The 57,671-nt window shown below is 58.9% G+C and carries 38 protein-coding genes and 2 pseudogenes (1 of these 40 running past the window's edge); 18 read left to right on the top strand and 22 right to left on the bottom strand.

Features of this window, described 5'->3' with window-relative positions:
• Positions 1–145, top strand: partial view of a glycoside hydrolase family 1 protein gene (locus KSX58_RS09595; protein WP_033500375.1) — the end only. Its footprint begins 1,031 nt before the window's first position; 145 of the gene's 1,176 nt are visible here — the last part of the coding sequence; the start codon falls outside the window, past its left edge; the stop codon is at positions 143–145.
• Between the two features lie 824 nt (positions 146–969).
• Here the strand turns inward: KSX58_RS09595 and KSX58_RS09590 are convergent.
• Together KSX58_RS09590 and KSX58_RS09585 are read right to left on the bottom strand one after the other, a co-directional pair.
• Entirely contained in the window at positions 970–1,944 is a 975-nt protein-coding gene (locus KSX58_RS09590) for a GIY-YIG nuclease family protein (protein WP_223895872.1), read from the bottom strand.
• 1,316 nt (positions 1,945–3,260) lie between these two features.
• Positions 3,261–3,698 (bottom strand): GNAT family N-acetyltransferase, encoded by a 438-nt coding sequence (locus KSX58_RS09585; RefSeq protein WP_237976491.1) that lies wholly within the window; start codon positions 3,696–3,698, stop codon positions 3,261–3,263.
• 213 nt (positions 3,699–3,911) lie between these two features.
• Between KSX58_RS09585 and KSX58_RS09580 the strand changes: the two genes are divergently transcribed.
• The gene (locus KSX58_RS09580; RefSeq protein WP_117320310.1) at positions 3,912–4,613 is read left to right on the top strand and encodes a phosphatase PAP2 family protein; all 702 of its coding nucleotides are present in this window, start codon (positions 3,912–3,914) and stop codon (positions 4,611–4,613) included.
• Between the two features lie 300 nt (positions 4,614–4,913).
• Here KSX58_RS09580 and KSX58_RS09575 read toward each other — a convergent pair whose 3' ends face one another.
• The gene (locus KSX58_RS09575; RefSeq protein WP_215662190.1) at positions 4,914–7,439 is read right to left on the bottom strand and encodes a TIM-barrel domain-containing protein; all 2,526 of its coding nucleotides are present in this window, start codon (positions 7,437–7,439) and stop codon (positions 4,914–4,916) included.
• Between the two features lie 726 nt (positions 7,440–8,165).
• On the opposite strand from KSX58_RS09575, the gene KSX58_RS09570 reads away from it, so the two are divergent.
• Together KSX58_RS09570 and KSX58_RS09565 are read left to right on the top strand one after the other, a co-directional pair.
• Complete coding sequence (locus KSX58_RS09570) at positions 8,166–10,601, top strand: glycoside hydrolase family 3 C-terminal domain-containing protein (protein WP_003806556.1); 2,436 nt, start codon at positions 8,166–8,168, stop codon at positions 10,599–10,601.
• On the top strand, positions 10,594–11,184 hold the full coding sequence (locus tag KSX58_RS09565; protein ID WP_085380566.1) for a GtrA family protein: 591 nt from the start codon (positions 10,594–10,596) through the stop codon (positions 11,182–11,184). Before KSX58_RS09570 ends, KSX58_RS09565 begins: the two co-directional genes overlap by 8 nt.
• Positions 11,185–11,351: 167 nt before the next feature.
• Here KSX58_RS09565 and KSX58_RS09560 read toward each other — a convergent pair whose 3' ends face one another.
• Positions 11,352–13,277 carry an alpha/beta hydrolase gene (locus KSX58_RS09560; protein WP_171025003.1) on the bottom strand — a complete coding sequence of 642 codons (1,926 nt, stop codon included), beginning with the start codon at positions 13,275–13,277 and terminating at the stop codon, positions 11,352–11,354.
• 238 nt (positions 13,278–13,515) lie between these two features.
• Between KSX58_RS09560 and KSX58_RS09555 the strand changes: the two genes are divergently transcribed.
• Complete coding sequence (locus tag KSX58_RS09555) at positions 13,516–14,487, top strand: sugar-binding transcriptional regulator (RefSeq protein WP_217736224.1); 972 nt, start codon at positions 13,516–13,518, stop codon at positions 14,485–14,487.
• Here the strand turns inward: KSX58_RS09555 and KSX58_RS09550 are convergent.
• The 3 genes and pseudogenes from KSX58_RS09550 to KSX58_RS09540 form a co-directional block, all read right to left on the bottom strand.
• Positions 14,484–15,725: an MFS transporter gene (locus tag KSX58_RS09550; protein WP_227561805.1), complete on the bottom strand. Its 1,242-nt coding sequence runs from the start codon at positions 15,723–15,725 to the stop codon at positions 14,484–14,486. The genes KSX58_RS09555 and KSX58_RS09550 overlap by 4 nt on opposite strands.
• Positions 15,726–15,736: 11 nt before the next feature.
• Complete coding sequence (locus KSX58_RS09545; protein ID WP_034983920.1) at positions 15,737–16,666, bottom strand: alpha/beta hydrolase; 930 nt, start codon at positions 16,664–16,666, stop codon at positions 15,737–15,739.
• A gap of 357 nt (positions 16,667–17,023) precedes the next feature.
• Positions 17,024–17,152 (bottom strand): annotated as a pseudogene (locus KSX58_RS09540) (pyridoxal phosphate-dependent aminotransferase); the annotation flags it as partial.
• A 397-nt stretch (positions 17,153–17,549) separates the two neighbouring features.
• On the opposite strand from KSX58_RS09540, the gene KSX58_RS09535 reads away from it, so the two are divergent.
• The gene (locus tag KSX58_RS09535) at positions 17,550–18,863 is read left to right on the top strand and encodes a chloride channel protein (protein ID WP_229043491.1); all 1,314 of its coding nucleotides are present in this window, start codon (positions 17,550–17,552) and stop codon (positions 18,861–18,863) included.
• Positions 18,864–18,877: 14 nt separating this feature from the next.
• Here KSX58_RS09535 and KSX58_RS09530 read toward each other — a convergent pair whose 3' ends face one another.
• Positions 18,878–20,245, bottom strand: a complete 1,368-nt coding sequence (locus tag KSX58_RS09530) for an ATP-binding protein (RefSeq protein WP_229026256.1) — start codon at positions 20,243–20,245, stop codon at positions 18,878–18,880.
• 83 nt (positions 20,246–20,328) lie between these two features.
• Positions 20,329–21,084 (bottom strand): LytTR family DNA-binding domain-containing protein, encoded by a 756-nt coding sequence (locus tag KSX58_RS09525; RefSeq protein ID WP_055309309.1) that lies wholly within the window; start codon positions 21,082–21,084, stop codon positions 20,329–20,331.
• Between the two features lie 287 nt (positions 21,085–21,371).
• Here KSX58_RS09525 and KSX58_RS09520 point away from each other — a divergent pair, with 287 nt between their 5' ends.
• Together KSX58_RS09520 and KSX58_RS09515 are read left to right on the top strand one after the other, a co-directional pair.
• On the top strand, positions 21,372–22,499 hold the full coding sequence (locus KSX58_RS09520; RefSeq protein ID WP_003806539.1) for an ABC transporter ATP-binding protein: 1,128 nt from the start codon (positions 21,372–21,374) through the stop codon (positions 22,497–22,499).
• Between the two features lie 246 nt (positions 22,500–22,745).
• Complete coding sequence (locus KSX58_RS09515) at positions 22,746–24,155, top strand: DUF4032 domain-containing protein (protein ID WP_033500195.1); 1,410 nt, start codon at positions 22,746–22,748, stop codon at positions 24,153–24,155.
• 69 nt (positions 24,156–24,224) lie between these two features.
• Here KSX58_RS09515 and rlmB read toward each other — a convergent pair whose 3' ends face one another.
• Positions 24,225–25,220, bottom strand: a complete 996-nt coding sequence (gene rlmB / locus KSX58_RS09510) for a 23S rRNA (guanosine(2251)-2'-O)-methyltransferase RlmB (RefSeq protein ID WP_039776005.1) — start codon at positions 25,218–25,220, stop codon at positions 24,225–24,227.
• Between the two features lie 99 nt (positions 25,221–25,319).
• Here rlmB and KSX58_RS09505 point away from each other — a divergent pair, with 99 nt between their 5' ends.
• Positions 25,320–26,591: an MFS transporter gene (locus tag KSX58_RS09505; protein WP_046999738.1), complete on the top strand. Its 1,272-nt coding sequence runs from the start codon at positions 25,320–25,322 to the stop codon at positions 26,589–26,591.
• Positions 26,592–26,975: 384 nt separating this feature from the next.
• Here the strand turns inward: KSX58_RS09505 and KSX58_RS10555 are convergent, their stop codons facing one another.
• The 8 genes and pseudogenes from KSX58_RS10555 to bgaC form a co-directional block, all read right to left on the bottom strand.
• Complete coding sequence (locus KSX58_RS10555) at positions 26,976–27,101, bottom strand: hypothetical protein (protein WP_256134736.1); 126 nt, start codon at positions 27,099–27,101, stop codon at positions 26,976–26,978.
• A gap of 333 nt (positions 27,102–27,434) precedes the next feature.
• On the bottom strand, positions 27,435–28,565 hold the full coding sequence (locus KSX58_RS09500) for a glycoside hydrolase family 172 protein (protein WP_011743881.1): 1,131 nt from the start codon (positions 28,563–28,565) through the stop codon (positions 27,435–27,437).
• A 186-nt stretch (positions 28,566–28,751) separates the two neighbouring features.
• Positions 28,752–29,630 (bottom strand): carbohydrate ABC transporter permease, encoded by an 879-nt coding sequence (locus KSX58_RS09495; protein WP_021913101.1) that lies wholly within the window; start codon positions 29,628–29,630, stop codon positions 28,752–28,754.
• Positions 29,631–29,691: 61 nt separating this feature from the next.
• Complete coding sequence (locus KSX58_RS09490; RefSeq protein ID WP_217736223.1) at positions 29,692–30,627, bottom strand: carbohydrate ABC transporter permease; 936 nt, start codon at positions 30,625–30,627, stop codon at positions 29,692–29,694.
• A 180-nt stretch (positions 30,628–30,807) separates the two neighbouring features.
• Positions 30,808–32,116, bottom strand: a pseudogene (locus KSX58_RS09485) (ABC transporter substrate-binding protein).
• 254 nt (positions 32,117–32,370) lie between these two features.
• Positions 32,371–33,402 (bottom strand): LacI family DNA-binding transcriptional regulator, encoded by a 1,032-nt coding sequence (locus tag KSX58_RS09480; RefSeq protein ID WP_217736221.1) that lies wholly within the window; start codon positions 33,400–33,402, stop codon positions 32,371–32,373.
• A gap of 160 nt (positions 33,403–33,562) precedes the next feature.
• The gene (locus tag KSX58_RS09475; protein ID WP_237976490.1) at positions 33,563–34,420 is read right to left on the bottom strand and encodes an HdeD family acid-resistance protein; all 858 of its coding nucleotides are present in this window, start codon (positions 34,418–34,420) and stop codon (positions 33,563–33,565) included.
• 178 nt (positions 34,421–34,598) lie between these two features.
• Positions 34,599–37,748 (bottom strand): beta-galactosidase BgaC, encoded by a 3,150-nt coding sequence (gene bgaC / locus KSX58_RS09470; protein ID WP_217736220.1) that lies wholly within the window; start codon positions 37,746–37,748, stop codon positions 34,599–34,601.
• Between the two features lie 356 nt (positions 37,749–38,104).
• Here bgaC and KSX58_RS09465 point away from each other — a divergent pair, with 356 nt between their 5' ends.
• Both KSX58_RS09465 and dcd read left to right on the top strand, forming a co-directional pair.
• The gene (locus KSX58_RS09465) at positions 38,105–41,182 is read left to right on the top strand and encodes a cation-translocating P-type ATPase (RefSeq protein ID WP_217736219.1); all 3,078 of its coding nucleotides are present in this window, start codon (positions 38,105–38,107) and stop codon (positions 41,180–41,182) included.
• A 192-nt stretch (positions 41,183–41,374) separates the two neighbouring features.
• Positions 41,375–41,956, top strand: a complete 582-nt coding sequence (gene dcd, locus KSX58_RS09460) for a dCTP deaminase (protein ID WP_011743875.1) — start codon at positions 41,375–41,377, stop codon at positions 41,954–41,956.
• Positions 41,957–41,981: 25 nt separating this feature from the next.
• Here dcd and KSX58_RS09455 read toward each other — a convergent pair whose 3' ends face one another.
• The gene (locus tag KSX58_RS09455) at positions 41,982–42,761 is read right to left on the bottom strand and encodes an alpha/beta hydrolase (RefSeq protein WP_035011473.1); all 780 of its coding nucleotides are present in this window, start codon (positions 42,759–42,761) and stop codon (positions 41,982–41,984) included.
• A 337-nt stretch (positions 42,762–43,098) separates the two neighbouring features.
• On the bottom strand, positions 43,099–45,183 hold the full coding sequence (locus KSX58_RS09450) for a sodium:proton antiporter (protein ID WP_151912695.1): 2,085 nt from the start codon (positions 45,181–45,183) through the stop codon (positions 43,099–43,101).
• A gap of 180 nt (positions 45,184–45,363) precedes the next feature.
• On the opposite strand from KSX58_RS09450, the gene KSX58_RS09445 reads away from it, so the two are divergent.
• Both KSX58_RS09445 and KSX58_RS09440 read left to right on the top strand, forming a co-directional pair.
• On the top strand, positions 45,364–45,813 hold the full coding sequence (locus KSX58_RS09445; RefSeq protein ID WP_055055059.1) for a nucleoside deaminase: 450 nt from the start codon (positions 45,364–45,366) through the stop codon (positions 45,811–45,813).
• A gap of 105 nt (positions 45,814–45,918) precedes the next feature.
• Positions 45,919–48,213: an alpha-galactosidase gene (locus KSX58_RS09440; protein ID WP_217736218.1), complete on the top strand. Its 2,295-nt coding sequence runs from the start codon at positions 45,919–45,921 to the stop codon at positions 48,211–48,213.
• A 119-nt stretch (positions 48,214–48,332) separates the two neighbouring features.
• On the opposite strand, the gene KSX58_RS09435 is transcribed toward KSX58_RS09440, so the two are convergent.
• Entirely contained in the window at positions 48,333–49,559 is a 1,227-nt protein-coding gene (locus KSX58_RS09435; RefSeq protein WP_217736217.1) for an ROK family protein, read from the bottom strand.
• A 185-nt stretch (positions 49,560–49,744) separates the two neighbouring features.
• Between KSX58_RS09435 and KSX58_RS09430 the strand changes: the two genes are divergently transcribed.
• From KSX58_RS09430 to ilvA, 5 genes are all read left to right on the top strand, one after another.
• Entirely contained in the window at positions 49,745–51,037 is a 1,293-nt protein-coding gene (locus tag KSX58_RS09430) for an ABC transporter substrate-binding protein (protein ID WP_011743869.1), read from the top strand.
• A 14-nt stretch (positions 51,038–51,051) separates the two neighbouring features.
• The gene (locus KSX58_RS09425; RefSeq protein WP_003806502.1) at positions 51,052–51,984 is read left to right on the top strand and encodes a carbohydrate ABC transporter permease; all 933 of its coding nucleotides are present in this window, start codon (positions 51,052–51,054) and stop codon (positions 51,982–51,984) included.
• A gap of 18 nt (positions 51,985–52,002) precedes the next feature.
• Positions 52,003–52,893 carry a carbohydrate ABC transporter permease gene (locus KSX58_RS09420; protein ID WP_003806499.1) on the top strand — a complete coding sequence of 297 codons (891 nt, stop codon included), beginning with the start codon at positions 52,003–52,005 and terminating at the stop codon, positions 52,891–52,893.
• Positions 52,894–53,210: 317 nt separating this feature from the next.
• Positions 53,211–55,031, top strand: a complete 1,821-nt coding sequence (locus KSX58_RS09415; protein ID WP_038445227.1) for an alpha-glucosidase — start codon at positions 53,211–53,213, stop codon at positions 55,029–55,031.
• Positions 55,032–55,192: 161 nt separating this feature from the next.
• On the top strand, positions 55,193–56,458 hold the full coding sequence (gene ilvA, locus KSX58_RS09410) for a threonine ammonia-lyase (RefSeq protein ID WP_117838883.1): 1,266 nt from the start codon (positions 55,193–55,195) through the stop codon (positions 56,456–56,458).
• Between the two features lie 100 nt (positions 56,459–56,558).
• On the opposite strand, the gene KSX58_RS09405 is transcribed toward ilvA, so the two are convergent.
• A complete protein-coding gene (locus KSX58_RS09405; RefSeq protein WP_217752087.1) occupies positions 56,559–57,320 on the bottom strand; it encodes a Sir2 family NAD-dependent protein deacetylase in 762 nt (253 codons plus the stop codon).
• Between the last annotated feature and the right edge of the window lie 351 nt (positions 57,321–57,671).

Genomic DNA, 57,671 nt, shown 5'->3' with positions numbered 1-57,671 from the left:
GTCCCTGCTCGACAACTACGAATGGGGCTCGTTCACCCCGACGTTCGGCCTGGCCTCCTGGGACAGGGACACCTTCGAACGCCATCCGAAGCCATCCCTGGACTGGCTGGGATCAATCGCGAGAACGGGGGTCATGGCCAGATAGAAGCCGTTTCCTCTCCATCCATTACATGAAAGGGCGCACGTTTTGAAACGTGCGCCCTTTCGTTTGATTTGGCGGATTCAATAGAAAACGGGTATAGCCCTCGATCTGGAAGAACATGTCCGTCCGGCGGCCGATGCTCGCGGCTGGCATACGCCGAAAACGCAGCACTGCTGTTCCCGTAAGGTCGCATCTCCCTTAACGTGTCAAGCGTCTCCTGATACGTTGCTGTATCGACGCCGGTTTCGTCATTCCTTGCCTTTCCCGAGTGGCCCTGTCGGCCAAGTGCGTTTCAACTCGAGAAAATAGCCGGGTTATGGCGGGCCGGCGGGGAGGGGCGTGCTGGACGCCTGCGCGAACTCGGTCTGACCCGATTCGCTGGATGTCTAGCCACAATGGAATGACTTGATGCGTATTCCAAGCCGGACGGAGGATGGAATGCATCTCCACGCGGATGGCGGCCGAATTCTTAAGTGTTTGCACCAGCGTTACATAAAACGCTTAGCGAACCGAAATGATGTCCGGCGGAACGTGTCCTTGCGCGTCTTGGAAACGGATATCCGTATTCGTTCGAAGGTTTCTCGACCAGGGGATGGGCTTTGCTTTTTCAGATTGACAGTCCGTAATCATTTCGGATATGTCGGAATTTAGACAGGAATCCCTTGGATGCGCCGCGGGCGATAAATACGGGCCGTGGTGCGGGAAGGACCTCGAACATGACGATTCGAAGAACACGGTCGCCTATTTCGGCGAGCGTGCCGCTTCCCACCCTCGGCGAGGTCACGGCCGGCACCGCGAGCCTCAGCCGGTAGGAGCTACCCACAGGATCATTCGTGTTGGTCGGAGTTCTCTCGTTCGGCGACGGAATTGTATCCGTGGGGTACTTCGTCGTTGTTTCTACGGACGGATCCGAGGGTGTCCATCCACCAGTGTTCGCGGTCGATGATCTCTTTGGGTGACTTGTTCATGTCGAAGATCTCCAGGATCGAGTACTGGAAGTTCTTCTCGATGTATCCGGCGCCGAGGTTTCTGAGCTGCTTGTTTCCCCCGGAGTGGTCTCCGGACGCGTATTCCTTCCAACGCGACAGCAGACCGTGCGAGGCTCCTTTCCGTGAGTAGGCGGACCCCACGTAATGCCATCCCGTTCGTCTATCGGTCTGCAGATAGACCGCCTGGACGCTGCCGAGGGCCGCCCGCCATTCCTCGTTGTTCACGGCCGCCACGAGCTGCCGGTGCGTCAACCGAACGTTCTCGTATCCAGAGAACGGTAACGCGGATACGGGGGATTGAGCGATTTTCTCAAGGGTCATCGTCTTGAGAAAATCCCGGCGTCGTTCTTCATTGTTGGACAGGTTAAAGACGACTCCCGTGTAACCCGGATCTCTTTTGTAGTACACTACCGCCCTGGCCTTTAGCGAGGCGTATTCCGGGATCTCATTGTAACGGTATAGAATCTTGCCGTCGTTCTCCGTGTACTCGTCGAGGACGTCGTAGGCTCCGACGAACAGCCATTGTGTGGGGTGGGGATTCTCTGGCTTGAGCTGAATGAACTGGAGGACTTTACGTGTGTGAATCTGCGCTGTTGCCTTATCCTTATCTGGCCATTTCTTCGTGAAAATCCACTTCATCAGGTCATCATAGGAGAAATAGTAGGCGTCGGGAAGATCACTCCATTTGCCCCATTCCGGGTTGCTGCCATTCAGACGAATGCTATAGCCGGCTAGGTCCTCTTCGTCGAGTCCCAATAGTTCGAGGAACCGGATCGGTTCCGTATCCTGGATTCCGTCTTCGATGCGCGTCATTGCCATCGCCTTTCCATTCCCGATTGCCGCCGGACGGTATGATTTTCCGGTTTGTAAGACAGTCTAGCGTCTTGATGATGAGGATTATGGAACCGGCTGGCTCCTTGCCAGGTGGACGTGGAGTCCGACGAAGGGTTGCGGGTCCGGCTGTCTTCGTGGAACGACGACGGTTTGACGTGGCCGGGTGATGGGAATGAGACCGGTCGCGCGGTGTCTGGGCGTTATCTGTTGTCATGTCGCCATGTCGCGAAATCGGTTCGTTGTTGGATGAGTGTGGTCCTGTGAATTCTTAAATGTTGTACCGAATGCAACATGCAACACTTGGTGAATCCGACTAGGACCATCGGAATGCGTCTTGGACCATTTCGAAAACGGACGTTTTCGGAGCGTAAACCGGACTGGGGAGTTGTCTCCGACACTCCGGCGGAAAGTGTCTCAAAACCCGTCCCGTAATCAACGTTCCGAAACTCCATGCCTTTGACGGGTAATGGTACGGTCGGTCAAATTGCGGTGATGATGGGCGTTGGGCAATCCACTGTATATCGGTATCTGAATGAAGCGGATGGCAAGCGCTGAACAGTCGTTTCCTAAAAATATGTTCATATGTCGCCGGCGTTTGGCGAAGGATCGGCCGTGCGGACCATTGTGACCATGGATGGGGACGGCAGGCTCGCCATAGACCTGCGTCACCAAGGTGAGGGCATTGGCGCGATGCTGTTGAAGGGCGCCGCGGAATAAGCCTGACCTCCATTCCGCAAGCCGGCCGGGTCGCCGCGCGACGTTTTACCGTTAATCTGTAGAATCGTCGGAATCGGCGTTTGATGCAGTCGCGCGGTCGGAACAGTGCCGCTCGGTATCCGGAAAAGTGCGGAAATCGGGAAACCAGGGATGACGGCCATGTTTTGACGGGGTGCGCAATGCCATGCTTGGATGAAGGGGGTGATTTCATGGCGGAATGGCGCCGTTTTTAAGGGGTGCATAGGGTGCGCAGGTGGCCATGGAAGGGTGGCTCTCCCTCATGAAATGTTACGGAAGGGCAAAAACTCGCTCATAAAAGTGTGAGATGAGGATGCCGGATGTTTCAGAGAAAACGATGACAAGGTCAGCCATGGCCACATCGCCGTATCGCAATTCGTCACAGCAGCTCGTCTCTCTTAAGCGCTCCGAACGGGTCTTCCTCCGTCTGATATTCCATTGCATGGTCTTTGAACACGTTTGATATACAGAACATATTTGTTGCGGGCTGCAAGTGCGGAACCGGGCTTATAGAGACAAAGTGCGAGCGTATTGGACGGTTCGTTGTCGGACGGCTTGTATTAGAGAGGTAGTTCCCGATAGACCAAATCGTCACGGACCGCAAACCCCTGATGCTCCCAGAAATCGTTGCCGGCATCGTTGTCTGCGGGCACACCGACGGCGACTTTCGGCAGGCCGATCGCACGAAGCGCTTCAACCACTCGGCCCACCAAAAGCGAGCCAATGCCCATACCGCGCGCGTCGGGATCGACCGCCGTGTGGTAGATGCGCGACCGTCTGCTATCGTGACCGGCAAGAATCGCTCCAATAATCCTTCCGCCATCGTCTTCGGCTACGAAACAGGTGTCGGGATTGCGTTTGAGGAACGTTTTTATCGCATCCTCGGAATCGTCGATGTCCCTCATGGTGAAACCGGTGCATCGCGTCCACAACCCGTATACCAGCGGATAATCCTCGATTTTCATATGGCGTATGGTCAGTGCTGTCGGTTCGGTCATATTTCTTGCCTTTCTTTTTGAACGCCAACTTCGATTCTCGCATCGTTCCGGTATTTTCTGTGCGGGTATGCCATATTTGCGTTGCACGGCCGTTCGTGGCGTGCGTGTCGGGGAAGCCGTGGAAGTGCCTTGAAGGACAATCCGTCGTTTTTCGGGGATACACCGGATGTGAACACATGGCAACGGCACGGTGAACTATGCTTAACTGGAATTATGCATATGAAGAACAGAAGGATCGCGAGAGCGGCGGCTGTGGTAATCGCAACCGCCATATTGTGCGGCATTGTGCCTATGATTGGCGTCGCACTGCGCAATTCGGCAATCGCAACAACGCGTGAAACCAATATTTTGCAGACTTTAGCGACGCTGCCAGAAGGGTTGCGCGACTGCTCCACGGTACTTGCGTACCTATTTTCAACGGTAGGCTGCATCGCAATCGTCGCCGCGCTTGCCGCTGTCGATTTGCGTATTACCGGCAGCAGGCGCGTCGTCATCCGCGATGTCGTCGTGTCGGCGGCGCCAATACTGTACGTGACCGGCGTCAAATGGCTGGTCGAACGTCCCCGTCCGGTCACGTCCGCCGGCAGTGGTCTGTTGCCTGGCGATCCAAGTTTTCCGAGTGGCCACACGGCGGCCGCGGTGATCGTATCGGTCATGATGATTCTTACCGTACGTAATTTCGCGCGCAAATGCTTCCCCGACGGAGAAGATGACGGGCGTGCAAACCGAAGACGGGTATTCCTCCGCAGGGCGATCATTGGCGCTGTCGCGCTTGTCGTGGCGGTTGCCTGTTCGCGACTACTGCTCGGCTTGCACTATCCGACCGACGTGATTATTTCCGCCACCATATGCCCACTCATTTCCTACGCCGTGTGGTGTGTATGGAACGCATGCGAAAGCGCGGGGGAGCGGTAAAATCGTACGCTGGGTCGACGTCGTCGACCAGATGCCAATTCCAAACAGAGTGCTATCTGCCATGTGAGTTCCTTTGATTCTGAAATCAGTTTGGGGATATCCGATTTTGCGTGCAAAACGACAGGTTGTGTAATACGGCAGTGGTGGTGTGACAAAAGCTGGTTCAATCAAACTAGCGGCGAAAACCTGCGTGCGGAATGTCGAGTCATACTAATTTCGTACATAAAACAAAACGCGTGTGCGTCCGGGCGGAAACCATCCGGACGCGCACGCGTTTTATTTTGAATTATTGCGATGAGGTCAGTTACGGGTCAGCACTTCGGCCAGGGCCTGGATGACCGGCTGCGGCATGTGGGACTGGTGCTTGGTCTGCGCGCCAACGCCGTGCAGATCCTCCAGCGTGCTCAGTGCCGGCAGCGCATCCTTGCCCAGCTCGCGGATCGCGCGGTATGCGTGCTCCTTGGTCATGTACAGCATCTGCGCATCCTTCAGCACGGCGAACGCGTCGGCTTCAACCGGATCGTCCGCAACGGCAAGACCGTCGGCGAAATCGATGGCGATTGCGGCGCTCGTCGGCACGTCACGCAGCGTGACGGTCAGGCTCAGCGTCTCCGCATCGTACGCGACTTCCGGAGCGGCGGCAGAGCCGTCGACGGTCGCACGAACGGCGCGCATCGCTTCCGGAGCGATGCCACGGAACGTGACCGTCCAATCGCGGGAAGCTGGAATGACGTCCGTCGCGCCTTCCGCAGGGGCGATCGAGAACTGTGCGGAATCGCCCTCAAAACGCAGCGCCATTTCGGTGGATGCCCAACGATCCTTGCTCTGTGCGGCACCGTCATCCTCCCACAGCGTGAAGCTGTTTTCGGCACCCGGGAACACCACTACCTGCAGTGCGCGCGGGTTGGCCACGGAGTTGAGCGCCTCACCCTCGGCGGGCATCTGCAGCGGCACGATCGCGCCGGGCTTGGCGAACACCGGCATGCGGTCGAGATCGCGCCAAGCCTCCAGACGGCGGCCTTCGGCCGGACGAGACGTGTAATGGCGACCGTCGAAGAAATCGAACCATTCGCCCTGCGGCAGCCACACGTCGGCCTTCGCACGCTGCACGGAACGCTCGGCTGGATCGACGATCGGCGCGACCAGCAGCTCGGTGCCGAAACGGAATTCGTCGGTGAGCTTGTATGCGGCTTCGATTTCCGGATAGTCCCAGTACAGCGGCTGCACGAGCGGCTCGTTGTCGAATGCGGCGCGACGGTTCATCGTGTACAGGTACGGAATCATCGCATGGCGCAGGCGCAGCGCGGACGTCATCGCACGTTCCGCATCGCCGTGGAAGTTCCACGGCTCCTTGCCGTTGAACGGCGAATCGGTGGAATGCAGACGGTTGATCGGGCTGAACGCGCCCAGCTGGTACCAGCGGACCTCCAGCTCCTCGTCACGGTAGCCGAACATGTGGCCGCCGATGTCGTGGCTCCACCAGCCGTAGCCGATGTTGGAAGCGCAGGCGGTGAATTCCGGCTGGAACTTCAGCGACTCCCACGTCACGACGGTGTCGCCGGAGAAGCCGATCGGGTAGCGGTGCGAGCCCGGGCCGGCGTAACGCGAGAAGGTGAGCGGGCGCGGGTTGCGTTCGCTGTAGTCGCTGCCGTCGTTGCGGGCGGAATCGAGGTAATGCAGGTGGTTCAGGCCCCACAGCGGGTCGAGGCCCGGCTGCCGCGTCAGGCCGCCCTGCTGCCAGTCAATCCACCAGAAGTCGACGCCATCTTCCTCCATCGGGTGGTGGAGCTGGTCGAAGTAGACCTCCATGAACTTTGGATCGGTCAGGTCGAACTGCACGGCCTCGCCGCTTTCCGGATCGATGTTCATGGCCTTGGCGACCTGCGGATACAGCTCTTCGAACGCGCGCACGCCGTCCCTCGGGTGGACGTTGAGCGTGGCCTTCATGCCATGCTCGTGCAGCCAGTTGAGGAAGCGCTTCGGATCCGGGAAGAAGTCCTTGTTCCACGTGTAGCCGGTCCAGCCGGAGCCGTACTTCGGGTCGACGTCGTCAACCAGGTGCCAGTCCATATCGATGACGGCCGTGGTGAACGGGATGCCTTCCTTTTCGAAACGTTCGACGAGCTGACGGTATTCGGTTTCGGTATAGCGGTGGTAGCGGCTCCACCAGTTGCCCAGCACGAAGCGCGGCAGCAGCGGGGTCGGGCCGGTCAGGCGGTACAGGGCGTGCACGGCCTCACGGTAGCGGTGGCCGTAGCCGAACAGGTACAGGTCGGTGGTCGGCTCTTCCTTCGGGGTCACCCACGTGCCGAAATCGTTGTGGTTGCCGTTCACTTCGGCGGTTTCGCGGATCACGTTCGACTTGGAATCGTCGATGATCGCCCAACCGTCGGTGCTGTTGACGCCCGGATCGACGGGGATGCGGCCGTTCGCCTCGTCGAGCGTACGGTAGGTGCCGCCGAGGTTCCTGCGCTGCACGTCGCCGTAATGCCAAGTGTTTTCGATGGCGTTGACGTGCTTGACGGTTGCGTACAGGCCTTCCGGAGAGAACTTGCGCTGGTTGTAGGAGATATGCAGCGACGGGGTGTCGATCTCCAGCCAGCCATTACGTTCGGCGACGGTGAATTCAGGCTTTTCGCCGAAATCACGGACCATCGCCATCTGCGTGGCGTCATCCACGAAACGGCCGCTGTCGGACCATTCGAAACGGACGAGCGCGTCCGTGATGAGGCCGATGCGCCAATGATCGCCCTGGATCACCGAATCCGGATTCATTGCCGGATGGGCGTTGAGCGTGGCCAGCGAGAACAGTGTGCTGTCTACCATGTGGGGCTCCTTTGAGTGTGGAAAAAATCGGGATAACTGGATTGGAACCGTGCCATCATATGCGACGGCACGGTCCCGTTTGAATTACTTGATGCGCTTGATGGTCAAGACCGACGCGCCAGCGCACAGTGCGATGACGATGGCGGTGGGGAACACGAGATTGTAGTTGTGGGTCATCGTGACGATGCTGGACGTCCGTATTGGCGTCCAGGGCGATGCTCGTGTCGCTGCTTTGCTGGTCGCGCATCTCATTATCCTTTCTGTGCGCTGCGAAACATCGCTCTCCGCGTTGAGTGATCAAAGCATGTTCCGCATTGAAGAAAAGTTAGCAAAACTTACTTTCGTTAAGTATGATAGCGCTTGCGCAAAAAGGTATCAATATCGGCGAGTCGCTTGAAATTGCAACGATATGCCCATATCGAAACGCTTGCCAGCGATTGCAAAATGGAACGATGCGATTTTATGCGCGTTCTGCGCCACCGCATACCCTCTTCACCGCGCCCATATGCCGATTGTGCGAGCAAAACGACAGGTTGTGTAATACGGCGGTGACGGCATCGCAAAAGCTGGTTCAATCAAACTAGCAGCGAAATCCCGCGTGCGGCACGGTGCGATGCAGCGCGGTACGGCAGCGGGAAATCGCAAGAAAACAGCGCAGCCGGGCAGAGCGGACAGGGCAGGCTCGGCAAAGCGGGTTTTGGCAACACCTAGTGCGAGGGAGAACCCATGGAACTTGAAGATCTTTCGATCGTTGAAAAGGCGGCGATGCTGTCCGGCGGATCCGAATGGGATTCGCGCGGCAACGATCGCGCCGACATTCCCGGCTTCGTCATGAGCGACGGTCCACACGGCGTGCGCAGGCAGCTTGGCGAAGGCGACCACCTCGGCATCGGCGCATCCAAGCCGGCCACCTGCTTCCCGACCGCCTGCACCGTGGCCAACACCTGGGATCCGGCGCTCGCCGAAGAGATGGGCGAGGCGCTCGGCAAGGAAGCTCACGATCTCGACGTGAACGTGCTGCTTGGCCCGGGCATGAACATCAAACGCAACCCGCTGTGCGGACGCAACTTCGAGTACTATTCGGAAGATCCGATCGTCGCCGGCCGTATGGCCGCCGGCCTCATTCGCGGCATCCAGAGCAACGGCGTCTCCGCATGCCCGAAGCATTTCGCGGTCAACAGTCAGGAGCTGCGCCGCCAGGCCAGCAACTCCGTGGTGGACGAACGTACCATGCGCGAATTGTATCTGACCGGTTTTGAAATCGCCGTGCGCGAGGCCAAGCCGATGAGCATCATGACCTCCTACAACGAGGTCAACGGCGTCTACGCCCACGAAAACAAGCATCTGCTGCAGGAGATCCTGCGCGACGAATGGGGCTTCGACGGCATGGTCGTCTCCGATTGGGGCGGCTCCAACTCCGCAGTCGCAGCCGTCAAAGCCGGCGGCTCGCTGGAAATGCCGTCGCCAGGTTTCACCTCCGTGCGCGAGCTGGAAGGCGCGGTCAAAGCGGGCACGCTCGCCGAGGCGGACATCAACAAGCGTGCCGCGGAAGTCGCCAAAATCGCGGCGGCGACCAAGCTCGTCGGCGTCGGCCGCGACGATCTGCTGTCGGACGACATCGCGAAGGCGCACCACGATATCGCCAGAACGGTCGCGGAACATTCCAGCGTGCTGCTGAAGAACGACGCCGCCACGCTGCCGCTCAAGCCGGGCACTCGCGTGGCCGTCATCGGAGATATGGCCGCGACCGCACGCTATCAGGGTTCCGGCTCATCCAAGGTGAACGCCACCAAGGAGGAGAACATCCTCGACGAGGTCAAGAACGCCGAAGGATTGGTATTGGCCGGCTACGAGCAGGGTTACGACCGCCAAGGCAAGCCGGATGAGGTGCTGCTGAACGACGCCGTCGCGCTCGCCAAGAAGGACGCCGTGGATGTGGTGTTGGCCGTCGTTGGCCTCGACGAACGCAGCGAATCCGAAGGCCTCGACCGCTCCACCATGGCGATTCCGCAGGCGCAGAACGATCTCGTAACGGCGTTGGCGAAGACCGGCAAACCGGTGGTGATCGTGCTCGTCGCCGGTTCCCCGGTGGAATTGCCGTGGTTCAACGATGTTGCGGCCATGTTGTACGTAGGATTGTCCGGCCAGGCCGGCGCGTCCGCCACCGTGCGCGCGCTGACCGGCGAAGTCAACCCATCCGGACATTTGGCCGAAACCTGGCCGATGCAATACGAGGATTGCCCAAGCTCCGGCTGGTATCCGGCCATCGGACGTGACGCGATCTACCGCGAGGGCCCGTTCGTCGGCTACCGCTATTACGAGACCGTGGGCGTGCCCGTACGTTTCCCGTTCGGCTACGGTCTGAGCTACTCCACGTTCACGTACAGCGCGATCACCGCCACCGCGACCGGTGTGGATTTCGTCGTCACCAATGATTCCGATGTCGCCGGCTCCACCGTGGCCCAGTTGTATGTGCGCGCGCCGCAGGGCGGCGTGCTCCATCCCGACCGCGAGCTGAAGGGCTTCATCAAGGTCGAGCTGGCAGCGCATGAAAGCAAGAGCGTGCACATCGATTTCGACCGCTACACGTTCCGCCATTTCGATGTTGCCGCCAATGCATGGAAGACGGAAAGCGGCGAATGGACGCTGCTGGTCGGCGACAATGCGGAGCATTTGCCGCTTGCGATTCCTCACACCGTGGCCGGCGATTGCACGACCGCCGATTGCGCCGCCGATCCCGCGCTCGGCCACTATCTGACCGGCCGGGTCAAGGATGTGACCGACGCCGAAATGGCCGTGCTGTTCGGCCATGAGGTGCTTGCCCCCGGCAAGCCGACGACGTTCGGTGTCAACGATCCGATCATGTCGTGGGTGGATTCCAAGGGATTCGCGGCGCGCACTGTTGCCAGGACGCTGACCAAGCGCGAAGCGAAGATTCGCCAGAAGACCGGTTCGCCGGATCTGAACACCCTGTTCATTCTGAATATGCCGCCTCGCGCCATGAGCAAGATGACCCAGGGCATGGTCGATTCGGCGATGGTCGACGCCATCGTGAAGATCGCGAACGGCCATACCTTCCGCGGATTGGGCGGCGTGATCGCCGGCTTCTTCCGCAACCAATCCGCAAACAAGCACACTGCAAAGGAGCTGAACCATGACTGACAACAATGCTGCGAAGCCGGCTGAAACCGGTGCCGGCGAGAAGAAGGTCGGCCCGATCCGCCAGTGGATCAAGGATCATCCGAACATCTGGGAGTTCATCCTGTTCAACGTGCTGTCGAACATCTCCACCATCACCCGCTTCGTGGTGACGTGGATCGGTACCGCCATCTTCATCTCCGGCTTGGGGCTCACGCAGCCGTTCCACTTCCTGATCTTCAACTATGACACCAAGGGCAACGGCCTGGGCGGATTCCTCACCTTCCTGCTGGCCGAGGTGCTTGCGCAGGTGGTGAACTTCTTCGTGCAGATGAAGTGGGTGTTCAAGTCCGACTCCAGCTTCAAGGACGCCGCTTGGAAGTATGTGATCCTCGCCGTGATCATCGTGGTGGTGAACCTTGTGCTGCCGGGCTACGTGACCGGTCTGTGCCAGGGATGGGGCATGAACGCCGGCATCGCAGGCACGATCGCATCCGTGGTCAACACCTTGCTTGCCGTGATCGTCAGCTATCCGCTGCTCAAGTTCTGGGTCATGCCGAAGAGCGGGTCCAAGGAGACGGCCAAGAGCGAGGAGGCCGCCAAGTAGCCCTATTCTGAATTCCTTTCTTCCTGCCCGCCCGGATTTTCCGGGCGGGTTTTCCATGCCTGCTTCGCGCCTGATGTCGTTGGAAGGCGTAGCGTACCTTGCAAATAAGAAGGGTGGTGACTCAGTCGATGAGCCACCACCCTTTGTCATGCCGTGCTATCTAGCGATCAGGCCGGGAAAACGACCTGGCAATTCACGCAGGTGATTACCATGGCCAAAATCGCGTTGATGATGCCACCGAGGTACGGATTGCGGGTCTTGGAATAGATGCCGCGAGCCGTCAGCGGAGTGATAAACAGCAGGAATACGGTGAGGAACATGCTGTCCGGAATGCGGGTGTAGGCCGCACCGAACAGGTCATTGACACCGGTGAGCATGAACTTGGCCCAGCCTGCGCCGGACACCAGTGCCGGCACGGCGGCGGTGACGAGAGCGAGTACCAGGATGTTCACGATCTTGTTCTTGCCATAGGAAGTGTTGTAGTTCATGCAGTTGATGAAGATGGAGGAAATCACGTAGCCAATCAGGAAGATCGGGAGTACCTTAAGCATGTCCACGATCTTGAAGGAGCCGAATGGCATGATGCCCCAGTACAGGAACGAGAAGTTCGTCTTGAAGAAGTACTGCGCTCCCCAGACCAACAGCAGAGTGCCGCCGGTGACGGTGAGAGCCAGCATGATGGTCTTGAACACGCTGAAAGCAGATGTCTTCAAATCGATTTCATCGATGTTCATACCATTCTTCTTAGCGAAGCAGCGGTACCAGATGTAGGTGACAATGGCGGTGAACACAGAGGAAATCGCCAGCATGGAGCCTGCGAACAGTGCCTGCCCCTGCCTGAAGAATGTGCCGATATGGGTGTCGACGCCGTTGTAGTACAGGAACAACGTGCTGACGGTGGCGAACAGGGTGTTGACGATAAGGCAGCCCCATGCCCAAGCCTTGGTTCCCGGATGCGATTCCGCGATACGCATGACGGCATTGCCACGAGAAGTTCCCCTGAAGAGCGGCATCTGGGAGAGCCACAGAGCGAAGAACACGGCGAACATGAACATGCCGATGAAACCGATGGTGCTGCCGATCATACGCCACTGGTAGATCTGGTCGCCCGACTGCAACGAGGTGTTCATATTGAAGGCTTTGACCATGAACTCCATGGCAGCTGCGGTAGAAGACGACTGGAAGAGCTGCGAAGTGTGGAAGCCGTTTTCCAGATAGATGACACGGAATGCTTCCTTGCCATCGACCTTCTTCGTATAGTACTTGCCGCTGACGCCGTCCGCAGTCGAAGAGTCAGGCGTGATGCCGAAGTTCAGGAACGATTTGGCGTTATTGTGCTTGAGATAGTCCGGATTCGGCAGCATCTTGCCGGTCGTCTTGTCGGTCTCCTTGAAGGAGTACTGGTCGAATTTGCCGGCGATGATGCCTACATTGCGATTGCCGTAATAATTAAAGTACTCGCCGTTATTCTTGGAGGCGGCCTGGGCTGAAGTGGTCTTGCCTGGCACATAGCCGAACGACTGAGTTTCGTTGTCTTTGTAGACGGCGTCGCGGCTGACGTACAGCACGGCCTTGATCAGCTGCTTCTTGGCCTTGTTGTCAAGAAGGATCGTCTCGTGAATGGTGTTGCCTCCGCGGGACTGGCCGGATACGGCGATCTGGTCCTTGTCCACGAATGGAAGTGTGGTCGCGTACTTTACCGTGTCATACAGGCCACGGCCGTTGACCAGCCATTCGGTGTTGTTCAGAATCTCGGAGTCGCCGTGTCCGTAAAGATCGAAGGAGAACACGACGAAGCCTCGACGTGCCCATTCGATCTGGTATAGATCCCACTTTTCCTTGAGACCGTTGCCGCCATGTGCGAACACGATGGTGGGTGCCGGCTTGTCGTTGGTGGCGGTCTTGGGCTTGAGCATGTTGATGCCGAGCCTATGTCCGGATGATGTTTCGATGGTCAGATTCTCTTTGGTGACGTTGCCGAAATCCGTCTGTGCCAGATTCGCGATGCAGCTGCCCAGAATGCACAACAACACCGTAACGATGGTGAGTGCGCCATACGCATGCTGCTTCAAGTATTGCCATACTTTCGACATGGTATTTTTCTCCCTCTGTTCCTTCCGCGTCACCCGAAGATCATCCTTCGGTAACGCGGGGCCCGGTTCTTCCTGGAGCCGGTTATAGACTAATTTGAGGATGAAATGACATTGGGATGTGAATGAGAATATGTGCAGTTCGCCACACTGCTGGTTTACCGGAGTATCGGTTGATGATGGGCTTAAAACGTATGCTTATCGCGCGTGTTCGTATGGACACTGGAGATAACATGCACATATGTTCAAAGATTCCGCGCTTTCGTCGATGCAGACCAGACAGCATATCGAAAAGCTGATTCGTGTATCACAGATGTATTATGACGAGGGACTCAATCAATCGCAGATTGCCGGAGAGGTCGGCTATTCGCGGTCATCGGTGTCACGCATGCTCACCGAAGCACGGGAAACCGGAATCGTACAGATTACCATCGGGCACCCATTGCAACGATTGCAATCCCTTGAGGAGAATCTTCGGAACAAATACGGGTTGAAAACGGTACGCGTCGCATATTCATACGATGACAGCATCGCATCGACGCTAGTGTCTCAATGTGCGGCGCAGCTGCTGGTGGAAAACCTCAAACCGGATTCGTTGATCGTTACATCGACCGGGACGCCGATGGCGGCGACAATCAGAGCTTTGCCTCCCCTTGACTACCCTCGTGCGCATGTGACTCAGATGCTGGGTTCGTTGTCTTCCGCCAACTCGTTGACTGATTCTCCGGAAATCTGCCGAATGATGGCAGAACGTCTGGGATGCGCTTACTCGTTGCTTCCTGCACCGTTGATTATGGGATCCGCGGAAGTTGCGCAGGCTGTGCGTTCGGAGAAACTGATTGCCATGACTTTGGCTTTGGGTAACCGAGCCGATATCGCCATTGTCGGTGTAGGAGCGATTCGGCAGGGGCATTCTGGGAGGATTTTCCATTCGTTCGAAGACGCTGCAGTAGCACGGGAGTTGCAGGAAAAGGGAGTGGTCGGGCATATTTGCGGACATCATATCGATATGCATGGCAATCATGTGCGAACCAGTCTGTGTGAGCGCACCATCAGCATCGATTTCGAACGGTTTCGTGACATTCCATTGGTCATTGGAGTCGCTTGGGAGACGTGGCGTGCGCGGGCACTGCACGCATGCTTGGTCGGTGGACTGATGTCGGCACTCGCTACCAATCAGGGAATGGCTGAGTTGTTATTGGATATGGACTAATCACCGTTAGGATGCTGGAAGGATTGGGTATGCCCGTGCGCCACCGTGATGATTGCAATTGCTGCCAGCACGTACAACAGCACGTTGAGCGTCAATGACGCTCCATATCCGCCGGTCATGTCGAAAATCAATCCATGAACTGTGGTAGCGATGGCTACGGTCAGCTGGCCGGTGGCGTTGATGACGGACAGCGCGCGGGCATAATCATCTCCCGGGAATACGCGGCGTATGCTCCAGGGAAGTGCAATCATGAGCAGGCATTGGCCGATTCCCGCCAGAAAACTTGCAGTGATCGCAACTTCCATATTGGCTCCGAAAAGCAGACTGAACCATCCTGTGGTTCCGATGGCGGCAAACAGCGTGATTGCGAATTGCGGTCTGACACGGTCCAGCGTCGAACCTATGGCAAGTTTGCCGACGCTGGCTCCAATCATGCGGGCCGTGACCACCCAAGCGGCCTGTGTAAGCGTGAGTCCGATGGAAATCCCGTACGCGGGAATATGCTGATTGATGCCGGATACGATTTGCAACAAAATCATGGCGGCTGACAGCAGCAGAAACGCCGGTGAACGAAGCATGCCGATGAGATGCCCGCTTTTCGTCCGTGTATCATGCGCAGGTTTGGCGTTTGGGGCAGACGCAGTGTCGAGCTTGCCATGTGGATATGGTTTAAGCAGGTAGGAGCAGGGGAGTAGCAGCACCATCAGCATCGCACCGGTCAGTAGATATGCCGATCGCCATCCATATGACGCGATGACGTGCGAAATCAGAGGATTGAATATGGCTCCTCCCAATCCTGACAAACAGCCGGTTATGCCAAGGACCGTGCCGAAATGAGTGGGAAACCATGCCGCAAGCAGAATGGGTGGCATCAGCGTTATCGGAATAACATAGGCGAGTCCCATCACAGCGAATGCGAGATAGAACTGCCAGAGGGCATACGCCCGACTGCAAAGCAGGAATCCCACGGCGCAGATACCAATGCAGCCGATAAGTGTGGGGCGCAAGCGAATGCGATGTGAAAAGCGACTGAACGCGGCCATGGAGATGGCACTGCAAATCAATCGAATCGATACGGTTAGGCTGACCTTGGCTCGACCCACATGTAAATCACGGCTGATGGCGTCGAAATACAGCCCTGAAGTGTTGGTGATGAGAGCGAAGCCGATGAAGGACATGGCGCAGCAGCCTACGAATACTGCCAGTGAGGAGCGGGTGGAGCGAATCCGTTCTTCCATAGCGTCCTTTCCTAGCTGGTCGTTGGGCGGTACCGTTTGAAGAACGTCGCCGCCTCTTTTACGATTTGCTGTGATTCCTCATTATGCTCCAGGCCGACCTCCTTGACTGCGAAGTCGTGTACGAGAGCGTGGTCAAGACCTTTCGGGAGTAATCGCAGTTCATAATCATGATGGCGGTATTGCAGGATTCTTGCGAATTCCAGAGTGTTGTCCGCGAGATAATCCTCGGTGCTGGTCTGCAGATAGAAGGGCGGAAGATTGCCATCAACTACAAGGCGATCGACATCAAGATAGGGGGAGATGCGAATTCGTTCCTTCAGCGTTGGAAAGTAGCCTTCCGCATAGTATCCCATTGCAGTTCCATGCACGCCTCCCTCGAAGCGATACATGCCGCTGCATCCTGCAATGGCGAGGATGCGGGCGGTTCCGCAGGCTTCCTTCATGCCAAGCTGTGACGCGACGACCGGTGAATGGAGTACGGCGGTGAGGTACAAGATAAGCAGGGTGGCCGCGGAATCTCCAATCAGAAACAGAGCATTCGTATCCATGCCATAGTCATGCGCGTGCTCATTCGTCCAGATAATTGCGTCAAGCGCATCGTGTAGTTGGCCTTGGAATCCAATTTGCGGGACCAGCCGATAGTTGGCATTGACCACGGCGAACCCATACTTCGCTAAATACATATCGCGACACATGGTATTTTGTTTGTCGCCATGGTAGAGACCCCCGCCATGGAAGTCGATGATGACCGGAAGAGGTTCATGTTGTGTTTCCGGACGATACAGGTCCAATTTGCGCAGTTGGTCCGGAATGCCATATGGGAGATCCGTCAGTACATGCACTCCGTTCGGCTTATGCTCTTTGGCGAGTCTGTCTGCGTCGCCGGCATGACGGGCGTTGGTGTTGGACTCAAATAATGCTTTCACCGGTTCGCTGAGCATATGTCACCACCTTGGTTGCGTATGATACGAATACTGTATGCCTGTATCTAGCGCGAACAGTCTAGGAGTTGCACATATGTGCAACCTACGATTCAGACAAGTATCCCAACTATTTCGTCAGTACGTCGAACGGCGGATTGCCTATGCGCTCATGACAGTGTAGATGTTGTCATGGGCTCCGACTTCACGCGCTATTGTGCACGGCTAGTCATTCGAATAGCTAGGAGTCCATCCCCCGTCCAACGTGCCGCCGTTTCATCGTATGATTTTGTTGTGTATGTTTACGATTATACAAATCGTAAACATACACAATAAAGTGGGTGAACGCGACGAAGGACGGGCATGCACCTGACGGCGTCAGCGATTCCTCTCCGCAAAATCGCACATACGACGCAGTCCCTTACGCAACTCATCCGCATCGCCGGCGTACGACAATCGCACGAATCCCTGCCCTTCCTCGCCGAATGCCTCGCCGGGCACCACGGCGGTACTGGCAGTGGGTGGTGAAAGGTATGGTGGAGGTCCGGTTCCTTGCTTTTGGCTGTGGCAGAAATCGTCTGTTTTGTGCAAAAACAAGCCTTTGAAATTGTCTATTTTGTGCATCTTGTGTCTTGAATGCTATATATTCCAATATATTTGCCGCCGATGAATCTGCCGCTGTACGCCTTATGGTGTTTGGCGGATGTGGCCGGCCTTGTTGCCGAGGACGACGAGCCTGATCGGCCGTTCACTATGCAGACGCAAGTTGTGTGACTGACATTGGAATTCATGTTCTGGTGGGGGATGTTGGCGAATAAATCCGCCGTCGGTGGAACGATGGTGATGCGGTAACACGTATGACGAGACGGACTGGAGACGAGGTACACACAACGTGAGAGAGGCAATGGTGTCGGATCAATCGCAGGACGAGGCGGAACAGCAGCCGAAAATCGGCAGAATACCGGCGCTGATCGCGGCGGTGGCCGTCGTCGGCATCGCGATCGGCGCGGCCGCAGGTTTGCTGACGCTCATGCTGTACCAGGTCGAACGTTTCGCGCTTGGATACATCGAGAATGCGCATGAATCCGGTCCGTTCAACGTGCCCGCCATCCGTCGTGCGATCTCCGTGACGGTCGGCGCCTCCATCGCGGCCGTGATGTGGTGGCTGCTGCGCACGCGTACCACAGAAGTGCCATCCGTCAAGAAAGCCGTCGGTGGCGCAATCATGCCGGTCTGGCAGACCATCGTGCATGTGCTGCTGCAGATCTTCATCGTCGGTACCGGCATGTCGATCGGCCGCGAAGTGGCGCCTCGCGAACTTGGCGCGATGTTCGGCCAACGATTCGCCCGCTGGGTGCGTCTCGGCGCGAAGGACACGCGTATGCTGGTGGCCATTACCGCCGCGGCCGGTCTCGCGGGAGTCTACAACGCGCCGCTCGCCGGCACGTTCTTCGCGGTGGAGATCCTGCTCGCCGACGTGACGCTCGAGACGGTCACGCTCGCGTTCGCCTGCTCGGCGCTCGCCTCATGGGTGGCGAGCCTGGTCAAAGGCACGCACGTGTTCTACCTGATTGGCAAAGCGGACGGCCTGTTTACCCCCGATTACATGCTGTTCGCGCTGATTGCCGGCCTGATGCTTGGCGTCGCCGGCGCGCTGTTCCGCCGCGGCTCCCAGTGGGCGGAGCGGAACAAGCCATCTGGAGCGGGCATTCTGTGGATGATGCCGCTTGCTGGCCTATTGACAGGCGTTGTGGCGATTGCCGTGCCGCAGGTCATGGGCAACGGTCGCGCCACCGCGCAGCTGAGTTTCTCCTCGAAGGCCGATCTGGCCGTCATCCCGGTGCTGCTGCTGTCTTTTGTGGCCAAGGCGATCGTCACCTTGCTGACGATCCGTTCCGGCGCGTCCGGCGGCGTGCTGCAGCCGGGCATCGCGTTGGGCGCGTCCGGTGGTGCGATGCTGGGCATTCTGTGGATGCAGATGTTCCATACGAATTCGATCGGCATGTACGCGCTGCTGGGTGCGTGCGCGCTGCTCGCCGCCTCGCAGCAGGCTCCGCTGATGGCGATCTGCCTAGTGATGGAATTGGCCGATGCCCCGATCAACCTGTTCGTCCCCATCGGCTTCGCCGTAGCCGTCAGCGCCTTCACCGCCTCCCGCCTGGCCGCCCCCTTAGCCGCCCTGCATTTGCCACGTCCAAGTACCCCCGTCAAGCGGTAATCTGCGTACCCCTCCTACATGGCCATGAGGCCGGTGCGGCGGGGGATGAGCGCGGTCAGCACGAACCAGTGGTTGTCGGTGCGGATCGTCACTTCGCCGCCATACTGCTGCGCGATGTGCCGAATCGACTTCACGCCGAAACCATGCCGATGCTGGTCGTCGCGCTTCGTGGTACGCAGGTTGCCGTCGGCGTCTTTGCTTAGTCGGGAATCGTAATAATTCTCAACGCGAATCACAATAAAGTGATTTTGTTCGAACAAAGCCAGTTTGATAAGTCGCTGTTCCGGATTCGGCAGTTTCAACGTCGCTTCAATCGCATTGTCGAGCGCGTTGCCGAATAGCGATGCGATGTCCATCGACGACATACCGTCCAGCAGCGAGCCGTCCGCCACGGCGGTGAACGTGATGCCACGATCGGCGCAAGTGCGCTCTTTTGTGGTGAGGATGACGTCGAGCACGGGATTGCCGGTATGCTGCTGGGCGCTGTAGCGCTGCACCGACTTCTCCAGCTGCTCGAATCCTGCCGCCGCGTGCTCAGGATCGACTTCGGCACGCAATGCCGCGATCTGATGCTTCAGATCGTGCGCAAGCCGACCAAGCGATTCGATGTTCTCCTTCGACTGCAGGTACTCCTGATGCTGGCTTTCCAGCTGCGCGTTGATTGACGCGATTTCCGCGCTCGCTTCAATGCGCCGAGCCTGCTCCTGTTGCGCGTATAGAATCGCGAATCCGCAGAAATCCACCAGTGTGCGGATATAGAAGATTTCCTGGCCCATCGAACCGGAGAATGGCGTATTGGTCGAAACGAAGCTCAGATTGCTCATGGCGAAGGTGACGATGGTGATGGCCACCGTCGCGGTTGCCGCGGAGGCGGTCGGTAGCGTGGGTGTGGTTTGGCTGAAATTGCCGCGTTCCACCAGCCATGCCAGGCCGAAACACAGCGCGTAGATGACGATGAGCATGACGATGGCCTGCACACCGTATGAAGTGGCTTGAGCGTCATGTGTGCCGATGAACGCGACGATCTGCCAATGCAGCGACGCCACCAGTTCCGCCAGCACGAACGCGCGTGCCGTGATGTACAGCCCTTCGCGCTTGCCGGTGCCGGCACCGAACAGAATCGTCAGGTACATGCAGCCGAAGGCGAGCAGCATGCCGACGATCCAAAACCAGATCGGCATACTGCCGTCGAAATACTGCACGGCGACGATCGCGGGTAGACCGACCGCGCTGACGATGATGGAACGACGCAACGGCACACGTCGGTACAGCACCGCGATGTACACCATGCACGCCGCCCATTCGCAGATGGCGGTATACGAACGGGGAATGTCGGGCAAGGTGTGGGTGACCGGCACCGTCGACGGTACCGACGCCGCCAACACGTGCACAATGTGTGCGGCATTTGTGGCATCTGCGATATTCACGATATTTGCGATATGCGCGATGCCTGCGATCGCCCCGATCATCTGCCGCCGCCCATGTAATCGGTCAGCGCTGTCAGAAACGCTTTCTTGCGCGGCCGGCTCACGCGCAGCTGCTCGCCGTTCGACATGATGCAATCCTGATCCGCCACGCCCGTCACATGCTTGAGATTGACCAGATAACAGGAGTTCGAGCGGAAGAAATGGTAGTCGGCAAGCTTAGCTTCCATATCCTTGAGCGTGCCGTTGATGGACAGCTTGCCGTCAAGCGTATGGATGACGATGGTGTGCCGAATCGACTCCAAATACAGAATATCCGCCAGATTCAGGCGCATCTGCCCTTTGCCGGTGTCGATAAGCATCGAATCGTCGTCATTGCGCCGCACCATGTCGATCGACTTCTTCAGTTCCTGCGAGAACGCGAACCACGGCAGCGGCTTGAGCAGGTACGACAGCGCGCGCACCTCATATCCGCTGATGGCGTATTGCGGCGCGGCCGTGATGAAGATGATCACCACCTTGTCGTCGCGCTCGCGGATGCGACGGGCGGCTTCCATGCCGTCCATTTCCTTCATTTCGATATCGAGCAGCAGAATGTCGTAGACGGGGCTGTATTTTTCCACGATGCGCGCGCCGTCGTCGAATACGGAGACGGTGAATTGCTCGCCGGTCTCGCTTTGGTAGCGATTGAGGTAATCGAGTACCAATTGGCAGCTTGCAGGGTCGTCCTCGACGACTCCGATTCGGATATTGCGCACGATGAACCTCCACGTCTCACCGTTCAGACTACCGTCCATTCTCTCGCGGAATGAGGATATTGTGATGAAAAACCATCGATTTGAGGGGATGATAACCCCCTAATAGACTGTTTTGAGCGGTGAAAACCCGCGACACGCATTGACGATTCGGTTTGGGTGTGTATAGTAGGTCATGGCTCAACGAAGAGATCTTCGCCAAACCAAATAAGTAAACGCTTTGAATTGTGGCTTTGTCAAAGTAGTAAGCCGCGAGGATGGGCACCGAACAAAAATCCCTTTACAACGGATCGTGAGGCACGTACCTGCCTCTGAAAGGATGACAAATCATGGCAGAAGTCGTATTCGACCATGTTACTCGTATCTACCCGGGCAATGACAAGCCGTCTGTGGATGATCTGAACCTCGACATCAAGGATGGCGAATTCCTGGTGCTGGTCGGCCCGTCTGGTTGCGGTAAGTCTACGACCCTGCGTATGCTCGCAGGCCTCGAAGAGGTCAACAAGGGACGCATCCTCATCGGCGGCAAGGACGTCACCACGATGCAGCCGAAGGACCGCGACATCGCAATGGTGTTCCAGAACTACGCTCTGTATCCGCACATGACCGTCGCCGACAACATGGGCTTCGCCCTGAAGATCGCCGGCACCCCGAAGGAAGAGATCCGCAAGCGCGTCGAGAAGGCCGCTGAGATCCTCGACCTGACCGAGTACCTCGATCGTAAGCCGAAGGCTCTGTCTGGTGGTCAGCGTCAGCGCGTGGCTATGGGCCGTGCAATCGTCCGTGAGCCGAAGGTCTTCCTCATGGATGAGCCGCTGTCCAACCTCGACGCCAAGCTCCGTGTGCAGACCCGTACCCAGATCGCCGCTCTGCAGCGTCAGCTGGGTGTCACCACCCTGTACGTGACCCACGATCAGACCGAGGCTCTGACCATGGGTGATCGTATCGCCGTCATCAAGCTCGGCATTCTGCAGCAGGTCGGCGCTCCGACTGAGCTGTACGATCGTCCGGCCAACGTCTTCGTCGCTGGCTTCATCGGCTCCCCGTCGATGAACATCAACACCCACCCGGTGGTCAACGGCAAGGCAAAGATCGGCGAGGACACCGTGGATCTGCCGACTGAGGCCGTCAACAAGCTCACCGCCGAAGACAACGGCCAGATTGTGGTCGGCTTCCGTCCGGAAGACGCCTCCTTGGCTGCCCCGGATGAGGCCAACGCCTTCTCCCTCAAGGTCATGAACGTTGAGGATCTGGGCTCCGACGGCTACATCTACGGCAACATCATCACCGATGGCTCCGCTGCTGAGGCGTCCACCATGATGTCCGATCAGAACAAGCTCACCACGATCCGCGTGAACCCGCGTGCTCTTCCGAAGGTCGGCGATACCGTCAAGATCAAGATCGACCCGTCCAAGATGCACCTGTTCGCTCCGTCCACCGAGCTGCGTCTGAACTGAGACGATAACGAGTAACCAACCGTCGGGCGTTCCTTATGGAACGCTTGGCGGGTGGTTGAACCAATACTTGGCGGATGTGCAAACGTCCGTCAACCATTAAACGAGACATTCTCTTTCCTCTCTTATTGTCTCGTTGGAAAAGCCCCGCGTTGGTGCGGGGCTTTTCTTTTCCCGCTGTTCTCATCGTGACACTCGTAGTCCCTTTGCCGCCTGCCGTGGGTAGGTCAGCGGGTAAATTGAAGAGCTATGGAATCACATGAATTGCCACAGATGGATCCCCGTGTGCTTAAGGCCACTTCCGTGAAGGCCGAGGACCCCGCAGCGCAGAGCCCGGAGCCGCAGGCGTTGAAGATCACCGCCGCGAGTTCGAATCCGAAGATGTTCACGCTGCCGTGGGAGAAGCCGCTGGCAACATGGCCTGAGGACCTGCTGGTCAACCTGCCGCGAGGCATCTCCAGGCACGTGGTGCGTTTCGTGCACGTGGGCGACGAAGTCTACGCCATGAAGGAAATCACACGCAACGTGGCGGAACGCGAATACGAGCTGCTGCGCCGACTGCAGAAGCTGGAACTGCCTACCGTGCAGCCGATCGCCGTGGTCACCGGCCGCCATAATGCGCAAGGTGAGCCGCTGGAAGCCATCCTGGTCACCAAGCATCTGAAATTCTCGCTGCCGTACCGCGCGCTGTTCGCCCGCAACCTGCGTCCCGACACCGCCGAACGACTCATCGACGCGCTTGCCGTGCTGATGGTGCGTCTGCACCTGGCCGGCTTCTATTGGGGCGATGTGTCCCTGTCTAACGTGCTGTTCCTGCGTGACGCCGACGCTTTCTCCGCGTTCCTGGTGGACGCCGAAACCGGCGATCTGCAGGTGAACCTCACCGAAGGCCAGCGTGAATACGATGTGGATTTGGCCCGTACGAACATCATCGGCGAACTGATGGATCTGTCTTCCGGCGCATTGCTGCCGAGCAACGTGGACGAAATCGAAATCGGAAACCGCCTGGTGGACCGCTACCATTCGCTGTGGAGCGCGCTGACCGACACCGACAAGTTCAGCCCGGACGAGATGTGGAAGATCGAAAAGCGCGTCAATAAGCTCAACGAACTGGGCTTCGACGTGGACGAGCTGGAAATGAAGACCGCCGAGGACGGCAAGCGCGTGCTGGTGCGTCCGCGCGTGGTGGACGCCGGCTACGCCAACCGCAAGCTGCTGCGACTGACCGGTCTTGACGTGCAGGAGAACCAGGCCCGCCGTCTGCTCAACGATCTGGACGCCTACCGCACCTCCACGTGGCGTGATGGCGAGGATCTCGAAATCGTGGCCACCGACTGGATGCGCGAGGTGTTCGAGCCGACCGTGCGCATGATTCCGCGCGAATACCGCTCCCAGATCGAGCCGGCGCAGTTCTTCCATGAGGTACTCGACCATCGTTGGTTCCTTGCGGAGAAGGCCGGCCACGACGTGTCCATGACCGAAGCCGTGAAGAGCTATGTGGAGAACGTGCTGCCGCAGTACAAGCTCGATTCGAAGGATGTCGACGCGCTGAACGCCGAGGCCGATTCCGGCGTGATCGATGACGAATACACTTACGGCACCGACGAGGACGGCTACAACCCGGACGATGATCCGGACGCTGCGGTGTGGAGCCATTAGCCGTTAATGGCATATGAAAAAGCTCAAGCCACAAGGCTTGAGCTTTTTCATAAATATCGTAATAAACGATTACTTGGCTGCTGCGGCCTCGCGACGGGCGCGTGCCACGGCATACAACGTGATGCCCGCTGCCACGGAGGCGTTCAGCGATTCGACCATATTCGACATCGGAATGCCGGCGATGGAATCGCACGCCTCTCGTACCAGACGGCTCAGGCCGTTGCCTTCCGAGCCGAGCACAACCACCAGCGGATCGGTTTCGAAGCCGGTTTCGCCGACGAGCGCGTCACCGCCGCCGTCAAGGCCGACGCTGTAGTAGCCACGTTCCTTCAGGCTTTCGATCGCCTTGGTCAGATTCACCACGCGTGCCACCGGCATGTGCGCGGCGGCGCCCGCGGACACCTTCCATGCGGCGGCCGTGACCGAAGCGGAACGGCGCTCCGGCAGAATCACACCATTCGCGCCGAATGCGGCCGCGGAACGGATGACCGCGCCGAGGTTCTGCGGATCGGTGACGCCGTCGAGCGCGATGAACAGCGGACGTGCCGCGATGCGCGCGCTTTCCGAATCGGCTGCTTCCATGGCACGCGCCTTCTTATCGGCGCGGTCCACGAGCTCTGCCAGCGAGGAATACTGGAACGGTTGCGCCTTCAGCACCACGCCCTGATGGTTCGACGAGCGTGCGATACGGTCCATTTCGAGCCTGTCGGCTTCCAGCAGATGCAGTCCGTGGATGCCGGCGAGACGCACGATTTCGCGCGTGCGATCGTCATGCTCGATACGTGCCGCCACATACAGCGTGGTTGCCGGCACGCCACAACGCAGCGCCTCAAGCACCGCGTTACGACCGATGACCAGATCGTCGGATTCCGACGTGAACTTCGCCGCTCGACGGCGTGCGGCCAGTCGTGGATCGGCCATCTTGCGGCGATCCGCCGCCTTCTTCGCCTTGTAAGCCTTGTGATATACGCGATCTTCGGCCTTGGGGGTCGGCCCCTTGCCCTTCAGCGCGTTACGATGCTTTCCGCCCGACCCCTTGGTCGGTCCTTTTTTCATTGCTCCCATAACCGTCTATTGTCCCAGCACCCCGGGAAAAGTGCCTCGGGAAAAGCGCTTCAGAAAAGCGGCTCGGCTGCAGGCGGTCGGCCAAGTATGATGAAAAGAATGGAAAAGAAGAGAGAGTTTTTCGGACTGCCCATCATGTTCTGGGGCCTGTGGGTCACGCTGCTTATTTTGTGGATGGGCCGTTTCGTCACCTCGTTTCTTTCCATGTATCTCGTGTCCGACATGCACGTGAGTGCGGGCGTTGCCGGCACGATCGTCTCCATGTATGGCTTCGGCGGCATTTTCGGCTGCCTGTACGGGGGTGCGCTGTCCGATCGGTTCGGCCGGCCGGCGATGATCGTCATCGGCAACCTCGGTTCCGCCGTGATGCTGGTGTTGCTGGCGTTTATCGGCAATCCATGGATTATGGCGATTGCGCTGCTGATTTACGGCGCGATTTCCTCCATGCCAACGCCCGCGGTCGCGGCCTACGTTTCCGACGTGGTGCCGTTCCGCAAGCAAAAGCGCGCGTATTCGCTGCAGACGTGGGCCGCGAATTTTGGTTTTGCGATCGGCCCGATCATCGCCAACCAGCTGGTCAAAATCTCCTATTCGCTGATGTTTTATGCGGAAGCGGCGGTGCTGGTGTTCGCGACGTTGCTGATGATTGTGTTTTTCAAGGAAGCTGGAATTGGCGGGCGTGCTGCGAAATCGTCTGTGAAACAAGTTGTGGAACAGCCTGCGGAAGCGGCGGAATCGCAGCGATCGCAACAATTCTCCATCTGGCGTAGCTACCGTCGCGCCTGCACCGACAAAGCGCTCATGTCGATGGTGGTGCTGATGTTCCTGTACACGCTGGCGTATTACCAGATTGTCAGCGGCTTGCCGATTTCCATGACGCAGATCGGTCTCGGCACGGACGAATATTCCAGCCTGCTGACCATTAACGGCGGCATTCTGTGCCTGCTGCAGATTCCTGCGATCGCACTGTTCCAGCGCATGAGCAACACCCGTGTGCTGGTGCTGGGCATGTCCATTACCGCGGTTGGCTACGCGTTCCAGATTGGTGCGAATTCGTGGGCGACGTTCGCGATTGCGACCGTGCTATGGACGCTCGGCGAGCTAGGCACATTCCCGATTGCCGCTACGACGGTGGCGAACATCGCGCCGAAGGATGTACGCGGCACGTATCAGGGCTTGTACAACCTGGTGTGGTCGCTATCCAACGCGTTTTCGCCGCTTGTCGGAGGCTGGATTTTGAACGCGTTCGGCAGTCACGTGCTGTGGACCTGCTGCACGGTGATGTTCGTAATTGTGGCGATCGGCTTCTACGTGACGCGCGGCCCCCGCGAACGCGCCGCAGCCCGCAATCTTGCGATGGAGGAACTGTAGCGGTTGCGCTGCGCAGGTGGCGTGCGGTAGATACGCCACCGAACTTGCCAGACAACTTAACATAACTTAACGGCAACTTCGCATCTGTTAAGTTCGCTGGTAAGTTGCTGTTAAGTTCGTGCGAAGTTGACGGAAAGCGATGTATTGGCGTGATTGTGTGGCACAAATAATGGACATTGCCGGCAAGACAGGGGTGCATGTGCGCGTATGAAAAAGCGGGAGGCCGCGATTCGGTTGGAATCGCGGCCTCCCGCTATGCGATTTAAAAAATCGGAAAGAAGAGAATCGGTGCCGCAGCGTTCGCTGCGGCGGTGCCTTGCCTCACGCGGTCTGTTTCAAAGAGATGGCCTGACGCGGTTCGGCTTGCCTTCCTGCTTGAAGGTCTTACTTGTTGAGGACCTTCTTCATCAGATCAGCGGAAGCCTTGGCAAGTGCGAACTGGCCGAAGCCCGGATCGATGGAAGCGAGGTTGGAGTTGAGGATCTGGTTGAAAGTGTCGTTGTTCTTCATGATGTTTCCTTTCGGACGACCGCCTGGTTTCTTGCTTCTTTTTTTCTTCTCTACATCGTGCGGTGCGTCGCTATTGTGTTGTTTTTCTTGTTCTTCGTTCTTCTGTTGTTTTTCTGTTGTGCCTTTACTATACGCACGTCGGTATGCGTCTGGCATGCCGCAATCGTCATTTCTATTGTAAAATCATCGGGTTATCTTGAAGAAAATGTGATTACTGTGCCCGCATAACAACACAATCGCCGTATCGTACGCTGACACGAGACGGAACATATCCATTCCCATGTCAACGCGCGATACGGCGATATCGGCGTAAATCAGCGGAATAATCGTAAATCAGCGGGGCTGACGGAAGTGACGGTCACCGATTGGATCGAACGGCGTGTGCGGTTCAAGCTGGTACCAGTATGCCACCGACGCGACGTCATCCTGCCGCTCGAAATTGCCGGCTTCCTCGGTGCCGATCTGCTGCCAGGTGACGCGCAGGTCAGAATCGAAATAAATCGGATCCGGAATGTGCCAGCGGTACAGGCCGCGCATGACGGGTGTGGCCACATCCCAGTAGTCGCTTTCGCGGTGCGCGGCAAGACGCTGCGAATAGAACGGGAATCCTAGGTACGGTCCGGTGAACGTGTTCTCGCGCATGCGGCCATGCTCGTCGAAGTCGGCGAAACTCCACGCGCCGCCGAAGTAGTCTTCCGCTCCGGTGCTGCACCACGTCGGGTACTGTTCATCGCCGTCGATGTACATTTTGACTTCGCCTTCGCCCCACCAGCGGCTTTCCAGCGCGGTCAGCGCAAGGTAGGTGCCGATGTACGCGCCATGGCCGTGCACATTGTCGAGAATCGTGTAGTCACGGGCAATTTCGGTGACGCGTTCGCGGCGCCACTGCGCATGGAAGCGCATCGCATCGGCTGGCAGCGCGTCGTATTCCGTGTAGTCGATTTGGTAGAAGAAGGCCGGCACGTCCTCGTTGTGATCGTTGCGCAGCACAATGCGCGCGTGCTCGAACGGCATGGCGAAATAGCAGTTGAAACCTCGATTTGGCACCACCATGATCGGGATGGAATTGATACGGCAGGCCTGTGCGTGACCGCAGCAGAAGAAATCGCCGATCGGGCACTGCACGGACGGCGTCTCCTCGCCATCCCAATAGAATTCGAGGATGAGATTGCGCAGTACGTTCGGACCGGTCGGGGAAGTGCGGTCGGTGACCGTCATCCAAATGTGGCGAATCACGCCCGGGCCATCGACGTCCATCAGCGTGACCGAATCGCCCGCCTTGATCGTCTGGATGCAAGGGCTGCCCTTACGTGACGGGCCGAGCGCGCTGGCGGCGGTGGCTGCAGTGCCCTTGCCGCCGGTCGGGTTTTCGGCGTTGACGCAACGTGTACGGCCGTGGTCCGTCGCGATTGCTAGCGAATCGAGGGCACCGTTGCCGAAACCGGAAGTCGCCATAGTATTCATTGTTCTCTCCTTTGTTAAACAGCTTGGGAAACGCGGAAATGGGTGCGCCGCCTACCACTGCCGACTATCGTAGATCCCCCTTGCGGTGGGCGCGTCGATAATGCCGGCCACGGTGCTGAAAGCCGCCGCGGCCGGTTGTATCTATTTTTGCGTTATTTCACAACATCCCAGCGTTGTTGGGTCGCGTTACTTCACTGCACCGGCGGTGATACCCTGCGACAGCTTGCGCTGGAAGATGATGAAGAAGATGATGGTCGGGATGATGCTCAGCAGTGATGCCGAAGCCAACGTGGTTGCTTCCATCGTGCGCTGGCCCTGCAGGGTGGCGAGTGCCAGCGGAATGGTCTGCACATTATCTCCCATGAGGAACGCCATTGGGATCATGTATTCGTTCCACGTCCACACGAAGAAGAACACAAACAGCACGCTGATGGTCGGCCAAGAGATTGGCAGCACCACCTTGCGCAGGATTTGCCAGCGGGATGCGCCGTCGATGGCTGCGGCCTCAAGGATGGCCTGCGGGAACGTGCCGTATACGGAGGACAGCAGATAGGTGCCGTAGGCGCTTTGGATGATGGTGAAGATGATGATGATCGCGAGTTTGGTGTTGTACAGACCGACCTGCTTGAACATGGTGTACAGCGGGTAGAGCAGCGCTTCCTGCGGCATCATGTTGGCGAGCATGATGCCGAGCACGATCCAGGTGTTGCCCTTGACCTTGCCGATGCCGAGCGCGAAGGAGTTGAGCACCGACAGCACGACCGCCGCGACAGCCACCACTAGGGAGATGATGAAGCTGTTCCAGAACTTCAGCGGGAAGTTGGTGGTAGTCCAGAAGGAGATGATGCCCTCCATGGTGAAGTGCTTCGGCAGGGAGAGCGGGCCGGTGGCGTTGTAATCGGCGGAGGTCTTGAACGCGTTGACGGTCAGGACGAGCAGCGGGAACAGGACGAGCAGAGCTCCGGCGACGAGCAGGATCAGGGTGATCCAGTCACCTGCGGAACGCACGTGCTGCGTTTTCTTCGAGGCCTTGCGCGCGGCGGCCGTGGACATGGAATAAGTCATGATGGCACCTTTGCTTTTCGGATTTTTAGTATGTTCTTGCGATTGTTTTTCGGGTTTTCTCTCAGACGAGTTCCTTCTCGACGTGCTTCTGCACGAGGGTGAACACGATGGAGAAGACGATGATTACCACAGTCAGCGCTGTGGAGATTGCGGCACCGTAGCCCACCTGCTGCACCTGGAAGAACTGGTTGTAGGAGTAGTACGACGGAACCGTGGTGGAGGTGCCCGGACCGCCCTTGGTGAGCAGGTAGACCGGAGCGAAGGTCTTCAGTGCGCCGATGGTTGCGGTGAGGATGACCACCAGCAGTTCAGGGATGATGGACGGCAGGGTGACCACGCGGAACTTCTGCCACCAGTTGGCGCCGTCAAGACCTGCGGCCTCGTAGAGTTCCGGATCGACGCGCTGCAGGCCCGACATGAAGATGACGATCGGGTAGCCGAGCTGGATCCACACCAGGATGAACATGAGGATCGGCAGTGCGCTGTCAGGGCTGCCCAGCCAGTTGTGCTGCAATGCACCCAAGCCGATCTTGGCGAGCAGTGCGTTGACGGCACCGTCCTCCGGACGGAAGATCCAGCCCATGATGATTGCGGCGACGGCCACCGGAAGCAGCTGCGGCAAATAGAACAGCGCGCGCAGGAAGGAAGCGGTTTTGCCGCCGAACTTCTTTTGGATCACGTCGGTGAGCAGAGACGAGATGAACAGGCCGAGGATGGTAGGGATGACCACGATAGCCACGATGATCCAGAACGAGTTAGCGAAGGAAATCCAGAACGTCGAATCGGAGAACAGGCGTTTCCAGTTTTTCAGGCCGACCCACTTGACGGGACCGACGCCACGCCAGCGGGTGAAGCTCAGGTAGATGTTCCAGATGAACGGAACAATAACTACCGCGAACAGACCGATGAGGCCGGGGATGAGGTATGGAACGAATTTCGCGGAGCGGTTGCCGGGAAGTCTCGACATGGAGGCTTCGTGCTTGGTCTTTTGAGACATTGCAAGTCCTTTGAAATATTGATGATCCGAGGGATTTCCGATGGATTGTTCTGTGATGACGCACGATTTGGCGCGATGCGACGTGCGGAATGTATGGGGGAGGAAAGGGTTGGTGCGGTCCGCCCGAAGACGGGCCGCACCATTATTGGAGTTGGAATGGAAAGGAAGGATCGGTTGTTTTTAGTTGTTCTTGACGCCCATGTCCTCGACGCCGGTGTCGTACTTCTCGTGGATGTTCTTGAGCACGTCTGCCGGCTTCTTGGTGCCGTTGACCAGCTCCTGGAACTCCGCTGGAACCGCGTCGGTGAGGTTGGAGGCCGCGTAATCCGGGTAGTAGCTGAGCTTGCCGTCCTTGGCGTAGGAATCGTATTCCTCGATCATGGCCTTGCTCTTCGCGTCGGTGATCTTGCTGGTGTCTGCCGCTACCGGAATGCCGCCTGCGTTGCCGAGGAAGTTCTGCACATCATCGGAGAGGACGTAGTCGATGAACTTGGCGGACAGATCCTTGTGGTGCGACTTCTCAGGAATCACCAGCAGGTTGCCTGCGCAGCCGACTGCGTAGTTGGATTCCGGCATGACGGCCGCGTCCCAATCGAACGACTTGATCTGCTTGACGAAACGGCCCTGGTTCCAAGTACCAGTCTGGTAGATCGGATATTCGCCCTTGATGAAGGCCTGCGTGGTGTCCTCGGCCTTCATGCCAGTGGCGTTGCGGGAGATGAAGCCCTTGTCAAGCCACTCGTTGATGGTCTTGACGGAGCTGGTCAGCACTTTGGAATTCCAGTCGACGTCACCCCTGTACAGCTGCCAGTTGTCGATGAACTTGGAGTCGGCATTCTTGGAAACGAGCTGCCACCACAGCCACATCACGCCGTATTCCTGCGCGTCGGCTGCAATCGGGGTCACGCCGGCGTCCACGAACTTCTGGCAGGCGTCCACGAACTCGTCGTAGGTGGTCGGAATCTTGATGTTGTACTTGGCGAACAGGTCCTTGTTGTAGTAGACGCGCTGGAATTCAGCGTAGCTGGTCATACCGTACCAGGTATCGCCGTCCATGATGCCGTTCTCGTCGTACTTGGCGACTGCTGCGTTTGCGCCGGTCACCTTCTTGTCCCAGCCGTACTGCTTAACATAGTCGCCGAGGTCGGTGAGCAGGCCCATGGTGGAGAGCACGCCGGCGGAGCCGTTGCCGCGGTTGGATTCCATGAGGTCCGGGGCTTCGTCGGAGTTCAGGAATTGGCTGCCGTTCTGCGCGATCTGGGTGAAGGACTTGCGCTCGAAGTTGATCTTGACGCCGGTCTCTTTTTCGAAGGCCTTGGCCGCGCGACGCCAAGCCTGAGTCTGGCCTGCGTCGTCCTCTTCGTAATACCAGAACGACAGGCTGTCCGGCTTTTCCTCGTCCTGTGCGGTTATCGCTACCACATGCGGCGAGGGAGGTCAGCGACAGTGCTGCGATGGCCAGCGTGGCCAGTCCTCGTTTGATGTTCATTGCTATTCTCCTTGTTTCCTTCTTGAGGCGCGCCCTGCGGCACGGCTCACATCTGGTTGTATTGAAACGTTTCGATGACGTGCGTGCGATTCCGCGGTCCGTTTGGATTCGCCGGATTTCGCCCGGCTTGTTCGTTTGTTCGGTTTCTTCGGAGACCGTTGTATCGTCATTGAAACGTTTCGATTATCCGTATGAAATTATGTTGCCTTGCGATTCCGTCCGGCCGCTCTGCCTTCCGGTAATTGCAGGAAAATCTATATTGTTCCGCCGGACCCCGCTTCCGTAACGGATCCGCGTCGCTTCAGCGCGGGTTCGATGAGTTCCACGGAACCTTTGATGTCGGTGTGCTCCTCGATGGCGGAGACCAACAGGTTCATGGCTTCGGCGCACAGCTCCTCCGGCATGACCGGCATTTCGGTGATGGGGAAGCGCGTCGGCTCGCCTTCGAAATACGTGCCGCACGACAGGACCGAAACGTCCTGCGGAATCGACATGCCCGCGTCGTGCAACGCCATCAGCACCTGGCTGAGAACGCTTGCGTTCGCCTGGTTGATGATGGCGGTCGGGCGGTCGGGGTGCACGAAGACGGTGCTGACGAAGTGCTGCGCGTCGAAGCTGTCCGCTTCGTAATGCTCGGATTCGATGACCGTCATGCCGAGCTCCTTCGCGTGCGCCAGCAGGCTTTCGCGGAAGATGACGACGTAACCGGAATGGCGGTTGTAGTCGGATTCGTTGTTGCGCAGGAACACGACGGTGCGGTGTCCCTTCTCGTACAGGAAGTCGACGGCCTTGCGGCCCATCAGCGCGAAATCGATGTCCACGCAGGCGCAGCCGGCGTGCGACGACGGATAGCCGATAGCCACGCACGGCTTGGAAAAAGTGCCGGATTGAGCGGCGCGCTCGTCATCCTGCTCCACGTCGAGCAGCACGATGCCATCCGCAAGATTGCTTTGCGTCACGCGGCGGATATCCTTCACTGCATCCGGACCGGTCAGCAACATCACGTCATACCCTGCATTCCTTGCGGCCCATGCGGTGCGCAGGAAGTAGGCGTTGTACCTGGCCTGGTTGATGTCGCCTCGAATCGGGGCGCTCAACGCGATGATCTGGTTGCGCATGCCGCGCATCTTACGGGCGCTGGCGTCCGGAGTGTAACCGAGCTTCTCTACGGCGGCCATGACTTTGTCGGTGGTTTTCGCAGAGATTGAACGCTTGCCGGATAGTACATAGGAGACGGTGCTGGCGGAAACTCCCGCTTCGCGGGCCACGTCTTTGATGCCTGCCATGCGTCTCGCCTCCCTCTTGTGCCGTTCTATCCGCTATTTATCGAATCGTTTCGTCGAAACGTTTCACTTAGCATAGCGCGACTATAAAATCATGTCAATCGTACGGCACGTCGCGTTCTCCCGTATGGGTTTATCGCCTATACGGGAGAACTACGCGTAGTTAGCGCTTCTTGCCGGACTTGCCGACCTTGCCAAACGTGAACGCGCGGACGATCGCCACAATGCCAAGTGCAACCAACGCGCATCCGCCAAACAGAATCAGCCAACCGGTGGAGGCCAGCGGGCTGAACAGCATGATGCAGCCGGCCACAATCGAAATCAGCGCGTAAATCACAGCCCATGCGGAACTTGGCATATGCCACGACTCAACCAGCGCCATCACGCCTTCCATCATCCAGCCGAGGCCCACCACCATAGTGACGAGCACTGCCAGCATGGCGCCGGACAGGGTCGCATTCTTCAGCATGACCACGCCACCGACTGTCAGCAACAGGCCGACCAGAATGTCAAGCACGCGCCAGCCTTCCGGCAGACCGAGCTCCACAATTGCGGTGACGATACGGATCACGCCGGAAATCACGAAATACGCGCCCAACGCAACCGCGGCGATCTTCAGCGTCACCCCCGGCCAGATGAGTAGCGCAATGCCGAGCACAATCGCCATCACGCCGAGCACGCCGTACACACCGCGAATGGCATTCTTCGCGCGTTGCGGCAGCCACGATTCCACCAACTTGAACGGGCTTACCGGCTCCCACTCGCCACTGTCGTTGCTATGGCTATTCGGGTTGTAACCATACGGATTACCGTACGGATATCCATACGGATTGCCGTACGGGTTGCCATATGGATTGCCGGAATAGCGAGGGGTCTGCTCGGCATCTGGTCCGCCGCTTTGTGGACCGTCCTGCTGTTGCGATTGCTGCGCTTGCTGGCTCGGTGCATAGGCGCCGTATCCCGGCTGCGGTGGTTGACTGGGGTCGTTGGGATTGCTGGGATTCATATTTGGATAGCTCATGATGCCCTCCTTCAGAAAAACATGCTTTGAGGCGTCGTTTGCTTCAAAGACGTGCTTTCATTTTAGGCACCCTGCCTGTTTTCAGCCATCAACAGAATCGGCCGGCCTGCCTATTGGCAAGTCGGCCGGAATTATGCCGCGAATCGGCGGTTATGCTTGAGGCTGAAGCTGGCTTAGCTTAGAACAGCTTGAGCTGAACGTTAAGGCTGAGCGGCTGGCCGGCGGGCAGCTGGTACTGCTCATGCACCGGCGACATCCACGAATCGTCGCCGCCGACGCCCATTTGCGCGGCCAGCAGACGCAGGAACATGTGACGCGGCTTCGGCAGCTCATCCTGATGCAGCGCCTCTTCCAGCATCGTGCTCGAATACGGCAGTAGGCTCATCGCGAACGGCTTTGCGCCGGCACCGCGCTTCACGCGCACACCGTGGCCGGAATCGTCCGTGATCTCCGCCCAACGCACATCCTCATGATTGCCGGTTTCCTGCGGCAGCAGGTACGGCGCGCAATCATCGCCAGCCGTCGTGCTCCATACACCCAGCTTCGCGTGCCTGCGGTCGGCGTACGTCTCTTCCGGACCGGCGCCGTAGAATCGCAGGTTCGCATATTCCACCGGCAGCGCCCATTCGATACCGAACGCCGGAATCGTTGGCAGATCGCCGTTCTTCTCGCCTGGATACTCGACGTCGAGCGAAACGAGGCCGGCCGTGTCGGCAACGTAACGGACCGTCACTTTCGTGCGCTGCGGAATCGCCAATTCGTACGTATACGTGGCTTCCACGGCATTTTCTCCACGATTTGCAATCGCGCAGTCGACGCAACGCGCATACTTTCCTGCGACCGCCCACGCGGCACGTTCGAAAGCGTGTCCAGCACCGCGATCGTTGTCCGTCAGCGGACGGAACGTGGTGATCGACGGGCGGCGCAGCACGAATTCGCGCTCGCCGAACGTATATGAAACCATACCCCCTTGTGTGCGGGAGAACAGTGCTTCACGACCCTGTCCGCGCACGCCGGCGTTCCAGCGGCCAAGGGTGACGGTGCCGTCGGCCGGAGCTCCGGCCGCGTCAACGGCATCTGCAGTGGTCTTCGCACCTGCCACCACGCACTGGCCGAACGCCAGCTCGTAGCCGGCCGGTGCCCAATCGCAAGCGTTGCCAAGCTGCTGCGATACCTCCAAAACCAGCTCTTCGGCGTTGCTGCGGTAGTCATCAACCGGCCAATCGACTTCGAATGAAGCGCTCTCGCCGGCGGCCACGTCGAAACGGCGCGTAGTCGACCATACCGGCTTGCCGTCGGCCAAAATCCGCAGCACGAAGCGATAATCGCCCGTAGACACGAACAGATTGTCATTCGTAATACGCGCTTCATCGACCGAAACCGCAATTTTCACGTTCGCATACAGCTGCTTGACTTCCTGCGCTTTCGGCGAGGGGGTGCGGTCGGCGAACAGCAGGCCGTCGCCGGAGAATTCGTAATCGCTTGGACGATCGCCGAAATCGCCGCCGTAGCACATGCGTGTCGTGCCGTCGGGCAGCTTGGTCTCGATTGCCTGGTCGATGAAATCCCAAATGAAACCGCCCTGGTACATCGGGTAGCGTTCCAACGCCGTGTATTCGTCCATATTGCCGCACGAATTGCCCATTGCGTGCATGTATTCGCAGGAAATGTACGGCTTCTTTGGACCGTCCGTATGTGCCGGGCTGCCGTCGTTCAGATAGCGTTCGATTTCGTCAGCATGCGCGTACATACGGCTTTCGATGTCCGTCACATCCTCGAATTCGCGCATGTGCACGGAACCCTCGTAATGTACCGGACGATTCGGATCAATCGTGTGCGCGTGGCGATACATCGCACGGAACACCTCGCCCGCGCTCGACTCGTTGCCAAGCGACCAGATCAGCACGCTCGGATGGTTGTAATCGCGGCGCATCATGCTGTTGATGCGGTCCACGCACGCGCCCTCCCATTCGGGGCGGCTGCCGGGGATGCCGTCTTCAGGACGCTCGACATTGTTTGCCACCCACGTGCCGTGCGTCTCCATATTCGTCTCGTCGATCAGATACAGACCGTACTCGTCGCACAGGTCGTACCAATACTCCTGGTTGGGGTAGTGGGAGGTGCGGATGGCGTTGATGTTGTGCCGCTTGCAGAAGACCACGTCGGAAAGCATGTCCTCGCGGGTGATCGCGCGGCCGCGCTTCGCGTCGAATTCGTGGCGGTCCGCGCCCTTGAACACGATGCGCTTGCCATTGAGCGTCATAATGCCGTTTTCGATGCGGAACGTGCGGAAGCCGATCTTCTGCGTCACGGTTTCGATGATGGCGCCGTCATGTCCGACGACGCGTACGGTCAGCGTGTACAGCGTCGGCGATTCCGCGCTCCACGGCACGATGTTCGTCATTTTGCCGGAATTAAGGGCGATTTCGCCGTTGCAGGCCTGCGTTGATTCCCATACGACATTTCCGTCGCCGTCGCGCAGCGTGCTTTCGATAGTCATCGCGTCGGCGGGGTTGCGCAAGGTGAGTGCCGCGTTGAGTTCGGCGGTGTCGGCCGTACCGGCGGTGTCGGCTGCGGTGTAGTCGGCTTCAAGCTGCACGGTTTCGACGTGCGTATGCGGCTGGGCGGCGAGCTCGACGGTGCGGAACAGGCCGTGCAGTCGCCAGAAATCCTGGTCTTCCAGCCAAGAGGCGCTCGAATATTCGTAGCAGGCGACGGTGAGCGTATGCTCGGCTTCGGGGGAATCGGCGGCGTTGCCATTGCCGTTTCGCAGCGCTTCCGTCACATCGAATTCGCTCGGCGTGAATCCGTCCTCGCCGTAACCCACGAACGTGCCGTCAAGCCATACGTAGATCGCGGTGGCGGCACCGTGGAAGGTGAGGCTGACCGTGCCGTCGTTTTCCAGCGTGCGCGCAAGCTGCGCGTCGAGCGCGAATCGACGGCGGTAGATCGCCACATGGTTGTTTTCCGGAATATTTGGCGCCTGCGGATCCTCGTGACCGTCCCACGGATATTGGATGTTGACGTACTTGTTCTTGAGATAGCCGGCCATCTGCAAGTGGCCCGGCACCTCGATCGCGCCGAAATCGCCATCCTCGAAATCGACGGCCGCGAACGGAGCGCTTTCCACGTCCACGTTGCGCGCTTGTTCGATACGAACCTTCCATTCGCCGTCGAGGCTCTGCTTCGGCTCGCTCGTCTCGCCGATGACATATCGGTGGCTGGAATGTGCCGGCTTGCGGTTCGCTGCGAACACCGTCGGATCGGTGAGCCAGCTTGCACTTGCCGTGGTTGCATGTACGATTGCGAGTTCGGCTGTATCTGCCATCTTGCATCCCCCTGTATTACTTGGTGTCACTGCATCGTTGCGGTTGCGCCGTGCGATGTTGCACGACCGTTTAGTAATGAATTTTACTAACTACCGATAATATATCACACTTCATGGTATCGTGCATCCGTCGCGTGCCATGCATCGTTCCGCCACATGTCCATTTTTTCACACGCCGAGGATGTGCGATAATAACAGGATGCGCCGATGGCGTCCGCCCGGTGCCCACAACCGCGCAGCGTTGCCTCGCCTTTGCAAAATGCTTGCGATTCCGCGGATTTTCGATTTCCGCGATTCGAGGCATACGTAAGACGGGGGAGAGCTGACTACTCCGCGGCGCTCCCAAGGAGATCACCATGGATGATCGCAAGAAAGATCAGTCCATCCAGTCCCATGCCAATTTTGACGGCGATTCCGCTACGGGCGATCGCACGCAGATTCGGCAGGATCAGCAAAACCAGCAGCCGCCACAAATCGACCCGTCGCTTGCCGACGCGCAAGCCGTGGCCGCATCGCTCGGCGTCGATCCGAACACCGGTCTGAGCCAAGCCGAAGCTGAACGCCGACTCGCGCAATACGGGCCGAACGAGCTCGCATCCGCACCACCCGTGCCAAAATGGAAGAAGTTCCTGGCGCAGTTCAAAGACCCCCTCGTCTACCTGCTGCTCGCTGCCACCGGCATCTCGCTTGTCGCATGGTTCATCGAAAAAGCCAACGCTGCGCCAGGCGCGGAAGGCGGCGAAATACTGCCGTTCGACGCCATCGTCATTGTGCTTATCCTTATCGTCAACGCGGTACTCGGCTACATTCAGGAATCGAAAGCGGAAGAAGCCGTCGAAGCGCTCTCCCAAATGACCGCGCCGCAAACCAACGTGCTGCGCGACGGCAAAATCGCACGCATCAACACCGTCGACGTGGTGCCGGGAGACATGGTCGTGCTCGGTGAAGGCGACTCCATTCCCGCCGACGGACGTCTGCTCGCTTCCGCCAGCCTGCGCGTGGCGGAAGCGAGCCTGACCGGTGAAAGCGTACCGGTCGGCAAAAACGTCGACACACTTGCCGAAGCCAAGGCCTTGGGTGATCGCGCCAATATGGTGTTCAACGGCACGTCCGTGACGCAAGGCACCGGCCGCGCAATCGTGACGAGCACCGGCATGCGCACGCAGGTCGGTAAAATCGCGGACCTTCTGCAGGCCACGGATGATGATGACAGTCCGCTGCAGAAGGAAATGAACTACGTTTCCAAGATTCTCGGCATCGCGGTGTGCATTATCGCGGCGGTCGTGCTGGTGGCGCTTGCGCTGACCGAAGGCTTCAACGACATCCACGACGTAATCGATTCGCTGCTGCTATCCGTTTCGCTGGCCGTCGCGGCCGTGCCGGAAGGGCTCGCCGCGATTCTGACAGTCGTGCTCGCGCTCGGCGTGCGCCGCATGGCCGAACATCATGCGATCGTCAAGAAACTGCATTCCGTGGAAACGCTCGGTTCCGCGTCGGTGATCTGCTCCGACAAAACCGGCACGCTCACCCGCAACGAGATGACGGTGGAACGCGTGGTCACGCCGAGCGGTGAGGTGCAGCTGACCGGCACCGGCTATGCGCCAGAAGGCAGAATGATTGCGATTTCCGATGCCGGGCTTACATCCACCCCGTCGCTCGCGCAGGAAGCGGCACAGCTTGAAGCCGTTGCCACGCTCGCAGTGGGCGCGCTGGCCAACGACGGCGAACTGCGCGAAAACACAGGTGCCGGCGATGGTTCCGCTGCTTCCGACATAACGTGGGAAGCCGTCGGCGACCCGACCGAAGTGTCGCTTATCGTCGCCGCACGTAAGGTGAAGGCCGATCGCAAGTACGCGAACTACACGCGCGTGGGCGAGATTCCCTTCACTTCCGATCGCAAACGCATGACCGTCGTCGCGCAGGATAACACTGATGCCGGGCGTCTCACCGTCTTTGCTAAAGGCGCCCCCGACGTGCTGCTCGGCTACTGCAGCCGCATCGCGGTCAACGGTGCCGTACGACCGATGACGCAAGGCGATCGCCAGCAGATCCTCGCCGCCGTGGAACGCCTGTCCGCCGAAGCGTATCGTACGCTGGGCCAGGCGTACCGGCCACTCGGCACCGCGTCGCTCGCCGCAGTGCCGGGCGTGCGCATCAACGCCGCCGGTCACGTCGCCGACATCGCCGACCAAAGCGATGTGCTGGAAAGCGACTTGATCTGGGTCGGTATGGTCGGCATCATCGATCCGCCGCGTACCGAAGTGCGCGATTCCGTCGCCGAAGCGCATCGCGCCGGCATCCGCACCGTCATGATTACCGGTGACCATCCGCTTACCGCGGCACGCATCGCCAGCGATCTGGGCATTATTGAAACGGACGGAGACGGCAGCTCGGTCGGCAGCGCCGACCTTAGTAGCAAAGTGCTCACCGGCGTTCAACTCGACGAGCTGCCGGACGAGCAAGCGTTCGACAAGGCCACCCGCGAAATCTCCGTGTACGCGCGCGTTGCGCCGGAACACAAGCTGAAAATCGTCGAATCGCTGCAACGGCAAGGCAATATCGTGGCTATGACCGGCGACGGCGTAAACGATGCTCCCGCCGTCAAAACCGCGGACATCGGCGTCGCGATGGGCATCACCGGTACCGAAGTTACCAAGCAGAGTGCCAAGATGATCCTCGCCGACGACAACTTCAGCACCATCGTCGAGGCGGTACGCGAAGGCCGTGGCATTTTCGACAACATCCGTAAGTTCCTGCGCTATCTGCTGAGCTCCAACGTCGGCGAGGTGTTCACCGTCTTCGGCGGTGTGATGCTCGCCGGATTCCTCGGCATCACCCAGCCTGGCAGCCAAGGTGTCACCGTGCCGCTGCTCGCCACGCAGCTGCTGTGGATCAACCTGCTTACCGACGCAGCTCCGGCGCTCGCCATGGGCGTCGATCCGTCCACCGACGACGTGATGGCACGCAAACCGCGCAAACTCACCGATCGCGTGATCGACGGACAGATGTGGGGCGACATCATTTTCATCGGTTTGATTATGGCTGCCGTCACGCTGATTGGCATGGACATGCACCTCGCCGGAGGTCTGTTCACGGACCGTTCCGTGGATGCTGTCGGACATGATGCGCAAATGACTGAGGCGCGCACGATGGGCTTCACCATCCTTGTGTTTGCGCAGATGCTCAACGCGCTGTGCTCTCGCTCGCACGACCAATCGGTGTTCGTTGGACTGTTCGCTAACAAATGGCTGTGGGGTGCGATTGCGTTGTCTGCGCTGTTGCAGGTGGTGGTGATTTACGTGCCGTTCCTCAACACCGCGTTCGGCACGATGCCTCTGTCCGCCGGCGCGTGGGTCGAATGCCTTGGATTGGCGATGGTCGTGCTCGTCGCGTCCGAGTTGCGTAAGTGCGTTCTACGTGCGATGCGTGAGTAGCCTGTCGTTTTCCGGCCTCCAATCCGCATTTTGCTGTGTCGTGAGCCGTTGCAGCGGCAAAATGCGGATGGGTGCTCGTTGCATCCGTCTTATAGCGCCGCCGCGCTAGACTGGATTGCGATTGGCGGGCGCGCATTGGTTGCGCGTCCGTTCGTATGACGATTGTTCCGGCGTTTTTTTGGAGGAATTTCGATGCTGCTGTCCGATCGCGACATTCTCGCCGCACAGGCCGACGGTCATATCTCACTCGATCCGTGGACCCCGGAGATGGTGCAGCCGGCATCGATTGACGTGCGATTGGACCGTTTCTTCCGTTTGTTTAACAATCATGCGTACACGTACGTGGATCCGGCTGAGAATCAGGGCGAGCTGACCGAACAGTTCGAAGTCAAACCGGACGAACCGTGGATCCTGCACCCGGGCGAGTTCGCGCTCGGGTCCACATGGGAGTATGTGAAGCTCGATGCATCCATCGCGGCTCGTCTTGAAGGCAAAAGCTCGCTCGGTCGTCTCGGCATCCTTACCCACTCCACCGCGGGCTTCATCGACCCTGGCTTTGAAGGTCATATCACGCTGGAATTGTCCAATGTGTCGACACTGCCGGTGAAGCTGTGGCCGGGCATGAAGATCGGCCAGATGTGCTTCTTCCAGCTGAGCTCGCCGGCCGAGCATCCGTACGGTTCCGCCACGACCGGTTCGCACTATCAGGGCCAGCGCGGTCCGACCCCGAGCCGTTCCTACGTGAACTTCTATAAGGCCGACATCACCGACTAATCCGACTGTTCTAACTGGCCCGGATCTACAGGATGCCCGGCGCGATGTTGTGCGCGGCAAGCCAATCGCGCAAATCGCTGAACTCCTCCATACTTACGGAATGGTCGAGCCCACGATAGCTTTTCTCCGTAAGGAACGTGTGCTCGTCCAGCCACGCGGCGGTCGCGAACAGTTCCGGCATGGGAATCACGGTATCGTTCTTGCCATAGCCGAAGAACGTCGGAATGTTGAGTTCAGCCACGCGATCGTCCGCCGGCGCGGTTCCCGCAACAGTGCCGGGCGCAAGAAAACCGGACAACGAAATCGTCGCCGCGTAGCGTTCCGGGTGCACGCGCAGCAAGTGAATCGCCAGCAGACCGCCCTGCGAAAAACCAATCGGCACCACGGCACGGTCGTCGGGAATGTTCGCCGAAACCCAATCGTCGATTGCTTTCGCTGCGGCGAATGCGTCACGGTCCAAATCCTCGCCGGTATCCACACAATCATGCAGCCACGAGTACGCGCCGGGTGCAAAGCGGCCAGCCGGCTGCAACGTCAGCGGCGCGCGCAACGAGGCGAAATCGTTGTATGGCGCGACGTAGCGCATCATGTCGGCCAAGTCCGTCTCGTTCGACCCCCAGCCGTGCAGACACAGGAACAACGGTCGTTTCGGCGCGGTGTTGCCGCCGCCGCGCGAATACTGCACATGCGTGATTTGCAGCGGTTCACCGAAACGTCCCGGCACCACGTCCGATTCGCGGCCGATCAGCTTGGTCTTATCATTGCTGTCTGCGCTGCCTGTTGTGTTTTCGATTGCGTCGCTCATGATTTCCAATATAGCGTGCGATTGTGGCGTACGCTCGCAGTGCGAAAAGATCCGTGAAAAGGGACGTGAAACAAGCCGTGAAACAAGCTGGGAAAGGGAGGCGAAGCAAGCGGCGAAAAAAGAAGACCCCGGCGGGATCGGCCACCGGGGAGAGAAAGGAGAGAGAAGAAGAAAGGGTTCAATTGTCGGGAACTTCGCGGCTCCCGGTCGGCTTGTGGTGCTGACAATTCATATATAAACATCCGATTCTGAGTGGACGTCTGGTGTTTTCTGGGAACTTCCTGAGAATTCCGTACGGGGGTACCCTGACGTGGCGTGCTGGCGCCACGCCAGATCGTCAGATCTGCGCGTCCGCATCCACGCTCATCACATACACGTTGCGTCGCAGCTGCTTGCTTTGCGCGCGCGTGATGTCGCCGGCCTCATACATGTCCTGGATCACGCCCAGCTCGATGCCGTAGCTTTCGCGCTTGACCTCCTCGGCCTGTTCCTGCGCTTCGGCGCTGATGCCCATATTCGGACGCGCCCTCAACGCGGATTCGCTGCGTCGGTAGTCCAACAGCAGGCCGGAGCAGTGCTCGGTGTTGTACGTGTCGCCGCCCATCTCCTCATACAGTCGGTCGATCACATGTTCGATCGCATCCACCTGCACCACACGCGTATGCGCGAACAGCTCATCGTCGCTGAACAGCGGGGTCGTGCGCCGGATACGGCTGTTCACGCGTTTCGCCAACGTGCCCATGCGCCGCTGCAGCGCCTTGTACCGGCCTTTGACGCGCCAGATCATACGGCCTGAATTGTGTGCGGTTTCGATGTGGCGCAGCGAGCTCATGATCTGGTCGAGCAGGCGCTCGCAGGCCTCGGCCTCCAGATCGTTCGCGGCGCGGTTCTCGGCGGGATTCGCCTTGATTGCCGCGCGCACGCCCGCCAGACGGTTCTTGACGTACTCCTTCTCCCAGTTGAGCGCGTCGATCTGCAGCTGCATATACCCCTGCGGATCGATTTCGCCGGTGCGCTGTTTCAACCGCGTGATGCGTTTCGTATAGGAATCGATGACCATAAGCACCGCCCGACGGTTGTCCGGCGTGACACGGCCCGACAGCTCTTCGACCGTCCGCCGCAGCACTTCGATGGTGATCTCCGTCATTTCCGTCGACGTGTCCTTGTCGCGATTCGGCGCGAGCAGCGGCAGCAGGAAATTCGCCAGCAGCAGCGTCACCACGATCACGCCGGCGGCTATAAAGATCAGTTCGTCGCGCATCGGGAAGTTCGCGCCGGCCGCCAGCGTGTAGGGGATCGTGAACATCAACGACAGCGTGATGGTGCCCTTCGGTCCGCCGAATGTCATGACCGCGGCGGAACGCCAGCGCTGCGCCGTCATTTTGCGCCGCTTGCCGGTGGTGGTGTCGCGCGCGAGCCGGAGCATCAGCGAGATCCACAGGAACCGCATGGCGATCACCACGGCGGAGACGGTGAGGATCGCGCACATCAGCAGGCCGTTGCTGATGTGCGGATCATCCCAGCTGGCCGACATCGCGTTCGGCAGCAGCATGCCGAGCAGGATGAACACTGTGCCGTTGAGCGAGAACGACAGCACGCCCCACACGCTTGACGATACGATGTTCGTGCGTGCCACATTCGGTCCGATGCCGGTGCGATCGAATCGGATGATCAGGCCCGCGGCCACGACCGACAGAATGCCGGAGACGTGGACCGCCTCTGCACCCAGATACAGGATGAACGGCAGGAATAGCTCCATGAGAATGCGGCTGGTAGTCGTTTCCCAGCCGAGGGAGCGCAGTGATTCGAACAGCAGGTCGGCCATGGTGCCCACCACAAGGCCGAAGATCGCGCCGCCGAAGAACGAGATCACGAATTGCGCGGCCGATTCGCCCACTTCGAACACGCCGCTGACCGCCGCCGCGATGGCGAACTGGAAGCCGACGATACCGGAAGCGTCGTTGAACAACGATTCACCCTTCAGTACGCTCGTTTGGCGTTCGGTCAGCGCCGCCTCCTTGCCGAGCGACGACACTGCGACCGCATCGGTCGGCCCGAGCGCGGCACCGAGCGCAAGTGCCGCAGCGAGCGGAATCGCCGGCCAGACGGTGTGCAATGCGAAACCGACCGCCACCATGGTCGCGATCGCCAGGCCGATCGCCAGCGACAATGACAGTTTGACGGATTTCAGTAGCTCGGTTTTGTCAATCTCATGCGCTTCCAAATACAGCAGCGGCGCGATGAACAGCACCATGAACAGTTCAGGGCTGAGCGTCACGTCCGGAAAGAACGGCAGCTGTGATGCCAGCGCGCCCAACGCGATCTGCACGAGCGGCGTGGAGACCTTGGGTATGAAACGACTTAAGAAGGAGGATAATACGACGGCAGCGATGATGCATAGAATCAACTCGAATACCGCCAACGTGCCTCCTTCGCGCGTATTTCCCAACCTTTTCCAGCCTACCAAGAGGCGGTTATGAGCGTGTTTCGCCATGGGCTGACGTTCGTGCCGCTTCGGTTGGGTGCGCAGGTCGGGCATGCAGGTCGGACGTGCGGACCAGTCGTGCGGAGCGGTCGTATGGCCGCCGCTACACTGTGGCGTATGCGATGGGACGATGATATGGAACCGGCGATCGCGCTGGCCCGCGAAGCCGCTGCGGATGGCGAGGTGCCGGTCGGTGCCGTCGTGCTTGCCGCTGACGGACAGGTGATTGGCCGCGGGCGGAACCTGCGTGAGACGCATGCCGATCCGCTTGCCCACGCCGAAGTCAAGGCGATGGCTGAAGCGGCCGCCTCGCTTGACACTTGGAATCTCGCTGATTGCACGCTTGTCGTTACGTTGGAGCCGTGCCCTATGTGCGCCGGTGCCTGCCTGCAGACGCATATCGGACGTATTGTGTTCGGTGCGTGGGATGCCAAGTTGGGTGCATGCGGTTCGGTATGGGATATTCCCCGCGATCCGCACGTCGGACTTGTACCGGAAGTGATTGGCGGTGTGCGCGAAGCAGAATGCGGGCGATTGATGACCGATTTCTTCGCGCGCCGACGCTAATTACTTTCCGAAAGAAACAAACACGCAGGGCGACGAGAAGAAAAGCGGTATGCAGTACCATCAAAGCGTCATACCAACCAAGAATCGCAAGAAAAGGATGCTGCAATGACGCTCATTCAGACTTTCCACGGCACCGCTTCCAACGGCACACCCCTTACCGCCGTGTATGCCGAGCAGCCGGCTGCCGCCGCAGCTTTTGCTCTGGTGTTCCCCGGCAGCGATTTGCCGAGATTCGTGCATTGGGGCCGCCCGCTCACCGCACCGGAAACCGTGATCAACACGTTCGACGCGCTCGCTCCGCAGCGTGTTTCCGGAGCCCTCGACTACACCGCATGGCCGAGCGTGCTGCCGACACAGTCCGAAGCGTGGTCCGGCTCTGACCGTTTCGACGTGCGCCGTGACGGCGTGGAACTGTTCTGCAAGTTCCAGGTCACCGCCATCGAAGCCGAAACCGTGGCCGCCGGCAAAACCTACACCATGGCCGAAAAAGACGGCTACCCCAGCTGGAGCGTGGCCTCCGAGCCCAAGCAGACGCCTACCGTCACCGTCACTGCCGAGGACGTGGAACAATGCGTGAAACTTACGTGGACCTGTGAGCTCGATGAAACCGGCCTCATCCGCCAGCATGCGGAGGTGACGAACACCGGCGAGGGACGACTCGAGATCGGCAAGATCGAACTTGCATTCAGCGTGCCCGCCGACGCCAACGAGATCCTCACCACCACCGGTCACCATCTGCGTGAGCGTTCCCCACAGCGCCAGGACTTCACCATCGGGCGCTTCGCCAAATCCTCCATGATCGGCCGCCCCGACTTCGACGCCACCCTGCTGCTCAGCGTTGGCGAACACGGCTTCGGTTTCACCCACGGCAACGTCTACTCCGCGCACGTGGCATGGAGCGGCAACAGCGTGCTGTCCGCGGAACGACTGCCCTACACCACTGGCGTGATCGGTGGCGGCGAAGTGCTCTTCGGCGGCGAAGTCGGTCTGGAACACGGTGAAAGCTACACCACGCCATGGCTCGTCGGCTCTTACGGCGAGGGGCTCAACGAAGTCGCCTCACGCTTCCACGGTTACATCCGCCGCGTGCACCGCGACTGGCTCGTGGACCATGGCATCGCGCCCAAACCGCGTCCGGTCATCCTCAACACATGGGAAGCCGTCTACTTCAACCACGATTACGACACCCTGACCGCGCTCGCAGACAAGGCCGTGGAAAGCGGCGTGGAACGCTTCGTCGTGGATGATGGCTGGTTCGGTGCCCGCCGAGACGACACCGCCGGTCTGGGCGATTGGCAGATCTCACAGGACGTTTGGCCCGATGGGGACAAGTCCCTCAAGGCGCTCGCCGACTACGTGCACGGCAAAGGCATGGAGTTCGGCCTGTGGTTCGAACCGGAAATGGTCAACCCGGACTCCGATATGTTCCGCGCCCACCCGGACTGGGTGCTGAAGCCCACCGCCAACCGTCTGCCGATGCAGGGGCGCACTCAGCAGGTCGTCGATCTCACCAATCCTGACGCGTACGCGTACATCTACGGCGCCATGGACAAGCTCGTCGGCGAACTCGGCATCGACTACATCAAATGGGATCACAACAAATACGTCACCGAAGCGGTGTCGCCGCGCACCGGACGTCCCGCCGTGCACAACCAGACGCTCGCCGTGTATCGGATCTTCACCGACCTGAAAGCGGCCCATCCCGGTCTGGAAATCGAAAGCTGCTCGTCCGGCGGCGGCCGCGTCGACCTCGGTATCCTCGAAGTCTCCGATCGTATCTGGGGTTCCGACTGCGTCGACCCGGTGGAACGCGCCGACATCCAGCGCTACACGTCGCTGCTCGTGCCGCCGGAGATGATCGGAGAGCACGTGGGCGCTTCCCCGGCGCATTCCACGCACCGCGCCACCTCCCAGGAGATGCGCATGGCCATGGCCTTCTTCGGCCACATGGGCATCGAATGGAATCTGCTCAAGGAACCGCAGGAGGACATCGACAAGCTCGCCGAATGGACGGCCGAATTCAAAAAGCATCGCGAATGGTTCGCCGTCGACACCGCGGTGCATTCCGACGCCGCCGATCCGGCCGTGCGCGTGGACGGCTGCGTCATGCCGAACAAGGCTGCCGCGATCTACCGCTTCACGCAGCTGACCACGTCGCAGACCTACCCGGCCGCTCCCGTGAAGCTGCCCGGCCTCGATCCGGACGCCGTATACGTGGTGTCCCCGCTCGACGTGAGCCTCGACCTGGCCAAGCAGGACATCGGCAACGGCCAGAGCCCGCTCGGCTGGTGGACCGCCGACGGTGTGAAGATGACCGGCCGCGCGCTCGCCACCTACGGCATCCGTCCGCCGGCAATTCATCCGGCGCAAGCCGTCCTGTTCAAGGTGGTGCGCGTCTGAAGTAACTGGTTTACTTTCTGATTCGCTTCCGATTTATTTTTGATTTGCCGGCACTGACCCCCTTCAGCGCCGGCAAATCGTGTAATCAGCCTATGTACCGGCTGTATCGGTCTGCGTAGTCAGCCCACATACTGCCGAATCGCCTGCGCGGCGGCGGCTTTGCCCCACATCGCCCAGTCGTGGTCGGCGATTTCGAAATCGACCGGCGCCGCCTGGCTGTGCCGGTACATATTGATGCCGTTGCGCAGGTCGCCCACGCCGAGTTTCGCGATGAACGACGATTCGCCGGCGATCATGATTTTGTCGGGCATGGCAAGATTGGCGATGGTCGCGATCAGCGTGCCCAACCGGAAGCAGGTGCGGTTCACCAGATTCGTGGCCTGTGTTTTGCTGGCGCGCGCGGCGGCCGCGAATTCGTCGAATGTGGCCGGCCGGCCGATTATCTTCGAATATTCCGTTGCGATCGAATTGTCAGTCAGGCACGTCGCGCATCCCTTATGTCCGGAAATGCAGCGCGGTCCGTCCGGATCGACAAGAATGTGCCCGACCAGTCCGTAGCTTTTATCGGGATTGTTGACAGGCTCGCCGTTCACGGTGAGCGAGTAGCCTACGCCGATGCCGATCGTCACCACGGCGAAACTGTTCAATCCGACGCCCGAGCCGAACAGGCATGCGTCCACCGCCAACGAATCGATATCGTTGTAAATGCCGGTCGGCAGGCCGGTCGCCTTGCGAATCATCGCCGAAAATTCCACCGGCTTCGACCAGTGCAGGAACGGTGCGAACGTCGTCACCGAATCGTCCGTGATATGTCCGCCCAATGAGACGCCGACCGCGCACGGTGCGGGCAGGCCCGACATGACCGCCTCGTCGGCGCAATCCATGGTCAGCTGTTTGATGACGTCGACCACCGATTCCGGCGAATCGTCGTCGAGCGGCAGGTCATGGCAGCCGGTCACAATCTGCCCAAGCGCGTTTACTGTTACGGCAGTGATATGGGTGGTGTTGATTTTCATGCCGACGAACGTGCGCGCATTGGCGATGATGCGCAGTCCGGTCTGCGGACGGCCGCGACGTTCCGTATTTTCTTTCTGGATTGACTTTTGTGCCGATTTCCGCAAGAAATCTTTCGGTAACTTGCCGCCATGCCCCGCTGCCATTGGCGTCTCTTCGATCACGCCAGCGTAAATCAAATCACTGGTGATGCGCGATACCGCGCCTTGCGAAAGGCCAAGGATCTGTGCCAGCGTGATGCGCGAAATCGGACCGTACTTCATAATGCAGGCCGCAACCTTATGTGTGTACTCCGAGCCTTCAAACCAGTGTGGAATCGGGGAAATCGCCATATCGGACCGTCCTTACCGTCTATTTTCTTTCCAAGAATAACAAAATAACCGTTTTTTATTTCCGTACAGTGCGGGCGCGCGGAAACTGGGAATGAAAACAAGCCGATTCTACAATTAAAAAGCAACGGAGGCTGGTAATGAAGCCGGCCTGCCGTGAAAAAGGAAAATACAAAGGAGTCGAGAGAATGAAACCTGATTCCAATGCCAACACAGGCACCTTCAGGCGGATCGCGGGCCGTGCTATTACGGCTGCATGCGCGATTGTGCTGACGGTTGGGCTCGCGGGCTGCGGCAACAGCACCGCCGGCACGGTCACCTTGGATTTCTTCCAATTCAAGTCCGAGGCGGCGGATTGGTTCACCGCCAAGGCGCGTGAATTCGAGAAAACCCATTCCAACATCAAAGTCAATGTCAACAATTCGTCGGACGCCACCACCGATCTGCGCACGCGACTGGTGAAGAACCGCGAACCCGACGTCATCACCATCAACGGCGACATCAATTACGGCATGCTCGCCGAAGCGGGCGTCTTCCACGATTTCACCGACGACGAGATCGTCGACGAGCTCAATCCGGGCATGGTGAACATCGCGAAGAGCCTCGTGCAGACCACCGACAAGTCCAAGAAGCGTCTGTACGGTATTCCGTACGCGGGCAACGCAAGCGGCTACATCATCAACGCCGATGTGTGGAAGCAGGCCGGCGAGGATCCGGACAATCCGCCGCAGACGTGGAGCGAATTCATCGCGCTGCTCAAGCGGCTCAAGGCCAAGGGCGTCACGCCGGTTGAGGCGAGCACCGCCGATCCGTGGACGTTGCAGGCGCCGCTTGCATCGCTGAATTCGACGCTGGTGCCGGAATCGGAATACGCGTATCTCAAGGACGGCAGCAAGACCTTCTCCGACTTGTGGACGCCCGTCAGCGGCAAGCTGATTGAAATTTACCAGAACTACACGCAGAAGAATCCGGCCGTCACCTACCAGCAGGCTACGCAGGACATCGCTTCCGGCAAGGCCGCGATTCTGCCGCTCGGCACGTACGCGATTCCGCAGATCCGTCTGATCAACAAGGACGCCAATCTGCGGTTCGCGCAGATGCCGGCCACCGACAACGTCAAGGAACAGCAGCTGACCGCCGGCGACGACGTGATGCTGACGATCGGCGCGCATACGAAGCATTACACCGAGGCTCGCGAATTCGTCGACTTCCTGATGAGCGAGGAGAACGTGCAGGATTACTCCAAGCAGCAGTCTGCGTTCACCCCGTACAAGGATACGTACGTCGGCGATGAAGCGTTGAATGGCGTGCTCGACTTCTACAAGGCCGGCAAGCTGGCTGATTTCTGTGACCACTACGTGCCGGCAAGCATCAACCTCGCCGGTTTCCTGCAGACGTTGGTGCAGTCGGGCAATACTAAACGATTCCTGAACAGCATGCAGTCGGAATACGACAAGATCGAAGCCAGGAACTTTAGGTGAGGGGAGGAACGACAATGACTGGCAATATCTCGGCCAAGGCTGACAAGGCCGCCGCAAAGAAGCCGAAGAAGGTTTCGAAATACTCCAAGCGCAAGGTCGATCCGGCGTTCTACTGGATGACCATTCCCGCGATGATTCTCGTGTGCATCTTCCTGTACCTGCCGTTCCTGCAGGGCGCGATGTACTCGTTCACCAATTCGCAGGGTTACGGCGATTACAAGTTCATCGGCTTCAAGAACTACATCGCGATGTTCCAGGACGCACGCGTCGGCCACGCGTATCTGTTCACGATTTTCATCGCGATTCTGATCACGCTCGGCACGAACATCCTCGGCATGTTCCTGGCGGTGCTGCTGAACTCCAAAATCGCCTTCAAGAACGGCTTCCGAGCCATCTTCTTCATTCCGTACACCCTGTCGGTGCTGGTCATCGGCTACGTGTTCAAGTACATCTTCATGACCCCGCTGCCGGCCCTCGGCCAGGCGCTGCACATCGATTGGCTGTCCACATCCATGATCTCCAATCCGGATCTGGCATGGTTCCCGATCGTGTTCCTGTCCATCTGGCAGGGTGTGGCCTACTCCACGCTGCTGTACTTGGCGGGTCTGCAGACCATCGACAACGAAATCTATGAGGCCGCGTCCATCGACGGCGTGAACGCCTGGCAGAACTTCTGGCAGATCACGTTCCCGCTGATTGGCCCGTTCTTCACCATCAACATGGTGCTGAGCCTCAAGAACTCGCTCGGCGCGTTCGACCAGGTCATGGCATTGACCAAGGGCGGTCCGGATTCCAAGACCGAAACCGTCTCCTACCTGATCTTCCAGAACGGCCTGGGCAACGGCGAATACTCCTACCAGATGGCGAACGCGGTCACGTTCTTCATCGTGCTGGCAATCCTCGCATTCGTGCAGCTGAAGTTCTTCAGCGGCAAGGAAAAGGTCTGAGAGTAAGGGGAAGAAATTATGACTAGCGCAACTGTTGCAACCAAGCCGGCCGCCGCGCAAAGCGGACAATCGCAAGCGAAGCCGGAGAAGATCCGCAAGGACCACAGCATCAACTGGTGGCTGACGGCGGCCGTCGCCGTGCTGAGCCTGACGGTGCTCGTGCCGCTGTACTTCGCCGTCGTCACCGCGCTGAAGACGCCGGGCGAAGCGGGCACGTTCAGCCTGCCGACCACGTGGGAATGGCATAATTTCGCGGACGCGTGGAACAAGGTGAACTATCCGAAGGCCGCGCTCAATTCCGCGATCATCACCGTGTGCGCTGTGGTGCTGACGCTGCTGACGAACACGTTCGTCGCGTACGCCGTGGCAAGGAACATGGATAAGCGGTTCTTCCGCTTCCTGTACTACTTCTTCCTGGCCATGATGTTCGTGCCGTTCACCGTCGTCATGCTGCCGATCGCCAAGGAAATGGGCACCCTGCACCTGGACAACCAGCTCGGTCTGATCATTCTGTACACGATTCTCGGCATCGGCACGAACCTGTTCATCGCGATCGGCTTCATCCGTTCGATTCCGATTTCGTTGGAAGAGGCGGCGCGCATCGACGGCGCTTCGACCTGGCGCATCTTCTGGACGATCATCTTCCCGCTGATGGGACCGATCAACGCCACGATCGCCATCCTGACCGCACTGTGGGCGTGGAACGACTTCCTGCTGCCGCTGATCACGCTGACCGACCAGAGCAATCAGACGATTCCGCTGGCGCAGTACGTGTTCCAGAGCCAGTTCACGTCGAACTACCCGATGGCCTTCGCCTCCTACCTGATGGCCATGGCCCCGGTCCTCATCGTCTACATCTTCGCCCAAAAGTGGGTCGTCGGTGGTGTGATGAGAGGAGCCGTTAAGTGAACAGTCCTGTGGACTGTTCATAGGTTCCTCCTGAGCGAGCCGATAGGCGAGCGAAGGCAGGAACAACGCGGCCGTAGGCCGTCTGCTTGTGAAGTAAAACTTCACAGCGCCGAGCGGGAATCCTCGTTTCCCCTTTTTCGAGGATTCCTGCTTTTCGTATGCATTGATGTGATTCCGAAAGGCGCATCCCGCTTGCAATATATCTTTCATTTCCTGCTTTGCAAAACGCGCCGCAGGCAAGAAAGAAAAAACGCTTTACGTACCATGGGATATAGCAAAGTTCATCCATTCCACTTAGGCAAAGGAGCTCAATCGCGATGACGAATTTCAATCGTTCCACTCTTCCTGACACCGTCCGTTCGAATGGCGCCACCCCGAATCCATGGTGGGCCAACGCGGTGGTCTACCAGATCTATCCCCGTTCCTTCCAGGATTCCAATGGCGACGGCATCGGCGATCTGAAGGGCATCACCAGCCGCCTCGACTATCTTGCCGACCTTGGCGTGGACGTGCTGTGGCTGTCCCCGGTCTTCAAGTCCCCGCAGGACGACAACGGCTACGACATCTCCGACTACCAGGACATCGATCCGCTGTTCGGCACGATGGCCGATATGGACGAGCTGCTTGCCGAAGCGCACAAGCGCGGCCTGAAGGTCATCATGGACCTGGTCGTGAACCACACGTCCGACGAGCACGCCTGGTTCCAGGCTTCCCGCGACAAGAACGATCCTCATGCGGATTGGTATTGGTGGCGTCCCGCCAAGCCGGGCCATGAGCCGGGCACTCCGGGCGCCGAGCCGAACCAGTGGGGCTCCTACTTCGGCGGCTCCGCATGGGAGTACGACCCGAAGCGCGGCGAATACTTCTTCCACCAGTACTCCAAGAAGCAGCCCGACCTCAACTGGGAGAACCCGGAGGTGCGCAAGGCCGTCTACAAGATGATGAATTGGTGGATGGATCGCGGCATCGACGGCTTCCGCATGGACGTGATCACCCAGATCTCCAAGACCGTCGACAAGAACGGCAGGCTGCCGGGCGAGGACGGTTCCGAAATCGCCGATCTGCCGGTCGGCGAGGAAGGCTATTCCAGCCCGTTCCCGTTCTGCTCCGACGGTCCGCGCATCGACGAGTTCCTCGCCGAAATGCGCCGTGAGGTATTCGAAGGCCGTGAAGGCTACATCAACGTGGGCGAGGCTCCGGGCATCACCCCGGCCCGTAACGAGCACGTCACCGATCCGGCCAACAAGGAACTTGACATGCTATTCCTGTTCGACCATGTCGGCATCGACCAGGAAGGCTCCAAGTGGAATACCGTGCCGTTCGAGGTCAAAAACCTGCGCGACCGTATGACCGAGCAGCAGGAGGCCGTGAGGAAGGCCGGTTGGGCCAGCCTGTTCTTCTGCAATCATGACCAGCCGCGCGTGGTCTCCCGTTGGGGCAACGACTCCGACCGCGATTCGCGCGAGCTGAGCGCCAAGGCGTTCGGCATGGTGCTGCACATGCATCGTGGCACTCCGTACATTTACGAAGGCGAGGAGCTGGGTATGACCAACGCCCACTTCACCAAGCTGGAACAGTACCGCGATTTGGAGGCCCTCAATGGCTATCGCCAGCGCGTGGAGGAAGCCAAGTGCCAGTCGTCCGAATCCATGATGGCCGCCCTCGCCCTCATCGGCCGCGACAACGCGCGCACCCCCATGCAGTGGGACGCCTCCAAATACGCCGGCTTCACCGCGCCAGACGCGCCCGTCGAACCATGGATCAGCGTCAACCCGAATCATGTGGAAATCAACGCGGCCGAGGAATTCGACGATCCGGATTCCGTGTACACGTTCTACAAGAAGCTCATCGCCATGCGGCACAACAGCGCCACCATCTCCACTGGCGAATGGCATCTGCTCGCCGCCGACAGCGATCAGGTGTATGCTTTCACGCGCACCAATGGCGACGACACGATTCTTGTCGTGGTCAACCTCACCGACAGGTCCGCGGCGCTGCCTTCGGACGTGGCGGAGCTGCTTTCCGACGGCGTGTCCGATCCGCAAGTACTGCTCAGCACCTATGATGCTATGCATAGTGTTAAATCGATCGCTCGTGGCGAGCTCGCTCGCTGGGAGGGAGTCGTGATTCAGCTCTGATCGATCTTTCCCTATAACTCTCTGCGGAACGTCTGGCAGGTTCATCACGAAACCTGTCGGACGTTTCTTTTTTCCGTGCGATTCTGAGGCACGGCCGGGATTCGATTGCGATTCGGCAATCGCACGGCATTTTCGGCAGACGTGCGCTTACAATAACGTCCATGGAACAAAACGAGGTGCTCAAAGCATTGCGGCGTGATCATGCCGCTGAATTGAAACTGGCCGCCGAACGACTGAAGGGCACCGCACGCCACACGGAGATTATTCCGTCCCCGGTGCTGTCCGAGATGACCGGACATGAGATTCTGCTCAAGCCGGAGAATCTCCAGGTCACTGGGTCATTCAAGATTCGTGGCGCGTATAACAAGATCGCATCGTTGTCCGACGAGCAGCTTGCGCATGGCATCGTCACCGCTTCCGCAGGCAACCATGCCCAAGGCGTGGCATACGCGGCCCGTGAGCGTGGCGCGAAGGCCACCATCTGCATGCCGCAGATCACGCCGCCGTTGAAGGTGGACGCCACCAAGGCTTACGGCGCTGATGTGGTGCTGTGCGGCGAGGTGTTCGATGAATCCGCCGCCCACGCGCAGGAACTCAGCGATACCGAAGGCATGATTTACGTGCCGCCGTTCGATGATTATGAGGTGCTGTGCGGACAGGGCACCATCGGTCTTGAGATTCTCGAAGACGTGCCTAACGTCACCGACGTGGTTGTGCCCTTGGGCGGCGGCGGTCTGGGCGCGGGCGTGGCGCTCGCCATCAAGACGTTCAAGCCGGAAGTGCGCGTGATCGGCGCCATTCCGGAAGGCAGCCCGGCATGGAAGAATTCGTTGGCCGCCGGTCGCGTCGTCGCAGCCGACCAGGTGCGTACCTCCGCCGAAGGCGTTGCCGTGAAGCGTCCGGGCGACCTGACCTTCGCGCTGCTCAACGAGTTCCTCGACGATCTGGTCACCGTCACCGAGCGCGACATCAACGAGATGATCCTGCTCATGCTGGAGAAGCACAAGCTGGTGGTCGAGGCTGCTGGTGCCGTGTCCTTGGCTGCGCTCGAGCATCTGAATCTACGTTCGCGCAAGTTCGCCGAAGCACAGGGTCCGCATGTGGTGGTGCCGATTCTTTCCGGTGGCAATGAGGATACTGTCTCCATCAGCGCGGTGATTCAGAAGGGCATGATTGCCCGTGGCCGCATCATGAACTTCGAGGTTGAGCTTCCGGATACCCCTGGCCAGCTTGTCAAGGTGGCCACGATTCTGGCCGAGCAGCGCGCTAACGTCATCGCACTCGATCACGACCAGTTCAAGGCTTCCAGCCATTACACTGATTCGGTTTCCTTGGGCGTCACCGTTGAGACCAACGGCCCTGAGCACATCGACCGCATCCTTGACGCGATGCGCGCGGCCGGTTTCCAGCCCAAGCGCATCTACTGATTTCCCACGGTGGATAAGCGCGGATTCTCGCATATCTTCCGCATTAAAGAAGGCTCCTCAAACCCAATCAGGTTGAGGAGCCTTGCTTGTTCATTCGGTGTTATTTGCCCTGTTCCGCGGCGATTGTCTCGTCGACCAACTGCGGCAGCGCAATCGCAATATCGTCGCGGATAAGCCGTGTGGCCAGGCGATCGTATTGCGTGCGTCCCATGTTCATGATGGTGATCGGCACGCCCGCCTGTGCCGCGACCGGCACAATGCTCGCCGCCGGCATCACTTCCAGCGTGGAGCCGATCACCCACAATTCGTCGGCCTGCGCCGCCAGACGGTATGACTTTTCAATCGCACCATCCGGCAGCGCTTCGCCAAAGTAGACGACGTCGGTTTTGATCAGCCCATTGCATGGCATATTGCCGCTGTATGGCAGCTTGCGATGGCAGTGCGGATCCGGCTCATTGTCGAGGTTCGCCATAATGTCCGCCGTGTTGTATTTCGCATGGCATTTCATGCAATGCGAAGTGCCGATGGTGCCGTGCAGGTTGACGATGACGTTGCTGCTGTTGCCCGCCTTCTCATGTAGCGCGTCAAAATTCTGCGTGGCCAGCAAGGTCAGCATGCCCGCTTGTTCCAGTTTGACGAGCGCTTTGTGTGCGGTGCCCGGCTGCGCGTTCCATACTGGCGATTCCTTTTGCCAGCGCCAGGAATACTCGCGGTCTTCCTTATTGGCTAGGAACGCGTCGATGTCGTACACGTTCATTTGCTCGGGATGTTTGGTCCAGACGCCGTCCGGGCCGCGGAAGTCAGGGATGCCTGCGGACGTGGAGATGCCTGCGCCCGTCAATACTGCGATTTTTTTGCTCATACCTCCATACATACCACCGCGCGGTTTCCTCCGTATGTGTCTTTTTCGGCTTTCCGACCGTATTTGGAAGCCGTTGCAGGCTCACGACACGCCCGTAGACAGGTTTTTCTGATGAATTTCAGGCCGCTTTGAGGCTTGTCTGAAGCATTTCTGCGATGATGTGGCGTGCGATAGGCGGTTTTCGACACGCCGATGAATGCGTTGCGCCGCAAGGGTTTTTACGGGGTTTGCGGAATGCCGATTTGCGCAAGTGGACGGGTTCGTGTAAGTTAATCCCTTGCTGCCGCTCAGCGAGTGTCCGGTTCACTCCGGATTGCGAGGTGGGTGAGTGGTGGTGGTTTGAGAACTCAA

Origin of the sequence: Bifidobacterium sp. MSK.17.10, assembly GCF_019129655.1 — a bacterium.
GTDB classification, from domain to species: domain Bacteria; phylum Actinomycetota; class Actinomycetes; order Actinomycetales; family Bifidobacteriaceae; genus Bifidobacterium; species Bifidobacterium adolescentis.
This window is presented reverse-complemented; position numbering and strand designations above follow the sequence as displayed.

Bases quoted from the DNA above. Each gene is read 5' to 3' on its own strand.
- KSX58_RS09590 (WP_223895872.1), bottom strand. From the start codon at position 1,944: ATGACGCGCATCGAAGACGGAATCCAGGATACGGAACCGATCCGGTTC.
- KSX58_RS09585 (WP_237976491.1), bottom strand. From the start codon at position 3,698: ATGACCGAACCGACAGCACTGACCATACGCCATATGAAAATCGAGGAT.
- KSX58_RS09580 (WP_117320310.1), top strand. From the start codon at position 3,912: ATGCATATGAAGAACAGAAGGATCGCGAGAGCGGCGGCTGTGGTAATC.
- KSX58_RS09575 (WP_215662190.1), bottom strand. From the start codon at position 7,439: ATGGTAGACAGCACACTGTTCTCGCTGGCCACGCTCAACGCCCATCCG.
- KSX58_RS09570 (WP_003806556.1), top strand. From the start codon at position 8,166: ATGGAACTTGAAGATCTTTCGATCGTTGAAAAGGCGGCGATGCTGTCC.
- KSX58_RS09565 (WP_085380566.1), top strand. From the start codon at position 10,594: ATGACTGACAACAATGCTGCGAAGCCGGCTGAAACCGGTGCCGGCGAG.
- KSX58_RS09560 (WP_171025003.1), bottom strand. From the start codon at position 13,277: ATGTCGAAAGTATGGCAATACTTGAAGCAGCATGCGTATGGCGCACTC.
- KSX58_RS09555 (WP_217736224.1), top strand. From the start codon at position 13,516: ATGTTCAAAGATTCCGCGCTTTCGTCGATGCAGACCAGACAGCATATC.
- KSX58_RS09550 (WP_227561805.1), bottom strand. From the start codon at position 15,725: ATGGAAGAACGGATTCGCTCCACCCGCTCCTCACTGGCAGTATTCGTA.
- KSX58_RS09545 (WP_034983920.1), bottom strand. From the start codon at position 16,666: ATGCTCAGCGAACCGGTGAAAGCATTATTTGAGTCCAACACCAACGCC.
- KSX58_RS09535 (WP_229043491.1), top strand. From the start codon at position 17,550: ATGGTGTCGGATCAATCGCAGGACGAGGCGGAACAGCAGCCGAAAATC.
- KSX58_RS09525 (WP_055309309.1), bottom strand. From the start codon at position 21,084: ATGGACGGTAGTCTGAACGGTGAGACGTGGAGGTTCATCGTGCGCAAT.
- KSX58_RS09520 (WP_003806539.1), top strand. From the start codon at position 21,372: ATGGCAGAAGTCGTATTCGACCATGTTACTCGTATCTACCCGGGCAAT.
- KSX58_RS09515 (WP_033500195.1), top strand. From the start codon at position 22,746: ATGGAATCACATGAATTGCCACAGATGGATCCCCGTGTGCTTAAGGCC.
- rlmB (WP_039776005.1), bottom strand. From the start codon at position 25,220: ATGGGAGCAATGAAAAAAGGACCGACCAAGGGGTCGGGCGGAAAGCAT.
- KSX58_RS09505 (WP_046999738.1), top strand. From the start codon at position 25,320: ATGGAAAAGAAGAGAGAGTTTTTCGGACTGCCCATCATGTTCTGGGGC.
- KSX58_RS10555 (WP_256134736.1), bottom strand. From the start codon at position 27,101: ATGAAGAACAACGACACTTTCAACCAGATCCTCAACTCCAACCTCGCT.
- KSX58_RS09500 (WP_011743881.1), bottom strand. From the start codon at position 28,565: ATGAATACTATGGCGACTTCCGGTTTCGGCAACGGTGCCCTCGATTCG.
- KSX58_RS09495 (WP_021913101.1), bottom strand. From the start codon at position 29,630: ATGACTTATTCCATGTCCACGGCCGCCGCGCGCAAGGCCTCGAAGAAA.
- KSX58_RS09490 (WP_217736223.1), bottom strand. From the start codon at position 30,627: ATGTCTCAAAAGACCAAGCACGAAGCCTCCATGTCGAGACTTCCCGGC.
- KSX58_RS09480 (WP_217736221.1), bottom strand. From the start codon at position 33,402: ATGGCAGGCATCAAAGACGTGGCCCGCGAAGCGGGAGTTTCCGCCAGC.
- KSX58_RS09475 (WP_237976490.1), bottom strand. From the start codon at position 34,420: ATGAGCTATCCAAATATGAATCCCAGCAATCCCAACGACCCCAGTCAA.
- bgaC (WP_217736220.1), bottom strand. From the start codon at position 37,748: ATGGCAGATACAGCCGAACTCGCAATCGTACATGCAACCACGGCAAGT.
- KSX58_RS09465 (WP_217736219.1), top strand. From the start codon at position 38,105: ATGGATGATCGCAAGAAAGATCAGTCCATCCAGTCCCATGCCAATTTT.
- dcd (WP_011743875.1), top strand. From the start codon at position 41,375: ATGCTGCTGTCCGATCGCGACATTCTCGCCGCACAGGCCGACGGTCAT.
- KSX58_RS09455 (WP_035011473.1), bottom strand. From the start codon at position 42,761: ATGAGCGACGCAATCGAAAACACAACAGGCAGCGCAGACAGCAATGAT.
- KSX58_RS09445 (WP_055055059.1), top strand. From the start codon at position 45,364: ATGCGATGGGACGATGATATGGAACCGGCGATCGCGCTGGCCCGCGAA.
- KSX58_RS09440 (WP_217736218.1), top strand. From the start codon at position 45,919: ATGACGCTCATTCAGACTTTCCACGGCACCGCTTCCAACGGCACACCC.
- KSX58_RS09435 (WP_217736217.1), bottom strand. From the start codon at position 49,559: ATGGCGATTTCCCCGATTCCACACTGGTTTGAAGGCTCGGAGTACACA.
- KSX58_RS09430 (WP_011743869.1), top strand. From the start codon at position 49,745: ATGAAACCTGATTCCAATGCCAACACAGGCACCTTCAGGCGGATCGCG.
- KSX58_RS09425 (WP_003806502.1), top strand. From the start codon at position 51,052: ATGACTGGCAATATCTCGGCCAAGGCTGACAAGGCCGCCGCAAAGAAG.
- KSX58_RS09420 (WP_003806499.1), top strand. From the start codon at position 52,003: ATGACTAGCGCAACTGTTGCAACCAAGCCGGCCGCCGCGCAAAGCGGA.
- KSX58_RS09415 (WP_038445227.1), top strand. From the start codon at position 53,211: ATGACGAATTTCAATCGTTCCACTCTTCCTGACACCGTCCGTTCGAAT.
- ilvA (WP_117838883.1), top strand. From the start codon at position 55,193: ATGGAACAAAACGAGGTGCTCAAAGCATTGCGGCGTGATCATGCCGCT.
- KSX58_RS09405 (WP_217752087.1), bottom strand. From the start codon at position 57,320: ATGAGCAAAAAAATCGCAGTATTGACGGGCGCAGGCATCTCCACGTCC.